Annotated in this window: 54 protein-coding genes and 1 pseudogene (1 of these 55 cut by a window edge); 30 read left to right on the top strand and 25 right to left on the bottom strand. The window is 66.3% G+C overall.

The window, feature by feature from the left end:
* Window positions 1–753, top strand: partial view of a DMT family transporter gene (locus ROZ37_RS15120; protein ID WP_312660500.1) — the 3' portion only. It extends 153 nt beyond the left edge of the window; 753 of the gene's 906 nt are visible here — the last part of the coding sequence; its start codon lies beyond the left edge, outside the window; it ends in the stop codon at window positions 751–753.
* On the opposite strand, the gene ROZ37_RS15115 is transcribed toward ROZ37_RS15120, so the two are convergent.
* Complete coding sequence (locus tag ROZ37_RS15115; protein ID WP_312660498.1) at window positions 728–1270, bottom strand: gamma carbonic anhydrase family protein; 543 nt, start codon at window positions 1268–1270, stop codon at window positions 728–730. The genes ROZ37_RS15120 and ROZ37_RS15115 overlap by 26 nt on opposite strands.
* Before the next feature lie 216 nt (window positions 1271–1486).
* Here ROZ37_RS15115 and ROZ37_RS15110 point away from each other — a divergent pair, with 216 nt between their 5' ends.
* The 4 genes from ROZ37_RS15110 to ROZ37_RS15095 are packed head-to-tail and all read left to right on the top strand — an operon-like array spanning window position 1487 to window position 4675.
* Complete coding sequence (locus ROZ37_RS15110; RefSeq protein WP_312660497.1) at window positions 1487–2332, top strand: 23S rRNA (adenine(2030)-N(6))-methyltransferase RlmJ; 846 nt, start codon at window positions 1487–1489, stop codon at window positions 2330–2332.
* On the top strand, window positions 2329–2685 hold the full coding sequence (locus tag ROZ37_RS15105; RefSeq protein WP_312660494.1) for a nucleotide pyrophosphohydrolase: 357 nt from the start codon (window positions 2329–2331) through the stop codon (window positions 2683–2685). Before ROZ37_RS15110 ends, ROZ37_RS15105 begins: the two co-directional genes overlap by 4 nt.
* A gap of 37 nt (window positions 2686–2722) precedes the next feature.
* Entirely contained in the window at window positions 2723–4318 is a 1596-nt protein-coding gene (locus ROZ37_RS15100; protein ID WP_312660491.1) for an inorganic phosphate transporter, read from the top strand.
* 12 nt (window positions 4319–4330) lie between these two features.
* The gene (locus ROZ37_RS15095; RefSeq protein WP_312660489.1) at window positions 4331–4675 is read left to right on the top strand and encodes a DUF3301 domain-containing protein; all 345 of its coding nucleotides are present in this window, start codon (window positions 4331–4333) and stop codon (window positions 4673–4675) included.
* A gap of 15 nt (window positions 4676–4690) precedes the next feature.
* Here ROZ37_RS15095 and folE read toward each other — a convergent pair whose 3' ends face one another.
* From folE to fabI, 3 genes are all read right to left on the bottom strand, one after another.
* Window positions 4691–5332: a GTP cyclohydrolase I FolE gene (folE, locus tag ROZ37_RS15090; RefSeq protein WP_312660488.1), complete on the bottom strand. Its 642-nt coding sequence runs from the start codon at window positions 5330–5332 to the stop codon at window positions 4691–4693.
* A gap of 65 nt (window positions 5333–5397) precedes the next feature.
* Window positions 5398–5994 (bottom strand): hypothetical protein, encoded by a 597-nt coding sequence (locus ROZ37_RS15085; protein ID WP_312660487.1) that lies wholly within the window; start codon window positions 5992–5994, stop codon window positions 5398–5400.
* A 17-nt stretch (window positions 5995–6011) separates the two neighbouring features.
* Window positions 6012–6791 (bottom strand): enoyl-ACP reductase FabI, encoded by a 780-nt coding sequence (gene fabI, locus ROZ37_RS15080; protein ID WP_312660486.1) that lies wholly within the window; start codon window positions 6789–6791, stop codon window positions 6012–6014.
* Between the two features lie 198 nt (window positions 6792–6989).
* Here fabI and ROZ37_RS15075 point away from each other — a divergent pair, with 198 nt between their 5' ends.
* On the top strand, window positions 6990–7490 hold the full coding sequence (locus ROZ37_RS15075; RefSeq protein ID WP_312660484.1) for an HAD domain-containing protein: 501 nt from the start codon (window positions 6990–6992) through the stop codon (window positions 7488–7490).
* Window positions 7491–7503: 13 nt separating this feature from the next.
* Here the strand turns inward: ROZ37_RS15075 and ROZ37_RS15070 are convergent, their stop codons facing one another.
* Window positions 7504–8496 carry a serine/threonine protein kinase gene (locus tag ROZ37_RS15070; protein WP_312660482.1) on the bottom strand — a complete coding sequence of 331 codons (993 nt, stop codon included), beginning with the start codon at window positions 8494–8496 and terminating at the stop codon, window positions 7504–7506.
* A 188-nt stretch (window positions 8497–8684) separates the two neighbouring features.
* Between ROZ37_RS15070 and ROZ37_RS15065 the strand changes: the two genes are divergently transcribed.
* From ROZ37_RS15065 to ROZ37_RS15055, 3 genes are all read left to right on the top strand, one after another.
* Complete coding sequence (locus ROZ37_RS15065; protein WP_312660481.1) at window positions 8685–9464, top strand: hypothetical protein; 780 nt, start codon at window positions 8685–8687, stop codon at window positions 9462–9464.
* An 11-nt stretch (window positions 9465–9475) separates the two neighbouring features.
* Window positions 9476–10015, top strand: coding sequence for a YaeQ family protein (locus tag ROZ37_RS15060; RefSeq protein ID WP_312660479.1), 540 nt, complete (start codon window positions 9476–9478; stop codon window positions 10013–10015).
* A 202-nt stretch (window positions 10016–10217) separates the two neighbouring features.
* Window positions 10218–11516, top strand: coding sequence for a hemolysin family protein (locus tag ROZ37_RS15055; RefSeq protein ID WP_312660477.1), 1299 nt, complete (start codon window positions 10218–10220; stop codon window positions 11514–11516).
* 177 nt (window positions 11517–11693) lie between these two features.
* On the opposite strand, the gene ROZ37_RS15050 is transcribed toward ROZ37_RS15055, so the two are convergent.
* The 4 genes from ROZ37_RS15050 to ROZ37_RS15035 all read right to left on the bottom strand — a co-directional run bounded on the left by ROZ37_RS15050 (window position 11694) and on the right by ROZ37_RS15035 (window position 15092).
* Window positions 11694–13199, bottom strand: a complete 1506-nt coding sequence (locus ROZ37_RS15050; protein ID WP_312660475.1) for an aldehyde dehydrogenase family protein — start codon at window positions 13197–13199, stop codon at window positions 11694–11696.
* A 57-nt stretch (window positions 13200–13256) separates the two neighbouring features.
* Complete coding sequence (locus ROZ37_RS15045; RefSeq protein WP_312660474.1) at window positions 13257–13541, bottom strand: hypothetical protein; 285 nt, start codon at window positions 13539–13541, stop codon at window positions 13257–13259.
* Between the two features lie 91 nt (window positions 13542–13632).
* Window positions 13633–14445: an SAM-dependent methyltransferase gene (locus tag ROZ37_RS15040; RefSeq protein WP_312660593.1), complete on the bottom strand. Its 813-nt coding sequence runs from the start codon at window positions 14443–14445 to the stop codon at window positions 13633–13635.
* Window positions 14446–14531: 86 nt separating this feature from the next.
* On the bottom strand, window positions 14532–15092 hold the full coding sequence (locus ROZ37_RS15035) for a DUF1415 domain-containing protein (RefSeq protein WP_312660473.1): 561 nt from the start codon (window positions 15090–15092) through the stop codon (window positions 14532–14534).
* Between the two features lie 88 nt (window positions 15093–15180).
* Here ROZ37_RS15035 and ylqF point away from each other — a divergent pair, with 88 nt between their 5' ends.
* Complete coding sequence (gene ylqF, locus ROZ37_RS15030; RefSeq protein WP_312660472.1) at window positions 15181–16095, top strand: ribosome biogenesis GTPase YlqF; 915 nt, start codon at window positions 15181–15183, stop codon at window positions 16093–16095.
* On the opposite strand, the gene ROZ37_RS15025 is transcribed toward ylqF, so the two are convergent.
* Together ROZ37_RS15025 and ROZ37_RS15020 are read right to left on the bottom strand one after the other, a co-directional pair.
* Window positions 16083–16388, bottom strand: coding sequence for a DUF1330 domain-containing protein (locus ROZ37_RS15025; RefSeq protein ID WP_312660471.1), 306 nt, complete (start codon window positions 16386–16388; stop codon window positions 16083–16085). The two genes, ylqF and ROZ37_RS15025, sit on opposite strands and share 13 nt — an antisense overlap.
* Window positions 16372–17115 (bottom strand): tetratricopeptide repeat protein, encoded by a 744-nt coding sequence (locus tag ROZ37_RS15020; protein WP_312660469.1) that lies wholly within the window; start codon window positions 17113–17115, stop codon window positions 16372–16374. Before ROZ37_RS15020 ends, ROZ37_RS15025 begins: the two co-directional genes overlap by 17 nt.
* 303 nt (window positions 17116–17418) lie before the next feature.
* Here ROZ37_RS15020 and ROZ37_RS15015 point away from each other — a divergent pair, with 303 nt between their 5' ends.
* The 4 genes from ROZ37_RS15015 (at window position 17419) to ROZ37_RS15000 (ending at window position 21360) form a co-directional block, all read left to right on the top strand.
* Window positions 17419–18429 (top strand): sulfate ABC transporter substrate-binding protein, encoded by a 1011-nt coding sequence (locus ROZ37_RS15015; RefSeq protein WP_312660468.1) that lies wholly within the window; start codon window positions 17419–17421, stop codon window positions 18427–18429.
* Between the two features lie 77 nt (window positions 18430–18506).
* Window positions 18507–19397, top strand: coding sequence for a sulfate ABC transporter permease subunit CysT (gene cysT / locus ROZ37_RS15010; protein WP_312660466.1), 891 nt, complete (start codon window positions 18507–18509; stop codon window positions 19395–19397).
* Window positions 19394–20290 carry a sulfate ABC transporter permease subunit CysW gene (gene cysW, locus ROZ37_RS15005; protein ID WP_312660463.1) on the top strand — a complete coding sequence of 299 codons (897 nt, stop codon included), beginning with the start codon at window positions 19394–19396 and terminating at the stop codon, window positions 20288–20290. The genes cysT and cysW overlap by 4 nt, the downstream gene beginning before the upstream one ends.
* Window positions 20287–21360 carry a sulfate ABC transporter ATP-binding protein gene (locus tag ROZ37_RS15000; RefSeq protein WP_312660462.1) on the top strand — a complete coding sequence of 358 codons (1074 nt, stop codon included), beginning with the start codon at window positions 20287–20289 and terminating at the stop codon, window positions 21358–21360. The genes cysW and ROZ37_RS15000 overlap by 4 nt, the downstream gene beginning before the upstream one ends.
* Before the next feature lie 96 nt (window positions 21361–21456).
* Here the strand turns inward: ROZ37_RS15000 and gor are convergent, their stop codons facing one another.
* Window positions 21457–22863, bottom strand: a complete 1407-nt coding sequence (gene gor / locus ROZ37_RS14995) for a glutathione-disulfide reductase (protein ID WP_312660461.1) — start codon at window positions 22861–22863, stop codon at window positions 21457–21459.
* A 56-nt stretch (window positions 22864–22919) separates the two neighbouring features.
* Complete coding sequence (locus ROZ37_RS14990; protein ID WP_312660460.1) at window positions 22920–23144, bottom strand: hypothetical protein; 225 nt, start codon at window positions 23142–23144, stop codon at window positions 22920–22922.
* Between the two features lie 419 nt (window positions 23145–23563).
* On the opposite strand from ROZ37_RS14990, the gene ROZ37_RS14985 reads away from it, so the two are divergent.
* Window positions 23564–25069, top strand: a complete 1506-nt coding sequence (locus ROZ37_RS14985; RefSeq protein WP_312660459.1) for an alkaline phosphatase PhoX — start codon at window positions 23564–23566, stop codon at window positions 25067–25069.
* A gap of 147 nt (window positions 25070–25216) precedes the next feature.
* Here ROZ37_RS14985 and mfd read toward each other — a convergent pair whose 3' ends face one another.
* The 5 genes from mfd to amrB form a co-directional block, all read right to left on the bottom strand.
* On the bottom strand, window positions 25217–28705 hold the full coding sequence (mfd, locus tag ROZ37_RS14980) for a transcription-repair coupling factor (RefSeq protein ID WP_312660457.1): 3489 nt from the start codon (window positions 28703–28705) through the stop codon (window positions 25217–25219).
* Window positions 28706–28805: 100 nt separating this feature from the next.
* The gene (locus ROZ37_RS14975; RefSeq protein ID WP_312660455.1) at window positions 28806–29579 is read right to left on the bottom strand and encodes an alpha/beta hydrolase; all 774 of its coding nucleotides are present in this window, start codon (window positions 29577–29579) and stop codon (window positions 28806–28808) included.
* Between the two features lie 97 nt (window positions 29580–29676).
* Window positions 29677–30750, bottom strand: a complete 1074-nt coding sequence (gene amrS, locus ROZ37_RS14970) for an AmmeMemoRadiSam system radical SAM enzyme (protein ID WP_312660453.1) — start codon at window positions 30748–30750, stop codon at window positions 29677–29679.
* A 153-nt stretch (window positions 30751–30903) separates the two neighbouring features.
* Window positions 30904–31449 carry an AmmeMemoRadiSam system protein A gene (gene amrA, locus ROZ37_RS14965; protein ID WP_312660452.1) on the bottom strand — a complete coding sequence of 182 codons (546 nt, stop codon included), beginning with the start codon at window positions 31447–31449 and terminating at the stop codon, window positions 30904–30906.
* On the bottom strand, window positions 31427–32254 hold the full coding sequence (gene amrB / locus ROZ37_RS14960) for an AmmeMemoRadiSam system protein B (protein ID WP_312660451.1): 828 nt from the start codon (window positions 32252–32254) through the stop codon (window positions 31427–31429). The genes amrA and amrB overlap by 23 nt, the downstream gene beginning before the upstream one ends.
* A gap of 235 nt (window positions 32255–32489) precedes the next feature.
* Between amrB and ipdC the strand changes: the two genes are divergently transcribed.
* From ipdC to thpR, 4 genes are read left to right on the top strand one after another with little or no spacing between them, the layout of a single operon-like run.
* Window positions 32490–34106 carry an indolepyruvate/phenylpyruvate decarboxylase gene (gene ipdC / locus ROZ37_RS14955; protein ID WP_312660450.1) on the top strand — a complete coding sequence of 539 codons (1617 nt, stop codon included), beginning with the start codon at window positions 32490–32492 and terminating at the stop codon, window positions 34104–34106.
* Window positions 34107–34157: 51 nt separating this feature from the next.
* A complete protein-coding gene (gene ispD, locus ROZ37_RS14950; RefSeq protein WP_312660448.1) occupies window positions 34158–34862 on the top strand; it encodes a 2-C-methyl-D-erythritol 4-phosphate cytidylyltransferase in 705 nt (234 codons plus the stop codon).
* A gap of 1 nt (window position 34863) precedes the next feature.
* Window positions 34864–35361 (top strand): 2-C-methyl-D-erythritol 2,4-cyclodiphosphate synthase, encoded by a 498-nt coding sequence (gene ispF / locus ROZ37_RS14945; RefSeq protein ID WP_312660447.1) that lies wholly within the window; start codon window positions 34864–34866, stop codon window positions 35359–35361.
* Window positions 35354–35920 carry an RNA 2',3'-cyclic phosphodiesterase gene (gene thpR, locus ROZ37_RS14940; RefSeq protein WP_312660446.1) on the top strand — a complete coding sequence of 189 codons (567 nt, stop codon included), beginning with the start codon at window positions 35354–35356 and terminating at the stop codon, window positions 35918–35920. The genes ispF and thpR overlap by 8 nt, the downstream gene beginning before the upstream one ends.
* A gap of 218 nt (window positions 35921–36138) precedes the next feature.
* Here thpR and ROZ37_RS14935 read toward each other — a convergent pair whose 3' ends face one another.
* On the bottom strand, window positions 36139–36780 hold the full coding sequence (locus ROZ37_RS14935) for a glutathione S-transferase family protein (protein WP_312660445.1): 642 nt from the start codon (window positions 36778–36780) through the stop codon (window positions 36139–36141).
* A 214-nt stretch (window positions 36781–36994) separates the two neighbouring features.
* On the opposite strand from ROZ37_RS14935, the gene ROZ37_RS14930 reads away from it, so the two are divergent.
* Complete coding sequence (locus ROZ37_RS14930; RefSeq protein WP_312660444.1) at window positions 36995–37474, top strand: YbaK/EbsC family protein; 480 nt, start codon at window positions 36995–36997, stop codon at window positions 37472–37474.
* 111 nt (window positions 37475–37585) lie between these two features.
* On the opposite strand, the gene ROZ37_RS14925 is transcribed toward ROZ37_RS14930, so the two are convergent.
* The 4 genes from ROZ37_RS14925 to ROZ37_RS14910 form a co-directional block, all read right to left on the bottom strand.
* A complete protein-coding gene (locus ROZ37_RS14925) occupies window positions 37586–38026 on the bottom strand; it encodes a host attachment protein (protein ID WP_312660591.1) in 441 nt (146 codons plus the stop codon).
* A 187-nt stretch (window positions 38027–38213) separates the two neighbouring features.
* The gene (locus tag ROZ37_RS14920) at window positions 38214–38678 is read right to left on the bottom strand and encodes an NAD(P)H-dependent oxidoreductase (RefSeq protein ID WP_312660442.1); all 465 of its coding nucleotides are present in this window, start codon (window positions 38676–38678) and stop codon (window positions 38214–38216) included.
* A 105-nt stretch (window positions 38679–38783) separates the two neighbouring features.
* Window positions 38784–39623 carry a zinc-dependent peptidase gene (locus ROZ37_RS14915; RefSeq protein ID WP_312660441.1) on the bottom strand — a complete coding sequence of 280 codons (840 nt, stop codon included), beginning with the start codon at window positions 39621–39623 and terminating at the stop codon, window positions 38784–38786.
* A gap of 6 nt (window positions 39624–39629) precedes the next feature.
* The gene (locus ROZ37_RS14910) at window positions 39630–40523 is read right to left on the bottom strand and encodes a DMT family transporter (protein ID WP_312660439.1); all 894 of its coding nucleotides are present in this window, start codon (window positions 40521–40523) and stop codon (window positions 39630–39632) included.
* A 101-nt stretch (window positions 40524–40624) separates the two neighbouring features.
* On the opposite strand from ROZ37_RS14910, the gene ROZ37_RS14905 reads away from it, so the two are divergent.
* Window positions 40625–42829, top strand: coding sequence for a bifunctional (p)ppGpp synthetase/guanosine-3',5'-bis(diphosphate) 3'-pyrophosphohydrolase (locus tag ROZ37_RS14905; protein WP_312660438.1), 2205 nt, complete (start codon window positions 40625–40627; stop codon window positions 42827–42829).
* A gap of 166 nt (window positions 42830–42995) precedes the next feature.
* Here ROZ37_RS14905 and ppk1 read toward each other — a convergent pair whose 3' ends face one another.
* Window positions 42996–45080, bottom strand: a complete 2085-nt coding sequence (gene ppk1, locus ROZ37_RS14900; protein WP_312660437.1) for a polyphosphate kinase 1 — start codon at window positions 45078–45080, stop codon at window positions 42996–42998.
* 196 nt (window positions 45081–45276) lie between these two features.
* On the opposite strand from ppk1, the gene ppx reads away from it, so the two are divergent.
* The 8 genes from ppx (at window position 45277) to ROZ37_RS14860 (ending at window position 53583) form a co-directional block, all read left to right on the top strand.
* Complete coding sequence (ppx, locus tag ROZ37_RS14895) at window positions 45277–46779, top strand: exopolyphosphatase (RefSeq protein ID WP_312660436.1); 1503 nt, start codon at window positions 45277–45279, stop codon at window positions 46777–46779.
* Window positions 46776–47900 carry an ABC transporter permease gene (locus ROZ37_RS14890; protein WP_312660434.1) on the top strand — a complete coding sequence of 375 codons (1125 nt, stop codon included), beginning with the start codon at window positions 46776–46778 and terminating at the stop codon, window positions 47898–47900. Before ppx ends, ROZ37_RS14890 begins: the two co-directional genes overlap by 4 nt.
* Window positions 47897–48676: an ATP-binding cassette domain-containing protein gene (locus tag ROZ37_RS14885; protein ID WP_312660432.1), complete on the top strand. Its 780-nt coding sequence runs from the start codon at window positions 47897–47899 to the stop codon at window positions 48674–48676. Before ROZ37_RS14890 ends, ROZ37_RS14885 begins: the two co-directional genes overlap by 4 nt.
* Window positions 48676–49617: an MlaD family protein gene (locus tag ROZ37_RS14880; protein WP_312660430.1), complete on the top strand. Its 942-nt coding sequence runs from the start codon at window positions 48676–48678 to the stop codon at window positions 49615–49617. The genes ROZ37_RS14885 and ROZ37_RS14880 overlap by 1 nt, the downstream gene beginning before the upstream one ends.
* Window positions 49618–49774: 157 nt before the next feature.
* Window positions 49775–50266: an ABC-type transport auxiliary lipoprotein family protein gene (locus tag ROZ37_RS14875; protein WP_312660429.1), complete on the top strand. Its 492-nt coding sequence runs from the start codon at window positions 49775–49777 to the stop codon at window positions 50264–50266.
* A gap of 58 nt (window positions 50267–50324) precedes the next feature.
* Window positions 50325–51977, top strand: coding sequence for an acyl-CoA synthetase (locus ROZ37_RS14870; protein ID WP_312660427.1), 1653 nt, complete (start codon window positions 50325–50327; stop codon window positions 51975–51977).
* Between the two features lie 15 nt (window positions 51978–51992).
* The gene (locus tag ROZ37_RS14865; protein WP_312660425.1) at window positions 51993–52793 is read left to right on the top strand and encodes an enoyl-CoA hydratase; all 801 of its coding nucleotides are present in this window, start codon (window positions 51993–51995) and stop codon (window positions 52791–52793) included.
* Between the two features lie 25 nt (window positions 52794–52818).
* Window positions 52819–53583, top strand: a complete 765-nt coding sequence (locus tag ROZ37_RS14860) for a TatD family hydrolase (RefSeq protein ID WP_312660424.1) — start codon at window positions 52819–52821, stop codon at window positions 53581–53583.
* Here ROZ37_RS14860 and ROZ37_RS14855 read toward each other — a convergent pair.
* Window positions 53580–54200, bottom strand: coding sequence for a TetR/AcrR family transcriptional regulator (locus ROZ37_RS14855; protein WP_312660422.1), 621 nt, complete (start codon window positions 54198–54200; stop codon window positions 53580–53582). The genes ROZ37_RS14860 and ROZ37_RS14855 overlap by 4 nt on opposite strands.
* A gap of 166 nt (window positions 54201–54366) precedes the next feature.
* On the opposite strand from ROZ37_RS14855, the pseudogene ROZ37_RS14850 reads away from it, so the two are divergent.
* Window positions 54367–54505 (top strand): annotated as a pseudogene (locus ROZ37_RS14850) (electron transfer flavoprotein subunit beta/FixA family protein); the annotation flags it as partial.

Below are 54505 nucleotides of genomic sequence, written 5' to 3'. Positions count from 1 at the left end.
ACCGCGGTGATGATCGCGATGCGACACCGCTGGCCGTCGGGACGCAACCTCGCGATTCTCGTGGCGATGGGGGCCTTCGGCTACGTCGCGCAGTCGCTCAGTTTTTTTGCCGCGCTCAATTATGCGTCCGCCGGGCTCGTCGCGCTGCTCCTGTACCTCTATCCGTTCATCGTGACGATCCTCGGGGCACTCTTCCTGCGCGAGAAGCTGACGCGGGTGCGCGTCGCGGCCGTCCTCGTTGCGCTCGCCGGCACCGCGCTGACGGTCGCGGGCAGCATCCAGGGAGAGCCGCGCGGGATCGTGCTCGGTGTCAGCGCGGCGCTGCTGTATTCGATCTACATCCTCGTCGGCGACCGCGTGATGCGGGAGGAGGCGCCGCTCGCGGCCGCGACGGTCGTGATGATCGCCGCAGCGGCCGTGTTCGGCGCCATGATCGTAGCCGAAGGCGCTTCGTGGCCGCGGACGGGGAGCGGGTGGGCGGCAGTGGTGGCGATCGCGGTGGTGTCGACGGTCGTCGCGATGATCGGCTTCTTCGCCGGAATCCAGAAGCTCGGCGCCGCCGACGCCGCGACGCTATCCACGCTGGAGCCGATCGTCACCTTCGTTCTCGCCGCCGTTTTCCTCGGCGAGGCGATCGAGCCGAACCATGTCGCCGGCGGGGCGATGATCCTCGCCGCGGTGATCTGGCTGATGCGTTCCGGCACGCCGCTGCGCGAGCCGGCGGGCGCTACTTCGACGAGCCGAACGGGTTGATGTGGCGCGATTCGGTCGCGTACATGCGCGCGTTGGCGACGTAGTTCGCGGCGTTCTTCCGGATCCCCTCGATGTCCTCGTCGGTCAGCTCGCGGATGATGCGTCCGGGCGAGCCGACGACGAGCGAGCGGTCCGGGATCACCTTGCCTTCCGGGATCAGCGCGTTGGCGCCGATGATGCAGTTCTTGCCGATGACCGCATGGTTCAACACGACGGCGTTGATGCCGATCAGCGTGCCGTCGCCGATCGTGCACCCGTGCAGCATCGCCATGTGACCGACGGTCACGTGCGAGCCGATGACGAGCGGCACGCCGTCGTCGTTGTGCAGGATCGAGCCGTCCTGGATGTTCGTGCCGTCGCCGATCTCAATCGGGTCGTTGTCGCCACGGATCACGACGTTGTACCAGATGCTGACGTTGCTGCCGATTTCCACTCGGCCGATCACGGTTGCGTTGTCGGCGACCCAGCAGCCTTCCCCGAAGCGTGGCGTGCGGTCACCAAGGGCGTAAATCGCCATTCCTTGTCTCTCTTTATAGGGTGTACCGCGCTGCAGCAGTGCGGGGATGTAATGATATCAAGGGGATGGGGTTGCACGGCAAGACGTCTGGCGCGATTTTCGCTGCGGCCCGCCGTCCGGGCTGCCCGCGACGGGGCGAGAAGCGCGTCTTCGTCCCGAGCCTTGCGCCCGGCGCAGTGATAGCATTCCCGGCCCGCTTCGACCGAATTCCCCTTCATGTTGAGCTATCGTCACGCCTTCCACGCCGGCAATCACGCCGATGTCCTCAAGCACTTCGTGCTCGTCGAGCTCCTGCGGTATTTCAACCGGAAGGACAAACCGTGGTGGTACATCGACACGCACGCGGGGGCGGGCTGTTACGCGCTCGAAAGCGAGCAGGCCGGCAAGACCGCGGAGTTCGCAGGCGGAATCGGACGACTGTGGCAGCGTGACGATCTCCCTGCGCAGATGCGGCCGTACCTCGATGCGCTCGCGCAGTTCAATCCGCACGGGCGGCTGACGTTCTACCCCGGTTCGCCGGCGATCGCGATGACGCAGTTGCGCGAGCAGGACCGGATGCGGCTGTTCGAACTGCATCCGGCCGACGCCGCGCTGCTGGCGCAGACTTTCGCGCACGACGGTGATCGCGTGGTGGTCCGCAAGGCCGACGGCTTCGCCGGACTGCGTGGTCTGCTGCCGCCGCCGACGCGGCGCGTCGTCGTGCTGATCGACCCGCCTTACGAGGTCAAGGACGACTACCGGCGGGTCGTCGACACGGTCGCCGACGCGGTGAAGCGTTTTCCGGGCGGCACGTACGCGGTCTGGTACCCGATGCTCGCGCGCGCCGAGGCGCGCCAGCTCCCGGAGCGGCTCGCCGGACTCGGCGCCGACAGCTGGCTCGACGTCCGCCTGGCGGTATCCAAGCCGTCGCGCGACGGCTTCGGGATGTTCGGCAGCGGCCTGTACATCATCAATCCGCCGTGGGTATTGCCGGAAACTCTCGAAGCCGTGATGCCCTGGCTCGCACGCAACCTCGGCGAAGAGGGCAGCGGCGCGTTCGACCTGGAGCATCACATCGAATGAACACGCCGGACAGTTTGCTGTTGCTGCGCGATGCGCTGCGCGCCTTCGCCGCCGAACGGGACTGGGAGCAATTCCACACGCCGAAGAATCTCGCGATGGCGTTGGCGGGGGAGGCCGGCGAGGTGATCGAGCATTTCCAGTGGCTCACGCCGGAAGCGTCGGCGGCGCTGTCCACCGGACAGCGCGAGGAGGTCGCGCTGGAACTCGCCGACGTGCTGCTGTACCTCGTCCGCCTTGCCGACGTGCTGGACATCGAGCTTGCCGATGCCGCGCGTCGCAAGCTCGCGATCAATGCCGCGCGCTACCCGGCCGAGAAGGCGCGGGGCCGGCACGAAAAATACGACAAACTCTGAAGCCGGTCATCATCGGCACTTTCGTCACGGATCTCCGGTGGAATTCGAGCATATCTCGCGGATCGAGCAGGCATCGCGCAAGGGCAGCGGCGAGATCCTGAGGCTCGGCGTTGCGCTGATCTACGTCATCGGCACGATGTTGTTCGCGGCGCGTGTCGCGGACGGGGAGAACGCGATCATCCTCGCAGTCGCGGCAGTGCTCGGCGGCTACATGGCGATCAACATCGGCGCCAACGACGTCGGCAACAACATCGGACCGGCGGTAGGTGCACGCGCGCTCAGTCTCGGCGTCGCGCTCGCGATCGCGGCGGTGTTCGAGGCGGCCGGTGCACTGATCGCCGGCGGCGAGGTCATCGGCACGATGCGCACCGGCATCTTCGACACCGCGCAGATCGTCGACCGCGAGGCGTTGATCTGGTCGATGCTCGCCGCGCTGATGGGGGCGGGACTGTTCCTGAACCTCGCGACGGCATTCGGCGCGCCGGTGTCGACGACCCATGCCATCGTCGGCGCGCTGCTTGGCGCGGGTGTCGCCGCGCACGGGGCCCACGTCGTGAACTGGCAGGTCCTCGTCACGGTGCTCGTGAGCTGGATCGTGTCGCCGCTGATCGGCGGCGCGGTCGCGGCCGGCTTCCTCTACCTGATCAAGCGCCGCATCCTGTTCCAGGTCGACATGGTCGGGGCCGCAATCCGCACCGTGCCCTACCTTCTCGCCGCGATGAGCTTCGCGTTCTCGAGCTACCTGCTGATGCAGGGACGCGCGCGCTTGCTGGAGATCGATCTCGTCGACGCGCTGGGCATCGGTCTCGCGGCGGGCGTCGTCACGTTTTTCGTCGCCCGGCCGCTCGTCGTGCGACGCGGGCGGTCGATCGCGAACACTCGCAAGAGCGTCAATCGGCTCTTCACTCTGCCGTTGATCGTCGCCGCAGCGCTGCTGAGTTTCGCGCATGGTTCGAACGACGTCGCGAACGCCGTCGGTCCGCTGTCCGCGATCGTCGTCGAACTAACGGACGGCGGCGCGATGCGCTCGGCAGAGGCGCCGGTGCCGTTCTGGACGATGCTCGTCGGGGCGCTCGGGATCTGCGTCGGTCTCGCGCTCTTCGGCCCGCGCATCGTGCGCACCATCGGCAGCGAGATCACCGAGCTCGACCAGATGCGCGCGTTCTGCGTTGCGATGTCCGCCGCGGTCACCGTCCTGATCGCGAGCGCGCTCGGCTTGCCCGTGAGTTCTACGCATATCGCCGTCGGCGCGGTGTTTGGCGTCGGGTTCCTGCGCGAGTATCTGGTCGGCAACCAGGCGCGCATGATCGCCGGTATCAAGGCGCACCACCCGGAGGCCGACCAGGAAGCGATCGAAGCCTTCATCGCGCGCTTCAGCGCGGCCGGCGCGATGGCCAAGGGCGAGATGCTGCGCGAGCTCAAGGAGCAGTCGAGGCAGCAACTCGACCCGGCGAATTTTTCGAAATCCGAGCGCCGGCAGCTGCGGCAGGTCTACAGGGAAGAGGTGGTCAAGCGGTCGCAGATCCGCCGCATCGCGTCGGCATGGCTCATCACCGTTCCTGCGTCGGCGATGTTCGGCAGCGTGATGTTCTTCGCGATCCGCGGCATGATGCTCGACCTTCCCACTCCCTGAGGTAGAGGCCCGATGCTGTCCGTCTCCGCGATCGAACTCCTCGGTTTCGCGTTGCTGTGCGCGCTCGGCTGGTACTGGTTCGACAGTGTGCGGGCGCGTGATATCGCGGTCGAAGCGGCGCGCGCCGCGTGCCGGCGCGAGGACGTGCAGCTTCTCGACGAGACGGTTGCGGGGCGGTCGGTGCGTGCGGCGCGCGACGACGACGGCCGTCTGCGCCTGCGTCGAGTCTACGACTTCGAATTTTCGTCGTCGGGGAACGACCGGCGCCGCGGCAGCCTGGTCCTGCTCGGCGGGCGCGTCGTCATGCTCGATGTCGACCTCGGGCCGACGCGGGCCTCGACCTTCACGCTGTACTGATGCGCGGCGCCGGCCTCAGCGCCCGACGCGCAGCGACACCGCGTGCAGAAACTCGGCGCGCAGCGCGTCGCGCGCCTCGAACTCGCCGGTAAACGCCTGCGTGACGACGCGTTCGTCGCCGCGGCGGTCCTCGCCGAGCAGCAGGCAGAGCTGTTCGGCTTCGATGATGCAGGCCGCGCCGCGCGCCCGGCCGTGCGTCAGCAGTGCGTCGGCGATGTCGCGTGTCATCCATTCCTGGTACGTGAAGCGGTGCCCGATCGCGTCGACGAGCCGGGCGATGCGCCCGAACCCGTGTAGCCGGCCGCCCGGCAGGTAGGCGACGTGGGCGACGCCGCGGAACGGCACGAGGTGATGGGGGCAGACGCCGTGCACCGCGATGCCGCGGATCACGACCATGTCGGTCCGCTCGTCGGCGAACCCGTCACCGAGCGCTTCCGCCGGATCGAGTTCGTAACCGCCAAGTAGCCGCCGCTGCCATAGTTCGCGCACGCGACTCGCGGTGCGGCCCATGTGCGGCGTGTCGGGCGCGACGCCGCACGCTTTCAGCAGATCATTGACGGCCTGTTCGAAGGCCGCCGGATCGAAACTTCCGCTGCGGGCGATGCCGATCTGGGTGTCGTGCGGCAGCGGGGGGGGATGGTCGTCGCAGTCGGACATGGCCGAATCCGGGTGGGCTGGGGCCGACATGATACCCCCGGCCCGCCGAGTCGCCGTCCGACGTCTCAGGCGATGAACACCGGATCGGAAAAAACGAGCGTCCCGTCCGCGCGCACCATCAGGTTGTTCGCGTTGAGGAGGTCGGGCATGACCCGATACTCCTCGACGAAGTCCGATAGCGCCTTCAGTGCCTGTTTCAGGCTGTCGGGCATTTCCGCCGGCGTCACCGCGAGGTGGTACAGCGCGATCCGTCCCATGTCGGGCCCGAGCCGGCTCCATTGCTGGCACGCGCACCAGTAGGCTTCGACCAGCCGGTTGGCGAGGGCGGCGGATGCACTGCCTTCCTGCAGCGGAAACAGGCGTTCCATTTCGAGCAGGTGGAAGAGATAGCCCGATCGCGCTCGGCTGATCGCGCCGTGGTTGGCGTGAACGACCGGGAAGTGCGGGCCGCGGGGGCGGTCGTCCGCGGTGTAGAGGAAGAGGTCCGCTGGCGAGCTGACCACCTTGTACACGCGTTCCGGGTCGTCGTGGTCGAGCACGATGCTGTACTCGCCGCGACCGATTTCGGTCCGGCCGGCGAGCAGCGGATGTTCGGGGACCGGATCCGGCAGGATCACCGGCTCCCGGCCCATCCGTTCGCGGGCGTCCGCGATGTCGATCACTGCGGAGGTCCGGGCGATCAGGCCATGATGTTGTAGCCGGCGTCGACGAAATGGACGCCGCCGGTCACGAGGCGGCCGGCGTCCGACACGAGGAAGGCGGTCAAGGCGCCGATGTCCTCGGGCGTCACGAGGCTGTGCATCGGCGAGCGTTCGACCGCGGCGGCCATCAGGCCGTCGAAGCCGGCGATGCCGGAGGCTGCGCGGGTCATCAGCGGACCGGGGGAGACGGCGTTCACGCGGATGTTCTTCGCGCCCAGTTCGTAAGCCATGTAGCGTGTGGCCGCTTCGAGCGCGGCCTTGCACAGGCCCATCACGCCGTAGTTCGCGATGACCTTTTCGCTGCCGAGGTAAGTCATCGTCACGAGGGAACCGCCGCCAGTCTTCTCGAACAGCGGCTCGACCATTTTCGCGAGGCGCACGAACGAATGCGTCGAGATGTCCATCGCCATCGCGAAACCGTCGGCCGAGGTGTCGACGACCCGGCCGTGCAGGTCGTCGCGTTTCGCGAACGCCATGCTGTGGATCGCGAAGTCGAGCTTGCCGTGCGTCGCGTCGATCCGGTCGAAGACGTCGGCGAGCGTTTCGGGGCGGGTGACGTCCAGCAGGTAGGCGTCGGTAATGCCGAGCCGGGCGATGACCGGCTCGATGAACGCGCGGGTCTTTTCATTCTGGTAAGTGACGATCAGCTTCGCGCCGGCCTCGGCGCAGGCTTCGGCGACGCCGGTCGAGATCGACTTTTCGTTGGCGATGCCGGTGATCAGGCCGATCTTGCCTTCGAGGTTCACGAGGGGCTTCATGGAGAACGTTCCGTAACGGGTGATGGACAGGTATGCAGCTTCGGCCTCTGGACTCGGTCTCCTTCGCACCGAGCTGCTTCATTCTTCGCTCGCGGCCGAACTTGCGGCCGATGACGCAATGCAGCATTCTAGCAGGCGCCCAATTTGCCCAATTCGGATTAAGCCCCCGATTAGCCCTCTTATCCTGCCCGTCGCCCGATGACCCAACCTGCCTATATCTTCATGGATTTCGATGGGGTGACCCACCCGTGGGGGGAAGTCGAGGATTTTCGCTGCCTGCCGCTGATCGAGGCCGTCGTGCGCGATTACGAGGAAACGAGGATCGTGATCGCGTCCGACTGGCGGGTGCTGTTTTCGCTGTCGAAGCTCGTCGGCCGTTTCTCCGAAGACCTGCGGCCGCGCGTTGCGGGCGCGACGCCCCACCTGATTCCGAAACATGGCTCCGAACTGTACGGCCTGCGCGAGCGTGAGGCGATGGCGTGGCTGGGGCAGCACGTGCCCGATGTGCACTCCGCGAGCTGGTGCGCGCTCGACGACGCGCCGGGCAACTGGCTCACCCGTTCCCGGCTGCTGCTGACCGACTTCAAGCGCGGGTTTACCGACGAGGACGCGGGCGCGTTGCGGCGGATGCTCGACGGCTTTCGCTCCGGCACGCCGAGGCCGGCCGTGCCGCGGCCGTCGTTCCTGCGCCGGGCCTGATTTCAGCCGGGCTTCAGCTCGACCACAGCGGCGGCTCGTCCATCAGCGCGATCTGTTCGCGCAGCTCGAGCACGCGGTCCTGCCAGTAGTGCTGCGTGTTGAACCACGGAAAGGCCGCGGGGAAAGCCGGGTCGTCCCAGCGGCGTGCGATCCACGCCGAATAGTGGATCAGGCGCAGCGTCCGCAAGGCTTCGACGAGGTGCAGCTCGCGCGGCGCGAAATCGTGGAAATCCTCGTAGCCGGCGAGCACGTCGCCGAGCTGGCGCCCCATCTCTTCGCGCGAACCGGACAGCAGCATCCACAAGTCCTGCACCGCCGGCCCCATCCGGCTGTCGTCGAAATCGACGAACTGCGGTCCCGCGGCGTCGCGTGTTTCGCTCCACAACACGTTGCCGGCGTGGCAGTCGCCGTGCAAGCGGATCTGCGTGACGTCGCCGGCGCGGTCGAAGCATCGCCTGACGCCGTCGAGCGCCTGTTCCACGCTGCTGCGCCAGGCCGGCAGCAGGTCGCCGGGAATGAAGTCGTGCGCGAGCAGCCAGTCTCGCGGCTCCTCGCCGAAATTTGCGAGGTCGAGGCTGGGGCGCGAGCGGTAAGGCGCCAGTGCGCCGACCGCGTGGATGCGACCGATGAATCTGCCCATCCATTCGAGCGTCGCGGGGTCCGACAGCTCTGGCGCACGGCCGCCGACGCGCGGGAACAGCGCAAAACGCAGGCCACCGTGCGAATGCAGGGTCGCGCCGCGCAGTTGCAGCGGCGGCACGACGGGGATTTCGCGCGCGGCGAGTTCGGCGACGAAAGCGTGTTCCTCGCCGATCGCATCGTCCGACCAGCGCTGGGGACGATAGAACTTCGCGACGATCATCGGCGCGTCGTCGATGCCGACCTGGTAGACGCGGTTCTCGTAGCTGTTGAGCGCGAGCATCCGTCCGTCCGGCATCAGTCCGACGCTCTCGATCGCGTCGAGAATGAGGTCGGGTGTCAGATTTGCGAAAGGCGTCGGGGTCATGGGCGCAGAGGGGTGGGCAAGTGGGCCCCCATTCTGTCAGCAATGCGTGAATCCACAAGCGCGTCGGCGCGGAACGGTCACCGCCGCATGTCCTGGCGCATCCGCGGCAGCGGCGACGCGCAGGACCCGGCGATTTGCCGTGCAGCCGGTGCGCCTGCAGAATACCGGCCTTTACCCGGAACCGAAGCATGACTTTCTCCGCGCCGCCCGCTTCATCGATTCCCGCCGACGGGCTTGTCGCGCTCGCGCCCGTGGACGTGCAAAAGCTCGCCGCGCGCATGGCCCAGGATGCGTTCTCTCAAGCGTTCCGGCTCACGCTGAACGAGGACGACGCAGGACGCGCGAGCGGTGTCGCCGAGCTGTCGGTCGCGCTGCGTAACTGGAGCGCGGCGGGCAAGGGCGATGAGGCGCGCGCGCTGCGCCTCGCGCTGATCGTCGCGGGGCTGGACCAGTGGGGGCTCGCGTACAGCCAGGCTTTCGGGCTCGTCGCGATTCCGGGGCTGTCGGAACTGGTCGGAGCTCTGCGCGTGGGGCTCGACCCGCAACAGGAAGCGAAATTCCAGCAGCAGTTCGCCGCGATCGAAGCGTCCGAAGGCAACGCGATCGACTTCAAGATCGATCTGCGGCGTGCGATCCATCTTGCGCTGTGGCACGCGATGATCGCCAGCGAGGAGCGCGAGCAGGCAACGGCGATCCTGGTGCGGCTGGGCGGCATGATGACCGCGCTGGTCACGACGATGCCCGAGCTCGGCTGGCGCCTCGTCGCCGACGCGCTGGCCCACGTCCAGATCCGCTGCCTGTCCGAAGGGCTCGCCGCGGAGGGTCTGGCGCGCGACATGAACGAGGCGCTGTTCGCCGCGTTGTCGAACGAATTGCCGGCGGCAGTGCGCGACCGGGTGATGGCGCACGCGACCCAGGCGGTGTTCGGCTGGCAGCAGGCTCGCCGCGTTGGCGGCACGACGCACTGAGGGCGGCGGCGATGGCGCTAAAGGCGACGATCTACAAGGTCGATCTCTCGGTCGCGGACATGGACCGGCACTACTACGGCGATCACGGCTTCACGATCGCGCGTCATCCGTCGGAAACCGACGAACGGATGATGGTGCGCGTGCTCGCGTTCGCAATGTACGCGGACCCGGCGCTGGGCTTCGGCAAGGGCCTGTGCGTCGACGACGAGCCGGACCTGTGGCAGAAGGACCTGACCGACGTGATCGAACGCTGGATCGACGTCGGGCAGCCCGACGAGAAGTGGATCCGCAAGGCCTGCGGACGCGCGCGCGAAGTCGTGGTCGTGAGCTACGGCCGCGCCGCGGACATCTGGTGGAGCGGCGTCCGCGACAAGCTCGCGCGCCAGTCGAACCTCACGGTATGGAATCTCGCCGCCGATGCGGCGCCAGCGCTCGCAACCCTGGTCGACCGCAGCATGCGTTTGCAATGTACGCTGCAGGACGGACAGGTATGGGTGACGAACGGCCGGGACACGGTGCTCGTCGAGCCGGTGCGTCTGATGGGGGCTTGAGCGCAGGACTGCGGCATGCCGGGGCGGTGTCGGGTGGGCGGGAACAGCGGCCAACACGGCGCAGCGGGGTTCGATGCACACGCAGCCGGACCGGGATCGCGTCGATCGAACGGGCGGAGGGTGCGGCGGAGGCCGATAGACAGGCCGCGCGCGCCGCGACGGGGTAAATGTCCGACGGGAGCATCGCCGGGGGGCGTTGAATGTGAATTTCACGAACGAGATTTTCGTCATCGCGCTGCTGATCGCATCCAGCGCGTTCTTTTCGATCTCCGAGATCTCGCTCGCGGCGTCGCGCAAGGTCAAGCTCCGCTTGATGGCGCAGCAGGGCAATGCCGCGGCCGAGCGCGTGCTTGTTCTGCAGGACAACCCGGGCCATTTCTTCACCGTCGTCCAGATCGGCCAGAACGCGATCGCGATTCTCGGTGGCATCGTCGGCGAGTCCGCGTTGTCGCCCGCGGTCGCGCAAGTCCTGGGGCTCGTCTACGAGGGCCCGCTGCTCGAGACCGCGAGTTTCATCGTGTCGTTCGTCATCGTGACGTCGCTCTTCGTGTTGTTCTCCGATCTCGTGCCGAAGCGGCTCGGCATGGTCGCGCCCGAGCGCGTCGCGGTTGCCGTCCTCAAGCCGATGGGCTTCTGCGTGGTCGTGTTCGCACCGCTGGTGTGGTTGTTCGATGGCCTCGCAAACTGGCTGTTCCGGCTGCTGAAGCTGCCGAACGTGCGCACCGAGAGCGTCACTTCCGCCGAAATCGTCGCGATGGTCGACGTCGGCGCGCAGACCGGCGCGCTGCTGAAGCAGGAGCGTCAGCTGATCGTCAACGTGTTCGAGCTCGACGCGCGCACCGTTCCGTCGGCGATGACGAACCGGGAAAACATCGTGTACTTCGTGTTGAACGAGAGCGAGGAGAGCATCCGCGCGAAGCTCGTCGCCCGGCCGCACGCGAAGTTTCCGGTGTGCGAGAACACGATCGACACCGTCGTCGGCTACGTCGATTCGAAGGACATCTTCGCGCGCATCCTCTCGGACCAGAAGCTGTCGCTGCGAGCCGATCCGGTCGTGCGCAATGCGTTGGTGATTCCCGACACGCTGACGCTCTTCGAAGCCCTCGAGCGTTTTCGTGCCGCGCGCGAGGATTTCGCGATGATCGTCAACGAGTACGCGCTGATCGTCGGCTTGCTGACACTCCAGGACATCATGAACACGGTGATGGGCGAGTTCGGCAGCGCGTTCCAGGAGGAGCTGATCGTCAAACGCGACGAGGACTCGTGGCTGATCGACGGCATCACGCCGATCGAGGACGTGATGCACGTGCTCGGCATAGACGAGTTCGCCGGCCACGAGAACTACGAGACGATGGCCGGCTTCATGATGTACATGCTGCGCAAGGTGCCGAAGCGCACCGACGCGGTGAGTTACGGTGGCTACAAGTTCGAGGTCGTCGACATCGACAATTACCGTATCGACCAGCTGCTCGTCACGCGCGCGCCGGCGGCGAAGGAGTAACGGAACGCGGCGTCCATATTACGCGGCAACCGAATCCCGTTCGGGCTGAGCTTGGGAAGTCTGCCACCGCCCTTCGACGGGCTCAGGGCGAACAGTTTTATTCGATCGGGGCTCGTCGAACCGTTGTATTCGGTCGCCGGTTCGGCGAGCGGGCGGGTTCGATCGCGGGTTCGATGGTCAGCCGTCGAGCTCGAACCGGATCCCCTGCGCGAGCGGCAGCGCGCCTGAATAATTGATCGTGCAGGTCGTGCGGCGCATGTAGGCTTTCCACGCGTCGGAGCCCGATTCGCGGCCACCGCCGGTCTCCTTTTCGCCGCCGAACGCACCGCCGATTTCGGCACCGGACGGACCGATATTGACGTTCGCGATGCCGCAGTCGCTCCCGGTCGCCGACAGGAAGCGTTCGGCCTCGACCAGGTCGCGCGTGAAGATCGACGATGCGAGTCCTTGTGGAACGCCGTTGTGCAGCGCGATCGCTTCGTCGAAGTCGCGGTAGCGCATCACGTAGAGGATCGGTGCGAAGGTCTCGCGTTCCACGAGCGCTGTCTGCGCCGGCATCGCGACGAGGGCCGGGCGGCGGTAACACGCGTCGGCGCAACCTTCGACCGGCACCGCTTCCCCTCCCCACACGGTGGCGCCCGAGCGGCGCGCTTCGGCGAGGGCTTCGTCCATCGAGATTCCCGCGGCGGCGGCGATCAGCGGACCGACCAGGGTCGCCGGATCGAGCGGATTCCCGACCGGGATGCGCTGCCAGAGGGCGCGCAGGCGCTCGACGAGCGCGTCGGCGATCGACTCATGCACGATCAGCCGGCGCAATGTCGTGCAGCGCTGTCCCGCGGTGCCTGCCGCCGCGAACAGAATCGCGCGCTCCGCGAGGTCGAGGTCCGCGCTCGGGCAGACGATCGCGGCGTTGTTGCCGCCGAGTTCGAGGATCGAGCGGCCGAGCCGGGCGGCGACGCGCGGCGCGAGCGCCTTGCCCATCGCCGTCGAGCCGGTCGCGGACAGCACCGCGACGCGCGGATCGTCGGCGAGGCTTTCGCCCAGCTCATTGCCGCCGATCAGCACTTCGAGCAGCCCGTCGGGCACATCGTCGAAGTCACGGGACGCCGTGCGGAAGAGTGCCGCGCACGCGAGCGCAGACAACGGCGTCCGCGGTGACGGCTTCCATACGACGCTGTCGCCGCAGACCCACGCGAGCATCGCGTTCCACGCCCACACGGCGACCGGGAAATTGAACGCCGAGACGACGCCGACGACCCCCGCCGGATGCCACTGCTCCATCATCCGGTGGCTGGGGCGCTCGCTCGCGATCGTCAGGCCGTGAAGCTGGCGCGACAGTCCGCACGCGAAGTCGCAGACGTCGATCACCTCCTGCACTTCGCCGAGCCCTTCCTGACGGATCTTGCCGGCTTCGATCGTCACAAGCTCGCCGAGGTCGGCCTTGTGTGCGCGCAAGACCTCACCGTAGCGGCGCACGAACTCGCCGCGGCGCGGCGGCGGAACGTCGCGCCACGCGAGAAAGGCCGTGCGAGCGCGCTCGATGGCGGTGTTCGCCTGCGCGGGGGAGGTCGGCGCGAGCTGCGCGAGGATGCTTGCGTCGATCGGGCTGCGGACGGGCAACTCGCCGCGATCGAGGATTCCGGTCGGCACGCCGAGCCGGGCAAGCAGGGGGGTGACGTCCATGATCCGGCCCTCCACGTCGGTCAACACGCGGTTGACCGCGCAGACGGGCGGAACGTTCTAGTCCTGCTGCTTCGGCTGATGGTAGCGGTACATCGGGCGGTTGCATTTCGCGCAGGCGACGACGCGCTGTGCCTTTTCGCCGTCGTCCAGGCCGAATTCGCGCTTGTCGGTGGATGCGCAGCGAACACAGGGGGCGGAGGTGGCGCAGCGGCCCGCGAGAAACGTGTCCCGAAGCGGCAATGCGCGCAGGCGGTCCTGCTGGCGCAGGTGGACGTGCAGCATCGTGAGGCAGCCGAACAGGAAGAGGGTGGCGACGATGACGGGAAAGGGCAGGTCGGGCATGGCGATCGAGCCTCGAAAAGGACTTGAGCTTACCGGGCGTTGCCGCCGATTTGCTTCGCGTAGATCAAGTAAGGGGAGCCGTGATGGCAGATCAGTAGGCGAACCGCGGTGCCATCTCTTCGAGGTTGAGCTCGGCGAGGATCTGCGTCAGGCGCTCGCGCGCGTTTCCGCGCGCTTGGCCGGTGGACCGCGCGATGATCAGTTCGTTCTTCATCGAATGCTCCCAGCCGACGAGTTCGGTCACCGTCAGCTGGTAGCCGTGCGATTCGAGCAGCAGGCAGCGGAGCACGTTCGTCAGCTGGCTGCCGAATTCGCGCGTGTGGATTGGATGGCGCCAGATTTCGGACAGCGGTGTCTTGCCGAACGATTCGTTCTTGTGCCGGCGCAGCGCCGCGGCGACCTCCGCCTGGCAGCACGGGACGAGCACGATGAAGCGGGCGCGCTTTTCGAGCGCGAAGCGGATCGCGTCGTCGGTCGCGGTGTTGCACGCGTGCAGCGCCGTGACGACGTCGATGCGCTCGGGGAGTTCGGGCGAATCGATCGAATCCTCGACCGACAGGTTCAGGAAGCTCATGCGCTCGAAGCCGAGCTGCGCCGCGAGCTCGCGCGACTTCGCGACGAGCTCGTCGCGGGTCTCGATGCCGTACACGTGTCCCGCCTCGCGCGCCTTCAGGAACAGGTCGTAGAGGATGAAACCGAGGTAGGACTTGCCGGCGCCGTGGTCGGCGAGGGTCAGGCCGCCCTGCGCGGCGAGCACTTCCTCGAGCAGCGGCTCGATGAAGTTGTAGAGGTGGTAGACCTGCTTCAGCTTGCGACGGCTGTCCTGGTTCAGCTTGCCGTCGCGGGTGAGGATGTGGAGTTCCTTCAGCAGCTCGATCGACTGGCCCGGACGCAGCTCCGGCAGCGCCGCTGGCGGTCGTTCTTCGGTCCCGGCCGTGCTCGTCTTCCAGCGGTCGGTTTGCGGCCGTCTTGCCGTTGCGCGTGCTCCGTTCACGTCTCGTCATCCTTCGCCGCGGGGATGCCGAGCGCATTCCAGCCGTCGTGGCCGAGCTTCTTCAGCGTTTCGATGTTGCGCTCGTAGATCGCTTCGACTTCCGGGTATGCCTCGACCGCGCGCTCGACGCTCTCTTCGCGCAGCAGGTGCAGCGTCGGGTACGGCGAGCGGTTCGTGTAGTTGCCGATGTCGTCCTCGGTCGTGTCTTCGAACTGGAAGCGCGGGTGGAAGCTCGCGACCTGGATGATGCCTTCGAGCTCGTGCTCGGCGACCGCTTCCTCGGCGATCCCGGCGATCTCGTTGAAGTCGAGGAAGTCGCGGAAGAGGGTCGGGTGGACGAGCAGCGTCGTGTCGACCTCCTGCGGATCGGCCTCTGCAAGGAATTCCAGCTCGCGGTCGAGCTCCTCGAGAAACGCGTCCGCGTGCTTCGCGTCGCTGACGACGATGCGTACCTGGTTCTTCACATACACCGACTTTGCGAACGGGCACAGGTTGAGCCCGATCACCGCCTTTTCCAGCCACTGCCGCGTCGCCGCGAGGACCTCGTCACGATTCATCCGTATTCCCTCGAAAGTCCGCCATTTTGCCCCAAGCGGCCGGCGAACGAGGCGATAATGCGCGCCTTCTCCAAGGCTTTGATTCCAGATGGCGATCCAGTGGTTCCCCGGTCACATGACCTCCGCGCGCAAGAAGGCGGCCGAGACGATGGCGATGACCGACGTCGTCATCGAAGTGCTCGACGCGCGCGTGCCGGAGGCGAGCAGCAACCCGATGATCGACGAGCTGCGGCGCTTTCGTCAGCGGCCGTGCCTGAAAGTGCTGAACAAGGCGGATCTCGCGGACCCGGCCGCGACGCGCGCTTGGCTGGAGTACTACGATCGCCAGCCCGGCGTGAAGGCGGTCGCGCTGTCGTGCAAGAAGCCCGGCGACGTCGCGCGGGTGCCGGGATTGTGCCAGGCGCTCGCCCCGCACCGCAGCGACGGCACTAAGCTGCTGCGCATCATGATCATGGGCATTCCGAACGTCGGCAAATCGACGCTGATGAACGCGCTGCTGAAGCGCCGCGTCGCAAAGGTCGGCGACGAGCCGGCGGTGACGAAGTCGCAGCAGACCTTCGATCTCGGTTCGCACATGACGATCACCGACACGCCGGGAATGATGTGGCCGAAGATCGAGCACGATTCGGACGGTTTCATGCTCGCGGCGAGTCACGTGATCGGGCGCAACGCGGTCATCGACGAGGAGGTCGCGACCTTCCTCGCGGGTCTGCTGCTCGGCCGCTATCCAGCGCTGCTCGCGGCTCGCTACAAGATCGCGCCCGAGCGGCTCGACGCGCTGGATGCCGTCGGGGTCGTCGAGACGGTGGCCGACCGGCGCGGCTGCCGGTTGAAGGGCGGTGCGCGGGATCTCGAAAAGGCGTCGCAAATCCTGTTGAACGATTACCGCAGCGGGGCGCTCGGGCGGATCAGCCTGGAGACGCCGGAAAGCCGGCGAGAAATGCTGGAGCAGCCTCGTCCCGCTGCCGCGCCCTCCGGCGGCGAGCCCGCTCAGGACTCGTAGCCGATCAGAACGACATCGGCGGCTTGCTCACGCAACGGGATGAGCGCCTGGTATGCGGGCGATTGAAACCAGCCATCCAGCGAGCGGGCGTCGGGAAACTGCAGTACGACGGTCTCCGCGTGGGCATGCTCGCCGCTCATGACCGAGATCTTTCGACCGCGAAAGACGAGTTCGCCGCCCCAGGCGGACAGGGTCGCAGGGACCTGACGACGGTATTCCGCCCACTTTTCAGCATCGCGGACGGTGATGTGACCGATCACGCAGGCGCGGGGACTCTCAGTCGGCTGTTTCATTCTTTCGGGTTTCTTCCGTCGAGCTCAATTTGATCGTCCCGGCGAGCCTGCGCTCCCCGGTGCCGTCCTCTGCCGGCGCTTTTTTTGCGACGGCGGACTTGTGCTGTGCGTCCTTCAGCTGTTTCTCGCTCAGCCCGCGCGCGACGTCGTCGCGATCGCGTACCGCCGCGGTGTTGAGGGCCGCGGCCGAACGGCTGAACCAGATGTAGGCATTGACCGCATCGCGGTCGAAGCCGACGCCGTCGCGGTACAAGCGCCCGAGCTCGTGCATCCCTTCCGGGTCGCCGAGCACCGCCGCGGTCTCGATCCATTTCGCGGCGTTGCCGAAGTTCTGCAGCACGCCGACGCCGCTTCGGTACAGTTTGCCGAGCTGCACCATCGCAGGCGTGTGGTCCTGCTCGGCGGCGGCATTGAGCCACCGGACCGCTTCAGCGGCGTTCTTGCGATCCGGTTCCGGATCGGACAGCAGGATACGCGCGATCCGGAATTGCGCGTCGGCATCGCCTTGTTGCGCCGACCTCAGCGTGCGGGGATCGACCGGCGTCGCCTCGGAAACCGGCCCGACTTCGGGTGCGACGTCGTAGCTCCAGTGGAGCAGGGTTCCGGTGGCGACGACGATGAGCGCAAGCGACACCAGGGCTCCGCCGACGATCACTCCCTGGCGAACGGACACCTTGTCGCGAAGATGAAAGCGGTGCGAGCAGCGGCGGCAGCGGTAGGGATGCATCTGGCGGTGCGCACGCCGCTCGGCCGACGAAAGCCACGCCGACCGCCGACAATCGTTCGCTTTGCAGTTGGGGCAGCGTATTGCGGCGTCGAGCGGCATCGTGTTTTTCGCTATCTCGAACTTCAATCCCGACCGAGTGTAACCATCTTGGGTCCAATCATGAATAACGGGTTATATGGATTTTGCAAACGGCCCGGCGAGAAGGCTTATATCGATCGGTTATAAAAAAATGGGTCCGTATGCATTGAGTGCGTGGATGCCTTCGGCTATCGTGGCGCCGTTCCCGATTCCATGGATGTCCTAATGAAAAAACTGTCCGGTCTGCTGCTTGCTGTCGGAGTCTCCGTCGGTGTCTTCTTCGCCGGCGGCGCACACGCCCAGCAAAACCTGCTCAACGTCTCGTACGATGTCGCGCGCGATTTCTACAAGGACTACAACCCGCTGTTCCAGAAGTACTGGCAGGAGAAGACCGGCGAGAAGGTCGAGGTGCGGCAGTCGCACGGCGGCTCGTCGAAGCAGGCGCGTGCGGTGGCGGACGGGCTCGAAGCCGACGTCGTGACGATGAACCAGGCGACGGACGTCGATTTCCTCGCCGAAAAGGGGCTCGTCGCGACCGATTACGCGAAGCGCTTCCCGGACAATGCGTCGCCCTACACCTCGACGATGGTCTTCATCGTGCGCAAGGGCAACCCGAAGGGCATCAAGGACTGGAACGACATCGCGAAGCCCGGCGCCGTCCAGGTCATCATTCCGCACCCGAAGAACACCGGCAACGGGCGCTATTCGTATCTTGCCGCGTGGGGCTACGCGCTGAAGCAGCCCGGCGGCAACGACAAGACCGCGCAGGAGTTCGTCTCGAACTGGCTGAAGAACGCGCCGCTGTTCGGTTCCGGCGGCCGTGACGCGACGACGACCTTCATGCAGCGCCGGATCGGCGACGTGCTCGTCACGTTCGAATCCGAGGCCGAACTGATCGCGCGCGAGTTCGGGCGCGGCGGTTTCGAAGTCATCTATCCGAGTCAGTCGATCCTCGCGGAATTCCCGGTTGCGATCGTCGAGAAGGTCGTCGACAAGAAGGGCACGCGCAAGGTCGCGCAGGCGTATCTCGAGTATTTGTGGTCGAAGGAAGGGCAGGAGAACGCGGCGAACAACTACCTGCGCCCGCGCGACCCGGAAGTGCTGAAGAAGCACGCGGCGCAGTTCCCGCCGATCAAGACCTTCACCGTCGATGAAGTGTTCGGCGGCTGGAGCAAGGCGGCGGCGACGCACTTCAAGGACGGCGGCACGTTCGACCAGATCTACGTTCAGAAGTAGAATCCGCGCGCATGCGCTCACGCGGCCCGCTCAGGCGGGCCGCATCGCTTTGTGAACTCCCCCACCTCACGCCTTAAATGTTTCCTGCCGCCGCAAAACCCAATGGAGTGCTGCCCGGTTTCCGCCTGGGACTCGGTTACACACTCACGTATCTGACGCTGCTCGTGCTGATCCCGCTTGCGGGGTTGATCCTGATGAGCGGGCAACTGAGCTGGGCGGACTTCTGGGCCACCGCGACCGGCGACCGTGCGCTCGCGTCGTACCGCGTGACCTTCGGCGCGTCGTTCGCGGCGGCGGCGGTCAATGCGCTGTTCGGGCTGATCGTCGCGTGGGTGCTCGTGCGCTATCCGTTTCCCGGCAAGCGCTTCGTCGACGCGCTCGTCGACCTGCCGTTCGCGCTGCCGACCGCGGTCGCCGGCATCACGCTCGCGACGCTCTATGCCGAGAACGGCTGGATCGGCGAGCAGCTGGCGACGCTCGGCATCCGGATCGCCTTTAAGCCGGCGGGCATTGTCGTCGCGCTGATCTTCGTGACGCTGCCGTTCGTGGTGCGCACGCTTCAGCCGGTGATCGAGGACATCGAGGCCGAAGTCGAAGAGGCGGCGGCCTCGCTCGGCGCCAGCCGCTGGCAGACCTTTTCCCGCGTGTTGCTGCCGGGCATCTTCCCGGCGTGGCTCACCGGCTTCACGCTCGCGTTCTCGCGCGCGATCGGCGAGTTCGGCTCGGTGATCTTCATCGCCGGCAACATGCCGCTGATCTCCGAGATCACGCCGCTCTTGATCATCTCGAAGCTCGAGCAGTACGACGTCCTCGGCGCGACGGCGCTCGCGGTCGTGATGCTCGTGATCTCGTTCGTGATGCTGCTCGTCATCAACCTGTTGCAGTGGTGGGCGGCGAACCGGCATTCGAAGAGCCGTGACGGCGACGGCGCGGCCGGCGCGGTCGCACTTGCGGGAGCGCGGCCATGACCGCCCGTCGCGCAACGGCCGAGCCGCGCTGGGTCCGCCTGCTGCTGACCGGCATCGCGCTCGGCTTCCTGTTCCTGTTCCTCGTGTTGCCGCTGATCTCGGTGTTCTGGGAAGCGTTCGCGCAGGGCGCGCAGGCGTACTGGGACGCGCTGAAGGACAGCGAGGCTAAGTCTGCGATGCTGCTGACGCTGACGATCGCCGCCCTCGTGCTGCCGTTCAACATCGCGTTCGGCGTCGCCGCGGCGTGGGCGATCGCGAAGTTCGAGTTCCGCGGCAAGAGCCTGCTGACGACGCTGATCGATCTGCCGTTCGCGGTATCGCCGGTCGTCGCCGGCCTGATCTTCATCATCCTGTTCGGTGCGCAGGGCTTCTTCGGCGACTGGCTCGCGGCGAACGACATCAAGATCATCTTCGCGCTGCCCGGCATGATCCTCGCGACGCTGTTCGTGACCTTCCCGTTCGTCGCGCGCGAGCTGATCCCGCTGATGCAGGCGCAGGGCCGCGACGAGGAGGAAGCCGCGGTGTCGCTCGGCGCGTCCGGGTGGCAGATGTTCTGGCGCGTCACCCTGCCGAACATCAAGTGGGGCCTGATGTACGGCGTGATCCTCGCGAACGCGCGGGCGATGGGCGAGTTCGGCGCGGTCAGCGTCGTCTCGGGCCACATCCGCGGCGAAACGAACACGCTGCCGCTGCACGTCGAGATTCTTTACAACGAATACAACCAGATCGGCGCCTTCGCGGCGGCAACCGTGCTCGCGCTGCTCGGTCTCGTCACGCTCGTCGCGAAGACCATCGTCGAATGGCGGATGCGCAAGGAGACGGAGATGCTGACCGCCGAGCTGCCGCCCGAAAAAACCGAACTGCCCCCGTCCGTCGTCACGGAACGCCCATGAGCATCGAAATACGCAACATCAGCAAACGCTTCGGCAATTTCGTCGCACTCGACGATCTGTCCCTCGATATCCCGACCGGTGAGCTGGTCGCGCTGCTGGGGCCTTCGGGCTGCGGCAAGACCACGCTGCTGCGCATCATCGCCGGCATGGAGACGCCCGACGGCGGAAACGTGCTGTTCGGCGGCGAAGAGGCGACGCATGTCCATGCGCGCGAACGCCAGGTCGGCTTCGTGTTCCAGCATTACGCGCTGTTCCGGCACATGTCGGTGTTCGAGAACGTCGCGTTCGGGCTGCGGGTACGGCCGCGCAAGTCGCGTCCGTCCGAGGCCGAGATCCGCGACCGCGTGATGAACCTGCTGAAGCTCGTGCAGCTCGACTGGCTCGCGCAGCGTTATCCGTCGCAGCTTTCGGGCGGACAGCGCCAGCGCATCGCGCTCGCGCGCGCGCTCGCCGTCGAGCCCAAGGTATTGCTGCTCGACGAGCCGTTCGGCGCGCTCGACACGAAAGTGCGCAAGGAGCTGCGCCGCTGGCTGCGCCGGCTGCACGACGAGATGCACATCTCGTCGGTGTTCGTCACGCATGACCAGGAAGAGGCGCTCGAAGTCGCCGACCGCGTCGTCGTGATGAATCGCGGACGCATCGAGCAGATCGGCTCGCCGGACGACGTGTATTCGAGCCCGGCGTCGCCGTTCGTCTACCAGTTCCTCGGCAATGTGAACGTCTTCCACAGCCGGATGCACGGCGGCTGGGCGGAGGTCGAGCGGGAAGGGGAAGCGTCCGAAGCCGGGTCGATCGCGTTCGTGCGCCCGCACGACATCGAACTCGATGCGGCGCCGATCTCGGGCGGCATGAAGGCGCTCGTCAGCCATGTGCACCGCATCGGGCCGCTGGTGCGGGTGGAGCTGGAACACGAGGCCGAGATGATCGAGGTCGAGCTGACGCGCGAGCGCGCGGCGACGCTCGACCTCGCGGCCGGCCGGACGGTGTGGTTCAAGCCGCGGCAGGCGAAAGTCTTCCCGGCCGATGCCGGTTCGGCGCAGCCGCCAGCGAAACAGCCGTTCCTCTTCTGATTTCGCGCGAACGGGGACGGGGGCGGTTCAACCCTTCCGCTTGCCCGCTCCGCGGCGTCCCCGGAACCGGAACGCACCCCCGAGTCCGACGGCGATTCAGGACTTCCGCTCGTCAGGCGCCGTGTCGTCGTCCTGCCGCCGTTTCGTCTCCTTCTCCCGCAAGGTGACGAACTCTTCGGCCGCGGTCGGATGAATGCCGATGGTCGCGTCCACGTCCGACTTCTTCGCCCCCATCCTCACCGCGATCGCGATTCCCTGGATGATTTCGGGCGCGTCGGCGCCTGCCATGTGGGCGCCGACGACGCGCTGCGACGCGGTGTCGACGACGAGCTTGACCAGGCTCCGTTCATCACGGCCGCTCAGCGTGTGCCGCAGCGGCCGGAAGTCTCTGCGGTAGATGTCCACCTCGCCGAACCGTTTCAGCGCCTGCGCTTCGGTCAGGCCGACGGTCGCGATCGGCGGCTGGCTGAAGACCGCCGAAGGCAGGTTGTCGTAGTCGACCTTCGTGCGCCGGCCGCCGAACAGGGTCGCCGCTACCGCGAAGCCCTCGCGGATCGCGACGGGCGTCAGCGCGATCCGGTTGGTCACGTCGCCGACCGCGTGGATGCCTGCAATGTTGGTCTGCTGCCAGTCGTCGACGACGATTCCTCCGTCGTCGTCGAGGTTCACGCCAAGCTCGGCGAGGCCGAGTCCTTCGACGTTCGGCTTGCGCCCGGTTGCGAACATCACCGCGTCGAACGCGTTCGGTTGCGCCGACTCGCGTGACCACTCGACGTCGAGCGTGCCGTCGTCGCGTCGGGCGATGCCGGCGAGATCGGTCTCCAGCAAGATCGTGACGCCCTTTTTCCGCATTTCGTTGTTCAGGTGACGGCGGATGTCGTCGTCGAAGCCGCGCAGGATCTGGGCGCCGCGATAGGCGAGCGTCACGTCGGCGCCGAGCCCGTTGAAGATGCCGGCGAATTCGACGGCGATATAGCCGCCGCCGACGAGCAGGATGCGACGCGGCAACTCGCGCAACTCGAATGCTTCGTCGGACGTGATTGCGAATTCGATCCCCGGAATGTCGGGCTTGAACGGGCGACCGCCGGTGGCAACGAGCACGTGCTCGGCGGTGACCGACCGGCCGTCGACCGAGACGGTGTGCGCGGCTGTGAGCTTTGCGCTACCGCGCAGGATGTCGACGCGCGCCCCTTCGAGCAGGTCCTGGTACACGCCGTTCAGACGGTCGATCTCGCGATTCTTGTTGCCGACCAGCCGCTCCCACGAAAAGACCGGTTGCGCGACCGTCCATCCGTAACCGGCCGCGTCCTCGAAGTCGTCGCGGTAATGGGCGGCGTAGGCGAGCAGCTTCTTCGGGATGCATCCGCGCGACACGCAGGTGCCGCCGAGCCGGCGCTCTTCCGCGATCGCGACGCGCGCTCCGCAGGCAGCGGCGGTGCGCGCCGCTCGAACTCCGCCCGAACCCGCACCGATCACGAGCAGTTGATAATCAAAAGATTTCATCGGGCCTTCCTCCCTTCGACTGGTTTTGTGACAGCGTCGGGCCGTGCTTGTTGCCCTCAGGAATATCCGTCCCGGACATCCGGATTTCGACTGATGAAGGTGGCAAGGCCGCGCCCGGCCGTCGCGAGTTGTTTCATGCGCTCGATCTTCTGCGGCGGGATCTTGCGCGTCGAGTAGAGATAGACCTTCGGGTTGTCGCGAAAGACGATCTTCACGCAGTCGTCGCCGATCTCGAACGCGACGATCCCGGATCTTCCGTTCAGGTTCTTGTACCGCTGCATTTCTGCCCACCCGGGCGACGCGCCTGGTTCTCGGCCGCGTCGGCGTTTCGCCGCAAGGATTGCTCGACCGCGCGTCGCTCCGCGAAGGCGGAGGCGAATTCGAGCGGATGGTCGACGGGGCGCCGCAGCTGCAACGCGCGGATCATGATCGGCGTGATGGCCTCCTTCCGTCGGGTGTTCGTTCACCGGGGCGGCGCTGTTCAATGTAGGCCGCGAGACCGCGCCTGAACAGGGCGGGGCAGTGAGGATCGCAACGGGGCAGCTGGCGTCCGCCGAACGAGTACGCGGCAAATTCCCTTGCGGTTCGCACTCTCGGGAAATCGCGTGGGAATTCGCAAGCTCAGCAACGGTCATTAAGCCGTCATGGTCGCCCTGCAGCATGGTGGCTCCTCCCGACCCCACCCCGACCGGAGCGATTCATGACCCATCGTGACGACTATAACGACCTGATCCGCGACCTCACCGTCGCCAACGACAAGAAGGAGCTCGACCCCCATTGGTCCCTCTGCCGACGGGGTTTCCTGAAGAGCGGTGTTGCCGCGATGGCCGCGGTTGCCGTGCCCTACAGCATCCTGGGCGCGAACAAGGCCCATGCACAGGCGGTCGCGTTCAGTCCTGATTACGGGCCGCTCGCGCCCGTCGCGGACGAGGCGACCGGCTACCCGCTGCTGAACCTCCCGGAAGGCTTCAAGTATTGGTCCTTCGGGTGGACCGGCGACATGATGGACGACGACGTTCCGACTCCGGGCAACCATGACGGCATGGCCGTGGTGGCCGCCAACAAGGGGCGCTTCGTCCTGGTGCGCAACCACGAGAAGGGCGGTGTTACGGGTTCGTTCGCCAATCCGGAAGTGACTTACGACCCGATGTGCGACGGCGGCACGACCAACCTGATCTTCGCGCCGAACTCGCAAGGCAAAAAATGGGCCTCCGCGCGCGCCTCGATCTCCGGCACGATCCGCAACTGTGCGGGCGGCCCCACGCCCTGGAATTCCTGGATCACCTGCGAAGAGACCACCAACGGCCTGCACACGCGTCCCGAGTATTCGAAGCAGCACGGCTACTGCTTCGATGTCCCCGCCGTGGGCGATGCTGACCCGGTGCCGCTCGTCGACATGGGCTGCTTCAGCCACGAGGCCGTCGCCGTCGACCCGAGCACCGGCATCATCTACGAAACCGAGGACAGCACGCCGTCGGGCTTTTACCGCTTCATCCCGAACGTGCCTGAGGAGCCGGCGAAAGGCGGCAGGCTGCAGATGATGAAGCTGGTGGTCGCGCCCAATGCGACTCGCATGATCAATGGCGTCGGCTACCCGTACTACGACACCGGCGTGCCCCAACGCCCCGGCACGACCTGGGGCGTGGAGTGGGTGAATATCGACGAGCCCGACAGGCCCTTCATCACCGGCACGACCTACGGCGGCGTCGTTGCCCAGGGCATCATGCAGGGCGCTTCGAGTCTTCGTCGTGGCGAGGGGGTGTGGTACGGCAACGGCATGATCTACGTCTGTTCCACGAGCGGGGGCGTGGTCGGCAAGGGACAGATCTTCGTCTACGACCCGCGCAGGGAGACGTTCAGCGTCGTGTACGAATCGACCGATCGCAACGTTCTCGACAACCCCGACAACATCGCCTGGAGCCCTCGCGGTTCTCTGGTCCTGTGCGAGGACGGCAGCAACGCGATTTCCCGGATGCACGGGCTCACCACCGACGGCACGATCTTCCCGTTCTGCGAAAACAACCTCGACTTCACGGCCACCGGGATGGGTTCGATTTCGCGCAATGGCGTGACCTACACCACCAACCAGCGGGGCGCGGAGTTCGCCGGCGCGACGTTCCAGAACGAGTGGCTGTTCGTCAACATCCAGGCGAATCCGGGCATCACTTTCGCGATCACCGGCCCGTGGAATAACGGCTCCCTGTAACGCGACTCGGCACGCTCGCGGCCCTCGACAGGCCGCGGCGTGCGGTGGACGGCCTTCCGGCCGTCCACATTTCTGCCCCCTCATTGCCTGCCTGCGATGCTCGGGCCTTGCCGGCGCTACAAATCCACCTCCCGGTGGACCGAGCAGTTATCTTCGGCCGCAACCCTCCGACGCCCGCACGGCCTCCAGCAACTCCTTCACGCCCTGCACCCGCAGCTTCAAATTCGGCAGGCTCGCCCTGCGGATCAGGCGGTCGGGGCCCGACATCTTCGTGTTGCGATCTTTCTGGATCAGGAAGATGACTTTGGCAGGATCGATCGGGGCCTCGGGGCCGAACTGGACGCTGATCTGCGCGTCGCTCGCGTCGAGCTTCGCGACGCCGAACGGCTTCACGAGCAGGCGCAGGCGATGGCTTTCGATCAGCGCCTGGGTTTGCGGCGGCAGGTCGCCGAAGCGGTCGATAAGCTCTTCCTGCAGCGTGCGCAGCTCGTCGTCGGACTCGCAGTTCGCGAGCCGCTTGTAGAGGGTCAGCCGCTCCTGCACGTCCGGGCAGTAGTCGTTCGGCAGCAGCGCCGGCGTGTGCAGGTTGATCTCGGAGACGACGTCGAGCGGCTGCGTGAGGTCGGGCTCCTTGCCGGCCTGCAGGTCGCGCACCGCGCGCTTCAGCATCTCGGTGTAAAGCGAGAAGCCGACCTGCTGGATTTCGCCGGACTGGTTCTCGCCGAGCACTTCGCCGGCGCCGCGGATCTCGAGATCGTGCATCGCGAGGTAGAAGCCGGAGCCGAGGTCTTCCATCATCGTGATCGCCTCGAGGCGCTTCTGCGCCTGTGCGGTCGGCTTCGCGTGCGCGTCGGTCAGCAGATACGCGTAGGCCTGGTGATGGCTGCGCCCGACGCGACCGCGCAGCTGGTGCAGCTGCGCGAGGCCGAAGCGGTCGGCGCGGTTGATGAGGATCGTGTTCGCGGTCGGGATGTTGATGCCGGTCTCGATGATCGTCGTGCACAGCAAGAGGTTCGCGCGCTGCGCGGTGAAGTCGCGCATCACGCGCTCCAACTCGCGCTCGGGCAGCTGGCCGTGGCCGACGACGATGCGCGCTTCGGGCAGCAGCTCCGCGAGGTCGTTGTGGACGTTCTCGATCGTCTCGACCTCGTTGTGCAGGAAGTACACCTGGCCGCCGCGCTTGAACTCGCGCAGCACCGCCTCGCGCACGATCCCCTTGCTGAAGCGCTGCACGAAGGTCTTGATCGCGAGGCGCTTCTGCGGCGCGGTCGCGATCACCGAGAACTCGCGCAGGCCTTCGAGCGCGAGGCCGAGCGTGCGCGGGATCGGCGTCGCGGTCAGGGTCAGGATGTCGATCTCGCTCCTCAGCGCCTTCAGCGCTTCCTTCTGCCGCACGCCGAAGCGGTGCTCCTCGTCGATGATCACGAGGCCGAGGCGCTTGAACACGACGTCCTTCTGCAGCAGGCGGTGCGTGCCGATGATGATGTCGACCTTGCCTTCGGCGAGCAGCTTCAGCGCGTCGGCCTGTTCCTTCGCGCTCTTGAAGCGCGACAGCTCGGCGATACGGATCGGGAAGTCGGCGAAGCGGTCGGAGAAGGTCTGGAAGTGCTGTTCGGCAAGCAGCGTCGTCGGCGTCAGCACGACGACCTGCTTGCCGTCGGCGACTGCGATGAACGCGGCGCGCAGCGCGACTTCGGTCTTGCCGAAGCCGACATCGCCGCAGACGAGGCGGTCCATCGGTCGGCCGGATTTCATGTCCTCGACGACCGACTCGATCGCGGCCTGCTGGTCGGGCGTCGTCTCGAAGCCGAAGCCTTCGGCGAAGGCGTCGAGGTCGTGCGGCTTGAAGTCGAAGCGGTGGCCGGGGCGCGAGGCGCGCTGCGCATACAGCGCGAGGAGTTCCGCCGCGGTGTCGCGCACCTGCATTGCGGCCTTCTTCCGCGCCTTTTCCCACTGGCCCGAGCCGAGTCGGTGCAGGTCGACCGCTTCCGGATCGGCGCCGGCGTAACGCGTGATCACGTGCAACTGCGACACCGGTACGTAGAGCTTGTCGCCTTTCGCGTATTCGAGGTGCAGGAACTCGGTCTGGCCTTCGCCGAGATCCATGTGGATCAGCCCGAGATAGCGCCCGATGCCGTGCGAAACATGCACGACCGGATCGCCGGGCTTCAACTCGGAGAGGTCGCGCAGCCAGCCTTCCATCGTCGCGGCCTTGCGCGCGTCGCGCCGCTGGCGGGTGCGGGCGGTGGTCGCGTACAGCTCGGACTCGGTGACGACGGCGATCTTCGCGTCGGGCAGCACGAAGCCGTTCGCGAGCGGGCCGACGCCGAGCGCGAGCGGCGCATCCGAGGTGAGGAAGGCCGCGAAGTCCGCGCTCGCGGCCGGTTTCAGCCCGTATTCGCCGAGGAAGTCGGACATCGTTTCGCGCCGGCCGGGCGCGTCGGCGAGGAGCAGCACGCGCCCGGCGCCGTCCGCCCAGCCGCTGTCGAGGAACTGTTTCAGTCGGTGCAGCGGGTCGGTCGCCTTGCGTTCGACCGAGACGTCCGGCAACGGTGCCGCGACTGCGGCGGCCCCGCCCGACGCCGACTCCTCCCCCGCGGCGATCTGGATTCGCGGCCGATCCTTCAACGCGGTGAAGAAATTTTCCTGGCCGAGGAAGAGCGCCTCCGGCGGCATCACCGGGCGGCTGCGGTCGCCCTTGAGAAAGTCGTAGCGCGAGCGCGCATCGCGCCAGAACGCGTCGATCGCCGCCGGCACGTCGCGATGCAGCACCACCGCCGCGTCGGGCGGGAGGTAGTCGAACAGCGTCGCGGTGTCGTCGAAGAACAGCGGCAGGTAATACTCGACGCCGGCCGGCGCGATGCCGTTCGAGACGTCCTTGTACAGCGACACGCGCGACGGGTCGCCTTCGAAAGTCTCGCGGAAGCGGCTGCGAAAGTGCGTGCGCCCGGCGTCGTCCATCGGAAACTCGCGCGCCGGCAACATCCGGATCTCGGGAACCGGGTAGACGGTGCGCTGCGAATCCGGGTCGAAGGTCTTGATGCTCTCGACTTCGTCGTCGAAGAGGTCGATGCGGAACGGTAGCGCCGCGCCCATCGGGAAAAGGTCGATCAGGCCGCCGCGCACCGAGAATTCGCCGGGACTGACGACCTGGGTCACGTGGGTGTAGCCCGCGGTCGCCATCTGCATGCGCAGCTGCTCGACGTCGAGCCGCTCGCCCTGTTTAAGGAAGAAGGTGTAGGCGGCGAGAAAAGCCGGCGGCGCCATCCGGTAAAGCGCGGTGGACGCCGGCACGAGCACGAGGTCCGCCTCGCCGCGGCTCACCGCATAGAGCGTCGACAGGCGCTCGGAGATCAGATCCTGGTGCGGCGAGAAGCTGTCGTAGGGCAGGGTTTCCCAGTCGGGCAACAGGTGGGTGCGCAGGTTCGGCGCGATCCAAGCGATCTCTTCGCGCAAGCGCTGCGCGTCGAGCGGGTTCGCGGTGACGAGCAGCAGGCGACGGCCGTGGGTTGCAAGTTGCGCCACGGCGAGCGCGTCGGACGAGCCCGCGAGGGCGGGCAGGTCGAGGCGCGCGCCGGCTTTGGGAATGGCGAGAGCCGCGAGTTGCGGCAGCAGGGAGTCGAGCGGATGGGGCATCGAATGGGACGGGGATGGGCCGTGGCGGCGAGAAAAGCAGGGGGACGATTATAAGGCGATCGACCGGCTGCCACGTCCGGCTGGCGTTGCAGGGCCCGAGTTACTCGTTCGATGCGTGCCGGCCCCCGGTCGGCGCCTGGAGTGTCGGCAGGCCGGATGACGGTGCCGCGGATGAGGATGCTGCGGCGGCGGATGACGGTGCGGCGAGTGACGCGGCCGATGGGGTTTGCGGTGGCGGGAGCTTCTGCACGAGCCAGTCGGCGACCAGCCGGGCCAGTTGCTCGATCGCACCCGGCTCGGCGAATTCCTCGCCGACATCGAGGAGCGTCTGCCAGTCCCGCGGTGCGCCGAGATGTTCGTAGGCGCTCATCAGCATCGGCGTGTGCGGATCGGCGGCGCCGACGACGAAGCGGACCGGCGTCGCCAAGCTGTTGAGCGGCGTTGCGCCCGCGAGGTCGGGTCGGCCCGCGCCGCAGACGATCGCGGCGAAATGCTCGGGAGACTTCCACGCCGCGCGGATCGCTGCGCCGCTCGCGGTTCCGCCCGCGACGAGTCCGACGGCGATTCCGGCGAGCGGCGGCTGATGTCCGATCCATTCGGCGACCGCGAGCACCCGGTTCGCCATTTGCGGCACGTTGAAGCGCGCATCCGGGTCGCGGGTCTCCTCGTGGGCGGTCAGCAGATTGATGACGAGGGTGGCGAACCCGGCTTGCTGCAGGATTTCCGCGACCGCAGCCTCGGGCGAGTCCGCGCGCGCTCCGCCTGCCGAGCGCAGCAGTACCGCCAGGCCGCGCACGTCGGGCGCGTGGGCGAACTCGCCTTCGAGCCACGCGCTGCCCGCCGGGATGCTGATGGTCGTGTGTCGGAGTTTCACGTCGATCCCGCTCTGCCGGCTCGTTTTCCGGACGGTATGAGGTGATGCGAGGATCGCACGGCGCCGGCGCCGGAACAAGCGGCCCGGCCGCCGGAACTCAGGCGCCGCGGTGAATCGCGACCGGAATCCGCCGCGCGCCGAATGCGCGCCCGAAATGCCCGAAACGTCCCGCGAGCGGTGTGCCGCACGCGAGGCAGGCGCCGTTGTCGTCGAGCGCGTAGTCGAGGATCTCGTACCAGTCGCGCTTGATGAGCGCCTTGCCACAGCCGGTGCAGCGCGTCGTTCCGCCTTCGGTGTCGTGGACGTTGCCGGTATACACGTGCCTGAGACCTTCGCCGAGCGCGATTTTCCGCGCGCGGGTCAGCGTCGCCGGCGGAGTCGCGGGCGTGTCGGGCATCTTGAAGTCGGGGTGGAACGCGGTGAAGTGCAGCGGAACTTCGGTGCCGAGCTCCTTCGCGACCCAGCGGGAAAGGGCCGTCAGTTCCTCGTCGGAATCGTTCTGCCCGGGGATCAGCAGCGTCGTGATCTCGACCCAGACGCCGGTCTCGTGGACGAGCCATTTCAGCGTATCGAGCACCGGCTGAAGGTGCGCGCCGCAGAGCTTGACGTAGAACTCGTCGGTGAAACCCTTCAGATCGACGTTCGCCGCGTCCATTTCCGAGTAGAAGTCGCCACGCGCCTCCTCGGTGATGTAGCCCGCGGTGACGGCGACCGTCTTGAGGCCGCGCGCATGGGCCGCCTTTGCGACGTCGACCGCGTACTCGAGAAAGATCACCGGATCGTTGTAGGTGAAGGCCACGCTCTGACAGCCCCATTGTTCCGCAGTGCGCGCGATTTCCTCGGGCGAAGCCTGGTCCATCAGCCGGTCCATGTCGCGCGACTTCGAGATGTCCCAGTTCTGGCAGAACTTGCACGCGAGGTTGCAGCCGGCGGTGCCGAACGAGAAGACGCTGGTGCCGGGGTAGAAATGGTTGAGCGGCTTCTTCTCGATCGGGTCGATGCAGAAGCCCGAGCTGCGCCCGTAGGTCGTCAGCACGACCTCGTCCGCTTCGCGCATGCGCACGAAGCACGCGCCGCGCTGGCCTTCGTGCAATTTGCAGTACCGCGGACAGACGTCGCATTGGATGCGCTCGTCTTCGAGTTTGTGCCAATGGCGTCCCGGATGATTCATCGGCCTCACCGTTCACCGCTTCGGCACGACATCCGCGTTCCGAAGCGCCTGCTGTCGAAAGGTGGAACCGCCAGGGCTTCTATCGCGTTCCGATGCGCGGCCGCCGGCGATGCCGAGCGACGCGCAGGGCGGCTTCCCGCTCCTGCCCGTCGATCATTCCTGCCACTTCCGGACGGTATAACTCGCGGCCATCAGGTTGTGCATCGAACGGATGCCGCCCTTGCGCAGGAGCGCGTCGAGAAAGTCGCGCGGATCGGGAAGCTGCTCCCACACTTGGGGCAGGAAAGTCGCGCTGCGGCAGCCGCTGAACAGCATCAAACCGTCGATGCCCGGCCGCAACTGGCCGAGCAGGTCGTCTTCGTCGGCGAAATCGAGGAACTGCGGTTCCGATAACAAAGACACTTCGACCCGGATATCGTTCAGCTCGTGTACCCCGACCGGCAGGAAGCGCGGGTCTCGCGTCGCGGCGCCGATCGCATTGAGGACAACGTCGTGGCCGAGCGCGCGTTGCGCCCGGACGCTGCCGATGCAGCCGCGCAGGTCGCCCGAAAGCCGCAGCGTGACGAAGGTCGCCCCGCGGCTCGCGAGCCGCGCGTCGTCGACGGGGGGGACGTCCTTCACGCCGAGTTCGTGCTCGATTGCGTGACGCGCGCGATCGAGGAGGGTCGGGCCGAGTTCAGTGTCGGGCAGCAGGAGCATGGACGGGGGACTCGCAGAAGGCGACGCTTGCGTAGCCGACGACGCGCGCACGATCGCCCGCGGTGTCGCCGGAATTGCGCAGATCGAGCAGCTGGGGCTCGAGCCCGTGCTGCGAAGCGACCTGGATCAGGCCGTTCACCGGCGTCGCGCCGCACGCCTGCTCATGATCGAGCTGTGCACGCATCCTCAGGATCTGCCCGACCGTGCCGCGGTCGGTCATCTGTGCGTGGGAATAGGGGTGGTAGTGCGACAGGTCGGAGCTGATCACGATCAGCGTCTCGGGTCCACCCCAGAGCTGGGTCAGGACGTCGGCGACCGCAGCGGGACTGGCGTTGCCGACGACGAGCGGTGTCAGTTCGAATGCGTCGAGCACCGTTTGCAGGAACGGCAGCTGGACTTCGAGGCTGTGTTCGAACGCGTGCGGCCGGTCATCGACGACGACGTCGTGCCGCTCCCGCAGCGTGCGCGAGTCGTCGTAGCTGAGCGGAACGAGGCCGAGCGGCGTTGAGAAGAACTGCGCCGCCGGCAGCGCGAAGCCGGCGACCGGGACGCGGTGCGCCGGCCCGAGGAGGACGACGCGGCGGATTGTGTCGCGCAGCGAGCCGAGCGTCGCGTAAGCCGTCGCGGCAACCGGACCGGAATAGACATAACCGGCGTGCGGCACGATCAGGGCTTTCGGCGACGAGACGGTTTCGAGCGGCACGGCCGCCGACAGCATTTCGCCTATCTGGGCCTGCAACGCCTGCGGGTCGTTCGGATAGAACTGCCCGGCGACTGCGGCCGGGCGAATCGAAGCAGTAGCCATGGGATCCCTTGCTGAAAACGAGAACCGGAGCCGCGGGGAGGGGGCGGCTACGGGCATTATAGGCCGCGCGCGAAGGGCCCGTGACCGCGGCTGCCCGCAACGAGTCGGGACGTGTCGCTGCTCGCCGAATCAAAAAATCGTTGGGGCATAAGATTGCGTTTGAATCGCGAAAAAGAAAATAAAATGCTTCGATGGTGCGCGTAATCTGGGGCTTCAACCCGTGCATGGAGTCATCATGAATCTCTCCCAAGTTCTTCTGACTGCGTTGCGCGACCATGGCGCACGCGAGATTTTCGGCATCCCCGGCGATTTCGCGCTGCCGTTCTTCAAGATCATCGAGGAGTCGCGAATCCTGCCGCTGCATACGCTGAGCCACGAGCCCGGCGTCGGCTTCGCGGCGGACGCGACCGCGCGCTTCCGCTCGGGGCTCGGCGTCGCCGCGGTCACGTACGGCGCAGGCGCGCTGAACATGGTGAACGCGGTCGCCGGGGCTTATGCCGAGAAGTCGCCGGTCGTCGTGATCTCGGGCGCGCCCGGCTCCGGCGAGGCGACGTCCGGTCTGCTGCTGCACCACCAGGCGAAGACGCTGAATTCGCAGTTCGAGATCTACCGCGAAATCACATGCGACCAGGCGCGCCTGACCGACACGCGCACCGCGCCGCGCGAGATCGCGCGGGTGCTCGCGAGCTGCCTGCGCGAATCGCGCCCGGTCTATATCGAACTGCCGCGCGACATGGTCGGCGTGCCGTGCGAGCCGGTCGTCGCGGAGGCGTCGAAGGCGGCCGATCGGGAAGCGCTCGCGGCCTGCGTCGACGAAGTCCTCGCCCGGATCCGCCGGGCCGCATCGCCGGTCCTGATGGTCGGCGTCGAGGTGCGGCGCTTCGGGCTCGAGACGAAAGTCGGCGAGCTCGCGCGCCGGCTCGGCGTACCGGTCGTCACGAGCATCCTCGGCCGCGGCCTGCTGTCGGGCATCGAGGCGCCGCTCGTCGGGACGTATCTCGGCGTCGCCGGGCGCCCGGAAGTCACCGATCTCGTCGAGCAGTCCGACGCACTGCTGCTGCTCGGCGTGATCATCTCGGACACGAACTTCGGCGTGTCGTCGCGCCAGATCGACCTGCGCAAGACGATCCAGGCGCTCGACCAACGCGTGTCGCTCGGCTATCACACCTACGCCGACATTCCGCTCGACGCGTTCGTCGATGCGCTGCTGGAGCGGGCTGCGGAACCCGCGCGGGTAGTGACGGTGGAGCGCCGGAGTTATCCGCGCGGCCTGCAGGCCGATGCGGAGCCGATCACGCCGAACGACATTGCGATCGCGATCAACGATTTGATGGATGCGCACGGGCGGATGCCGATCGCGGCCGACACCGGCGATTGTTTGTTTACCGCGATGGACATCGAGCCGACCGCGCTCGTCGCGTCCGCCTACTACGCGACGATGGGCTTCGGCGTGCCGGCGGGGCTCGGGCTGCAGGCCGCATCCGGCGAACGGCCGCTGATCCTCGTCGGGGACGGCGCCTTTCAGATGACGGGGTGGGAGCTCGGAAACTGCCGCCGCTACCGCTGGGACCCGATCGTGCTCGTGCTGAACAATTCGTCGTGGGAGATGCTGCGGACGTTCCAGCCGGAGTCCGAGTTCAACAACCTCGACGACTGGGGCTTCGCGTCGATGGCGGGGGGGCTCGGCGGCGACGGGGTGCGGGTGCGCACGCGCGCCGAGCTGCGCGCCGCGCTCGAACATGCGATCGCGACGCGGGGCCGCTTCCAGCTGATCGAGGCGATGATTCCGCGCGGCGTGCTGTCGGACACCCTCGCGCGCTTCGTCGCCGGCGTGAAGCGCCTGACGAAGTGAACGCGAAGATCACGGCATTCGGGGGGCTTGGGCGCGGTTAGAATCCGCGCCATGCAGAATTTCCATCCAAAACATTTCGCCGTCGTCCCGGCAGCGGGCAGCGGCAGCCGCATGGGGGCGGTTCGCCCGAAGCAGTATCTGCCGCTGCTCGGCAAGCCGCTGATCTTCCATTCGCTGTCGGTGCTGTGCGGCGCGCCGGAGATCGACAAGGTGTTCGTCGTGCTGTCGGTCGACGACGCCGAATGGGGCAGCCACGACTGGTCCGCGCTCGGCCCGAAACTCGTGCCGCTGTTCTGCGGCGGCCCGACGCGCGCCGACAGCGTGCTCGCCGGGCTGCGCGCGATCTCGCGCGAGGCCGAGCAGTCCGACTGGGTCCTCGTCCACGACGCCGCCCGCCCGTGCCTTGCGGCCTGGCACATCGAGAAGCTCGTTCGTGAACTCGCCGGCGACGAGGTCGGCGGCCTGCTCGCGGTGCCGGTCGCCGACACGCTGAAGCGCGCGGACGGCCATCGCCGCGCGATCGGAACGGTGCCGCGCGACATGTTGTGGCAGGCGCAGACGCCGCAGATGTTCCGCTACGTGATGTTGCGCCGCGCGCTCGAAGCGGCATCCAACGTTACCGACGAGGCGAGCGCGATCGAGGCCGCCGGCCTGCATCCGCGTCTCATCGAAGGCGATGCGACGAACCTGAAAGTCACTTTCCCGCTCGACCTGCATCTGGCCGAGTGGATCCTGTCGAACCGCGAGGCTTGTTGAAATGAGCATTCCATTCCGCATCGGGCAGGGCTTCGACGTGCACGCGCTGGTGCCCGGCCGTCCGCTGATCATCGGCGGCGTGACGATTCCGCACGACCGTGGTCTGCTCGGGCACTCCGACGCCGACGTGCTGCTGCACGCGCTGACCGACGCGCTCCTCGGCGCAGCGGGCCTCGGCGACATCGGGCGGCTTTTTCCGGACACCGATCCGGCTCATGCCGGCGCCGATAGCCGCGTGCTGCTGCGCCAAGCCTTCGCGGCGGTACGCGCGGCGGGCTTCGAGGTCGTGAACATCGACGCGACAGTGATCTGCCGCGCGCCGAAGATCCTGCCGCACGCGCCGCAGATGGTGGCGAACATCGCCGCGGACCTCGCGGTCGAGGCGTCCGCGGTGAACATCAAGGGCAAGACGACCGAGAAGCTCGGCTTCACCGGTCGCGGCGAAGGCATCGCGGCCCAGGTCGTCGCATTGCTCGCGCGGAAAGCGGGCGATGCCTGACGGCTCGCCGCTCGCGAAGCCGCCGCCGCCCGCGCGCGTGTTCTTCGCGCTGTGGCCCGCGGCGCCGGTCGCAAAACGGCTGCACGCGCTCGGCGGCGAGGCGCATGCGCTGTGCGACGGCCGCCGCATGCGCCGTGACACGCTGCACATGACGCTCGCGTTCATCGGCGATGTGGCGCAGGAACGCCTTGCCGCGCTGCTCGCGGTCGGCGACCGCGTCGGCGCCGCGGCCTTCACGCTTGCGCTCGACCGGCTCGCCGGCTGGCGGCACAACCGCATCGTCTGGGCTGGCGCGCACGAAACCCCGCCGCCGCTCGCGGCGCTCGTCGGCCGGCTCAACGGCGAACTCGCGGCGGCCGGGTTCCCGGTCGAGCAGCGCAGCTTCGCGCCCCATGTCACGCTTTTGCGCAACGCGCGTGCGACCCTGCCCGAGCGCACGGTCGACCCGATCGAGTGGCGCGTCGACGGCTTCGCGCTGATGGAGTCGCTAAGGCGCGAAGACGGCGCCCACTACACGCCGATCCGGCAGTGGTCAGTCAGCGGCGGGACGGGCAGGTAAGGGCGCGTTCGCTCTTCACGCGCTGGTCCCGCATGGAGTCCTTCCGCCGCCATCGGCTTCACCGCCGAGGGGCATTCCGGGCGGCAACCGGAAATCGTCAGGCCCCAGCGTGTCGAAGCCCCGCGAGACCCCCACTGGCGGGTGCGGGGCGGACGGACGCATTCGAGCTGTTCAGAGCCTTCCAGGTTGCCCCTTGCCGGGATTCGGGGCGGTACGCCTCACGTCCAATGTGACGGCCAGGTGCGCGCGAAGTACGGCAGGCCTTCGATCCGGGTCATCCACGCAGCGGTCTTCGGACCGATCCGCTCTCGGAGTCCGAGGTCGGGCTTGCGCTTCTCGATTCGCAACGCAAGCGCAATGATCGGATAGAGCGTGAAGTCGGCCGCCGACAGTTCGCCGGCGAGCGTGTCTCCGTGGATCGTCGACTCCCAGCGGTCGAGCTCGCCGATGAACTCGTCGCGCGCATCCATGATCGGCTCGGGGCGCCATCGCGCCTGCTCGGTGTAGAGGATCTCCGCGACGAACTTCTCGAGCGCGTCGGCCGCGTACTGGTCGGCCTCGCGCACCATCCGGCGAATCAGCGCCCGTCGCCCGATGTCACCCGGAAAGAGCAGCGGCGGCTCGTCGTAGCGTTCGTCGAGATATTCGAGGATGGCCGCGGATTCGTAGAGCGACACGCCGTCGTCGACGATAGCCGGCACCTTTCCGCGTGGGTTGATCGCAAGGTATTCCGGCTTCTTGAGGTCCCCTGCATCGAAAGACAGGACTTTCTGCTCGTACGGGATGCCCTTGTGTTCGAGCGCGAGCCACACCCGCCAGGAATAGGGAGAACCGCCGCCGTGATAGAAACGCAAGGCCATCGCGACACCTCCGGGCGCGTATCCGACTGGGATTTTCTTTCTAGTCCCGCTCCGGGCCGGCCGCAAGCGCGCTCGTCGGACGCGCCCCCGACCCGGCAGTCTCGCGGTCGGCGTCCTAAAATGAAACAGGTGGGCGCCGCGGCAGAAGCTGCGGGCGAACGACCCGCGAACGAGGCGGCCCGTTGCCGGGAGATCGAAAGCGAGGAGAACGACCATGGCGATCGCGTCGAAGGTTCAGGAGTACATGAGCGAGCACGGCTTGCGCTACGACGTGCTCACGCACCCGCATTCATACAGCAGCATGGAGACGGCGCAGCTCGCGCGCGTGCCGGGAAACTGTCTCGCGAAATCCGTCGTGCTCGAGGATGAGGACGGTTACCTGATGGCAGTGCTGCCATCGACCCATCACGTGCATCTGGGCTGGCTCGGGAAGGAGATGAACCGGCAGTTGCGCTTCGTCGGCGAGGATGAAATCTCGACGCTGTTCGAGGACTGCGAGCCGGGTGCGATTCCGCCGCTTGGCGCGGCCTATGGGTTGCGGATGGTGATGGACGACAGTCTGGCCGACCAGGACGAGATCTATTTCGAGGCCGGTGACCACGAGAAGCTGATCCAGATGAGTCGCGCCGATTTCCTGGCGATGATGGAGACCGCGCAGCACCTGCATTTTAGCGAGCATCACTGGCGGCACTGAACCGCGGCGAAATCGGATGGCAACAAACGAAGCGGGGCGCCAAGCGCCCCGCGGCTCATCGGGACCGCGTGCTGCGGTCCCTGCGTCTCCTGACGGGAGACGGTCGACGAATCAGAGGAAAAGGCAGGAAGCGAGGCGCTCCCGGAGCACGGGTTCGGGCTCCTTCGTGTAGTCCTTTTCGAAACGATCGGTGATCAGCTGCGCGGTCGGATTGTCCAGGACGGCATTGAGCATGCCCATGAAAGCGGGCGGGGCGAACACGATGGCGCGTCCAAACGCGTTCTTCGCGCGCCCGAGATAGAGTTCCTGTGCGATCTCCTGTGCGAAAAGCTTTGCTTCGTAGGTTTTCGGAGCGGTCTGTGGCAGCTTGCTGCCCTGTCCGCTGGCCGCCGTCGCCTGATGGCCGGAACGGTCGGTGACCAGTTCCGAGTTTTTCTGTCGACTTTCCGGATGGATCAGTTCCTTGACCAGTGTCAGCCCCTTGTTCGGGCCGAGGTTCGCATACAGCTTAGCCAGACTGGCGTTGGCAACCAGAATCCAGGTAATAGCCATAAATCGTCCTCCGGGAAGAGCAGTAAGGTTGATACTCATTTGCTGCTCTTCAAGCTTAGACGCCCCCTCCGGGGGTGGCAAATCGAATTTGACGTGAACGTAAACCGGGCGCCGAAAGCGCGCGTGGTGCCTGATCTATATCGACATCGACAGTCGAAAACGATGTGCCGGAAATTTGAAGAGCATTTCAGAATATGCCCAACGAGATTCCGGTGGCGAGGGCTTCGCCCAGCGCTTCGCAGTCCGCGAGCGCCTCGTCGGTGACCGAACCGCGGGCGATCACCGCGTCCGATACGAGTTTCCAGCCATAGCCGAGCGCGATGCGCCCGATCTCGCGGACCGCGCCGCTGCCGTCGTTGCCCGCGCTGACGAAAACCGCGTAGGGCAGGCCGGTGAGCTTGCCTTCGCACGGATAAAAAGTGCGGTCGAAGAAGTCCTTCAGCGCGCCCGACATGTAGCCGAAGTTCTCCGGCGTGCCGAGCAGCAGTCCATCGGAAGCGAGGAGGTCGTCGACCCCGGCCTCAGACGCGCGCTTGACGATCGTGTCGATCTCGTCGACGCGCCGCGCGCCGCGGACGACGGCTTCCGCGAGCCGCCCGGTATTGCCGGATTGCGTGTGGAAGACGACGAGGAGGCGCTTGTGTCCGGTCACCGGACTAGCCTTCGTGACGACACGCAGGGCGTAAAAGCGAAGCGCCTTCCGCCGAATGTACAACGCCGGAGAACCGGCCTATGACGGATAGTACGGTTGCAAGTCTCATGCGATGCCGTCCTCGTCGGACTTGGCGGAGAGGTCCAGCTGGACCTCTCCGCCTGCGCGTCTTTGCTCGCGGACGCGCCGCTCGCCTGCCGCCGGGTCGAGGCGGTAGAAGCCGCGAAGCTGTTCATAGACCGCGGGAAATTCGTGCTCCATCTGGCAGGGCGATTCGAAGAAGGCTTCGGAAGCAACGGCGAAGAACTCGCCCGGGCTCTCGGACGCGTACGGGTCGAGAAAAGTCGCTTCGCCCGCGTCGACCTCGGCGCAGAAACGCTGATACGCGTCGTTGAACGCAGCCGCCCACGCGCTGCGGCTCATCCCGACCGGCAGTTTGGGCAGCCCGTCGACGCCGCCGTTTTCCATGTCGAGCTTGTGCGCGAACTCGTGGATCACGACGTTGATGCCCGTCGGCGCGTCGCCCTCGTCGTACCACGACACCAGCACCGGCCCGCCCTCCCAGGCTTCGCCGAGGACTTCGTCGTCGTATTCATGGACGACGCCGCTCTCGTCCATTTCGTGCCGCCGGATGACGAAGTCCCCCGGATAGACGACGACGCCGACCCAGCCGCGGTAGGCGTCGAGGCCGATCTCGAGAATCGGCAGACAGGCCTGCAGCGCAATCGCGAGCAGGATATCGTCGCGCAGCACGAGGCCCTGCGCGCCGTGGAACTGCTTGTCCACGAGGAATCCGCGGGCGAGTTCGCGCAATCGCTCGCGCTGATCGCCGTCGAGGAAATCGAGAAACGGCAATCCTGCTTCGACGCGGCGCCACATCGCGGGCGAGACCGTCAGCCCGGCTAGCTTGCGCGCCCGTCGCCATTTGCGAAGAAATTCCAGCATCGTCGATCAGCGCGCGAGTTTCCGGGTGGTCAGGAAGATGCCGAAAAAGACGAGCGCGATGCCGACGAAGTGATATTGGGCCGGCCGTTCGCCGAGAAAGATCGCGGCGAGAATCGACGCGAACACCGGCATCAGGTGGATGAAGAGCGACGCGCGGTTCGGGCCGACCGCGGCGACGCCCGCGTTGTAGAATACGTAGCCGAGAAAGCCCGGAAAGATTCCGACGTAAAGAATGCCCGCGATCGCTGAAAAGCTCGCATCGACGTGACGGCCGCTCGCGACTTCCCACGCGTACGCGGGAACCAGCGCCGCGACGCCGACGACGGTGAAGGCGGCGAGCATCAGCATCGGGTCGACGCCGGCCGGCCGCCACTGCAGGCCGACGGTGTAGATCCCCCAGATCAGCACTGCGAGCAGCATCCACAAGTCGCCGGTGTTGAGCGACAAGCCGAGCAGGGTTTCCGGGCTGCCGCGCGCGATGAGGGTCATGACCCCGGCGAGCGAGACGACGACTCCCGCGGCTTCGAGCCGGCTCAGGCGTTTGCCGAGCAGCACGAACGCGAGCGCGATCGTCGCGATGGGCGTGAACGAGTTCAACAGCGTCGCGCTCGTCGCCGTCGTGTATTGCAACGCGATGTACGCGAAAGTGTTGTATCCGCCGACCCCGAGCAGTCCGAGCAGGAGGACGGCGCGCCAGCCCGCCTTGAGCTGCGGCCATTGCGCGCGCAGATGGGGCAGCGCGAACGGCAGCACGAGCGCGAGCGCGATCGTCCAGCGCCAGAACGCCAGCGCCATCGGCGGGACCGCTTCACGCAGTCCGCGCCCGATCACCATGTTGCCGGCCCAGAACAGCGCGGTGAGGGTCAGGAGCACGTAGGGGTTGGGGGTGATCTTGCGCATTGGCATTGTCGTTTTCGGCGAGCCCCGGATGATCGCACACGGTTCGGGATCCGACGTCCCCGTGGGGCGTGGATGACGGCCAGTATGGGATAATCGCCGCCATGGTTTCCGTCACACATGCGATTTCCCAGGATGCCGTCGCGGCGCCGATTGAGCTCCTTGCAGAAGGTCTGCAGGACGACGAGTGCGCGATGGTGCAGCGAGCCCTCGAACTTGCCGAGGGCATCTACGAGACCCACGTGCTCGGCAGCGGCGAATCCGTCTGGACGCACGCGCTCGGGATGGCGCTGATCGCCGCATCGCTGCGGCTCGATGCGGAAACGAGGGTCGCGGCGCTGCTGTTCGCGATCGGCGATTACGTCGAGGACCCCGTCGGGATGATCGGCGAGCGTTTCGGCGACGCGGTCGCGCGACTCGTCGAGGGCCTGCGCAAGCTCAACGGCCTGCGGCTGTTGTCGCGGATGACGGCGACCGCGAGCGCGCCCGAGATCCGGGCGCAGACCGAAGTGCTGCGCAAGATGCTTCTCGCGATGGTCGAGGATATCCGCGTCGTGCTGTTGCGGCTCGCGTCGCGGACGCAGACGCTGCGCTATTTCACCGAGAACAAGAGCGAGGCGCGGATCGACATCGCACGCGAAAGCCTCGACATCTACGCCCCGCTCGCGAACCGCCTCGGCGTCTGGCAGTTGAAGTGGGAGCTCGAGGATCGGGCGTTTCGCTTCATCGAGCCGGAGACCTACAAGCGCATCGCAAAGATGCTCGACGAGCGCCGGGTCGAGCGCGAGAACTTCATCCAGGCGGCGATCGATCGCCTGAAAGGGGAGATCGCCGAGGTCGGCATCAAGGCCGAAGTCTATGGCCGGCCGAAGCACATCTACAGCATCTACAACAAGATGCGCGCGAAGCGCCTCGATTTCTCGCAGGTGTACGACATTCGCGCGCTGCGGGTGCTGGTCGATAATGTGCGCGATTGCTACACGGTTCTCGGCATCGTCAATCAGATCTGGCAGCCGATCGGCCAGGAGTTCGACGACTACATCAGCAACCCGAAGGGCAACAACTACCAGTCGCTGCACACGGCGGTGCTCGCCGGTGACGGTCGAGCGCTCGAAGTCCAGATCCGCACGCACGACATGCACAAGCATGCCGAACTGGGCGTCGCGGCGCACTGGCGGTACAAGGAAGGAAAGGGCCACGGCGGCGATTACGACGAGAAGATCGCGCTTCTGCGCAGCCTCCTGTCATGGCGCGACGAGGTCGCGGACTCGGCGGACTGGGTCGAGAAGTTCAGGCGGGCGTCGCTCGACGACGCGATTTATGTCGTGACGCCGCAGGGCAAGGTCGTGGATCTGCCGCGCGGCGCTACGCCGATCGACTTCGCGTACCGGCTGCACACCGATCTCGGGCATCGCTGTCGCGGCGCGAAAGTCGACGGCCATCTGGTCCCGCTCAACACGCCGCTCGAGAACGGTCAGACGGTCGAGATCACTGCGGCGAAGGAGGGCGGTCCGTCGCGCGACTGGCTCAAGCCGCAGCAGGCTTACGTCGCGACGAGCCGCGCGCGCACGAAGATCAAGCAGTATTTCAGCCAGCTCGAAGAGGAAGAACTCCTGTCACGCGGGCGGAGCGTCGTCACGCGGGAGCTCCAGCGCGAGGGGCACGCACAGGCCAACATCGACGAGGTCGCCGGCAAGCTCGGTTTCAAGAACGCGGAATCTATGTTCCTCGCGGCCGGTCGCGGCGAGCTCGGTCCGCGCGCGGTGCAGTTGGCGCTGCGCGATGCGCACGCGGAAGAGGCGCCGACGGCGACCGAGCCGGAGATCGTCGTCGGTCGCAGCCGGGCCGGGGATTCGAGCGACAAGGTGCTGATCGTCGGCGTCGGAAAGTTGCTCACCTCGCTGGGCCGCTGCTGCAAACCCGCGCCGCCGGATGCAATCGAGGGTTTCGTCACCCGCGGGCGCGGAATTTCGATCCATCGCGTCGACTGCCTCGACTTCCAGCGTCTTGCCGCCGAGCATCCCGAGCGGGTGATGGAGGCGGAGTGGGGCGAGCAGGCGTACAACAACCGCAATTCCGTATTCCCCGTCGATATCGCAGTTCAGGCGGTCGACCGGCAAGGCTTGCTGAGGGACATCTCGGAAGTGCTGTCGCGCGAGAAGCTCAACGTGATCGCGGTCAATACGCTGACGAAGAAAGGCGTCGCGTTCATGAAGTTCACGATGGAGGTCGGCAGCGTCGCGCAGATCCAGCGCGCCGTCACGCTGATCCGCGAAGTGCGCGACGTGATCGACGCGAAGCGCAAGTAGTCCGCGCGTTCCCCGTTGCCCGCGTACGGTTGGGCGAATGGTCCTGTGGTGATTGGCCCGGCGGAATGACGTCGCCGCCGCGCGAAGGCGGCCGCTCACCGCTTTCGCGCTGCATACAGCGCCGATGATGGATCGACTGCTCGACGGTTACGGGCTTGCGAGCGGTTCAGTGCACTTCACCGGCGAGCTCGCCGAGCAGGATCGTTTGCGCGGCGCGACGCAGCCCGCGCGGCGTCTTGCGGCGATAGCGACCGTCCTCGAGCATCTCCCACGCCTGGCAGTTGTCGTTGAGATACGCCCGCAGGCCTTCGCGGACGACCCGACGCTTGAGCCGCGGGTCGAGGATCGGAAACGCGATTTCGATGCGACGGAAGAAGTTGCGGTCCATCCAGTCCGCACTCGAAAGATACACGTGGTCCGCGCCGTCGGCGTGGAAGTGGAAGATGCGGTGGTGTTCGAGGAAGCGCCCGATGACCGAGCGGACGCGGATGTTCTCCGACAGCCCCTCGACGCCGGGCCGCAGGGCGCAGGGACCGCGGATGATCAGGTCGATTTCCACGCCGGCCTGCGAGGCGGTATAGAGCGCCTCGATCGTTTCGGGCTCGAGGAGCGCGTTCATCTTCGCGATGATCCTGCCCTTGCGCCCGGCACGTGCGATCTCCGCTTCGTTGTTGATCCCCGCAATGACGTTCGCGTGCAACGCGAAGGGCGCCTGCCACAGATGTTTCAGCGTGCTCGCCTTGCCGAGCCCGGTGAGCTGCTTGAAGACCTCGGCGACGTCGGCGCCGATTTCCTCGTTGCACGTCAGCAGCCCGAAGTCGGTGTAGAAACGGGTGGTGCGCGGATGGTAATTGCCGGTGCCCAGGTGCACGTAGCGGCGCAGCCCGCCCGGTTCGCGCCGAACCACGCTCAGCAGCTTCGCGTGCGTCTTGTAGCCGAAAACGCCGTAGACGACATGCGCGCCGACTTCCTCGAGGCGGTTGGCCCAGCTGATGTTCGCCTCCTCGTCGAAGCGCGCCATCAGTTCGAGCACGACAGTGACTTCCTTGCCTTTCTGCGCCGCGCGGGCCAAGTGTTCCATCAGCACCGAGTCGGTCCCGGTGCGATAGACCGTCATCTTGATCGCGAGCACGTCCGGATCGTCCGCCGCCGCGCGGAGCAGGTCGATCACCGGCGTGAAACTCTGGAACGGGTGGTGCAGCAGCACGTCCTGACGACGGATCGTCTCGAAGATCTCGCTGCTCTTCTCGAGCGCTTTCGGCAGGCCGGGAAGGAAGGGCCGGTAATTCAGGTCCGGGCGGACCACCCAGTCCGGCACCTGCATCAGCCGCACGAGGTTGACTATGCCGGGCGTACGGTAGAGGTCCTTCGGGCTCAGCCGGAAATGCTGAAGCAGGAAGTTCGCCATCTTCTCGGAGCAATTGTCGGCGACTTCGAGCCGGACGCCATCGCCGAAATGGCGCTGCTGCAGTTCGCCCTTCAACGACGCGCGCAAGTCCTTGACCTCTTCCTCGTCGACGAAGAGATCCGAGTTGCGCGTGACGCGGAACTGGTAGCAGCCATGGACGTTCATCCCGGAGAACAGCTCGCCGACGTGCGCGTGCAGCACCGACGACAGGAACACGAACGTGTATTCGTGGTCGCAGATTTCTTCCGGCAGGCGAATCACCCGCGGGAGCGCGCGCGGTGCCTGCACGATCGCAGCGCCCGAGTCGCGGCCGAACGCGTCGAGCCCTTCGAGTTGGACCGCGAAGTTCAGGCTCTTGTTGAGGACGCGCGGAAACGGATGCGCCGGGTCGAGTCCGATCGGCGTCAGCACCGGCATCACCTCGCGCAGGAAATAGTCCTTGACCCACGCGCGCTGCACGTCGCTCCACAATCCGCGGCGCAGGAAAACGATGCCTTCGGCTTCGAGCGCCGGCAGGATGTCGTCGTTGAGCAACGCATACTGCTCCGCGATGAGCTCGTGAACCTCGCTGCTCACGCGGTCGAGCAGCTGGGTCGGCGTCAGGCCGTCGATGCCCGTATTGCGGCCCCCCAGCCGGATCTGTTCCTTGATGCCGGAGACACGGATTTCGAAAAACTCGTCTAGGTTGCTCGAGACGATGCAGAGAAAGCGCAGCCGGTCGAGAAGCGGAACGGTGTCGTCCGCGGCTTGCGCCAGAACACGACGCTGGAATTGCAGCAGCGACAGTTCCCGGTTGATGAAATGTTCGGTTGGAAAGCGGGGAGTGATCGGGAACCTGTCCATTTGTTTGCGTCCGGGCGCAACATTTGCCTGCGCTGATTATGTGTCATTTGCTTTAAGGATTCATGACAGAAGCGACTTCGGCGAGTTCCCCTCCGAGGTTTTCGCGGTGATTCGGGTTTGGCGTGATGCCGACGCGGGCGGTTAGAATGCGCGCGACCCCAGACTCAGGATCGCCGCCCGACCCTTCCCGCCCACGATGATGCAAGAACTGATAGCTGCGATCGACCTCGGTTCCAACAGTTTCCGGCTTCAGGTGGGACGGATCGTGAACGACCAGATCTACCCGCTCGACGGTCTCAAGGAATCCGTCCGCCTTGCCGCCGGCCTGTCGCCGGGCAAGTTGCTCGACGCCGCCTCCCAGCAGCGGGGTCTCGTCGCGCTGCAGCGCTTCAACGAGCGCTTGCGCGGCTTCGCGCCGGAGGCGGTCCGCGCGGTCGCGACGAACACCCTGCGCGTCGCGAAGAATTCGCCGGCTTTTCTGGTCAAGGCGGAGGCCGCGCTCGGCGTGCCGATCGAGGTCATCGCCGGGCGCGAAGAGGCGCGGCTGATCTACGTCGGCGTCGCGCACACGCTGCCCAATCCGCACCGTCAGCAGCTGGTCGTGGACATCGGCGGCGGTTCGACCGAGTTCATCATCGGCAAGAGCTTCGAGCCGCTTCAGCTCGGATCGCTGTACATGGGCTGCGTGCACTACAGCCTCGAGTACTTTCCGCAGGGGCGTATCGACAAGCACTGCCTGCGCGAGGCCGAAATGGCGGCTCGGGGCGAACTGCAGACGATTGCGCATGCGTACCGGGAGACCGGGTGGGAGGACGCGGTCGGATCGAGCGGGTCGGCCAAGGCGCTGGCGGAAATTCTCGAGCAGAACGGTTTTTCCGACAGCGGTATCACGCGCGAAGGCCTCGAGCGACTGCGCGCCGCGCTGCTGCGTGCCGGAAGCCTGGACCGCCTGCAACTCGCCGGCCTCAGGAGCGACCGCCTGCCGGTGCTGCTCGGCGGCTTCTCGATCATGTCGGCCGTGTTCCAGGAGTTCGGCCTCGAGCGCATGGTTTTTTCGGAGGGCGCGTTGCGCCTGGGCGTGCTGTACGACCTGCTCGGACGCTACCACCATCACGACTTGCGCGACGCGACGGTTGCGTCGTTCGTGAGTCGCTACGGCATCGACCGGAAACAGGCCGAAGAGGTCGGTGCCACGGCGTGCTTCCTGCTGTCCCGCCTGCTCCCTGAAACGAAGGATCCCGAACATCCCGATCGCCGCTTCCTGCAGTGGGCCGCGATGCTCCACGAAATCGGAATATCGGTCGCCCATTCGAGCTACCACAAGCACAGCGCATACATTCTCGCGAACGCCGACATGCCCGGCTTTTCGCGGATGGACCAGGGGCGCCTCGCGCGCGTCGTGCTCGCGCATCGCGGCAAGCTCGAGCGCGTCGGGGCCATCGACCCGGACAGCCGGGACTGGCTGTTGATCGTCTGCCTGCGGCTCGCGGCCCTCATCCACCGCGCACGCGACGGGCGCGGAATCCCGCCTATCGACATCGAACGCAACGGACGCGATTTCGTCGTCGGCGTCGCGGACGGCTGGCTCCAGAAGCTGCCGCTGACCGCGGCCTCGATCGAGGAAGAGCAGCGTCAGTGGCAATCGGTGGGACGGAAACTCTTGCTGCGCACGAAGCCGGTTTTGCTCGAAGCGGAATGACCGGCGATCCGAGGGTCATCGCGTCATCGGCTGCGCGGCCCGGAGCCGCTCCGGTCGTCCGCGTCGAGGGCGACTGGACCCTCCGCTCGCTGGCGTCGCGGGCAGCGGAAATCCGGAAGGAACTCGCGCTCGCGGGCGGCGACGCGGACTGGCAACTCGCCGTGTCGCGACTCGACAGCTTTGGCGCGACCTTGCTCTGGCACGCCTGGGGCGAGCGCTGGCCGCGCGAGCTCGAAGCCGACGATGCGCTGAAGGCGACGATCGAACGCGTCGCCGACGCCGCGGCCGTGCCGCTTCCCGAGCCGCGATCCTATACGCTGATCGACGCCGTGGTCGCGCTCGGTCGCGTCCAGCTCGGTCTGTTCGATCACGTCGTCGGTCTCGTCCGCCTTCTCGGCCAACTCGTCCTCGACTTCGTCTATCTGATCCGCCATCCGCGCGACTGGCCGCTGTTCGAGATTTCGGCCAACGTGTTCAAGGTCGGCGCGAAGGCGACGCCGGTAGCGGCGCTCGTCGGCTTTCTGATCGGCGTCGTGCTGTCCTACCTGTCCGCGCTGCAGCTGCGCGCCTTCGGCGCCGACATCTACATCGTCAATATCCTCGGGCTCGGCATCGTCCGCGAACTCGGGCCGGTGCTCGTGTCGGTACTGGTCGCGGGCCGCTCCGGGTCGGCGATGACGGCGCAACTCGGCGTCATGCGGGTGACCGAGGAACTCGACGCGCTGACGGCGATGGGCATCTCCCGCACGCGACGCCTCGTGCTGCCGAAAGTCGTCGCGCTGACGCTCGCGATGCCGCTCCTGGTGCTGTGGACGTCGGGCGTCGCGCTGCTCGGCGGGATGGTGTCGGCCTGGATGCAGCTCGATCTCAGCTTCGGCTTCTTCCTCGACACGCTGCCGCGCGTCGTGCCGATCGCGAACCTCTACATCGCGCTCGCGAAGGGCGCTGCGTTCGGCTTGCTGATCGCGCTGGTCGCGTGTCATTTCGGGCTGCGCGTGCGGCCGAACACCGAGAGCCTGTCGGCGAACACCACCGCGTCGGTGGTCTCGGCGATCACGGCGGTGATCCTCGTCGATGCGGTCTTCGCGATCGCCACGCGCTCCATCGGGGTGCCGGGATGAGCGACGAGCCGGTCATCGAAATGCGGGGAATCGTGACGCGCTTCGGGAATTCCGTCGTCCATGACGGGGTCGACCTGACGGTCGCACGCGGCGAAGTCGTTGCGCTCGTCGGCGGGTCCGGCAGTGGCAAGACGACCTTGCTGCGACACGTGATCGGGCTCACCCGGCCCGCTGAAGGTACCGTCTCCCTGTTCGGCGAACCACTTTTCGCCGGCAGCGCACGTGAACAGCGGGCCCGGCGGCAGCGCTTTGGCGTCCTGTTCCAGCACGGCGCGCTCTTCTCGGCACTGACGGTGGCGGAGAACATCGGTTTTCCGTTGCGTGAATTGCGGGTCGTCACGGCTCGCGAGGTCCGCGACCTCGTCGCGCTGAAGCTCGCGATGGTGGAGCTCGAACCGTCGACCGCACTGCTGATGCCGTCGCAGTTGTCGGGCGGGATGATCAAGCGGGTTGCGCTTGCGCGCGCGCTCGCACTCGAACCGGAACTGCTGCTGCTCGACGAGCCGACCGCGGGGCTAGACCCGGACCGTAGCGAGGCATTTGTCGGCTTGATCCGCTCGCTACGCGATCGGCTCGGGCTGACCGTGGTGCTGGTCACGCACGATATCGACACGCTCGCGTCGCTCGCGTCGAAAGTCGCGGTCCTCGCGGAGCGCCGCATTCTGAGCTACGCCTCGCTGGAGGAGACGATGGAACTCGATCATCCGTTCGTCGCGCGCTTTTTTCATGGCGAACATGGGCGCCGGGCGCTGGCGCGCAGAGGGGAGAAGGGCTGATGGAAAATCGCTCGCACGCACTCGCCGCGGGGTTGTTCGCGCTGGTCCTCGGGACCGCGCTCGTTTTCGCGCTGTGGTGGTTCTCGGACGGGCGCGCGGCAGTCAGGCAATACGTGCTCGAATCGCGGGGCAGCGTCACCGGCCTGAACGTCGAAGGCGACGTCCGTTTTCGTGGCATCTCGGCGGGGAAGGTCACAAAGATCGGCATCGACCCGGAGGATCCGTTGAAGATCCTCGTCTCGATCGAGATACGGGAAGATTTGCCTGTGACGCGCGGAACGCGGGCTAGGCTCGGGTACCAGGGTGTGACGGGGATCGCCTACGTGCAGCTCGACGACCGCGGAGACGACCGGACGCCGCTCGTCGCGGAGGGGCTTGGGCCGCCGCGATTGACGCTCGACCCGGGGCTGCTCGACCAACTGACCGACAGCACGCTCGACGCTGCCGAGCGCATCAAGTTCGTTGCGGACCGGCTCGCGCAATTTTTCAACGACGAGAATCTGGGGCGGGTCGAGACCACGCTCGAGCGCCTGGAATCGGCGTCGGTCGGCATCGATCGCACGTTTGCCGATGCGCCCGCGACCCTCGCGACGATCCGGGCTGCGCTGAGCCGGGAAAATCTGCAGCGTCTGTCGGCGACGCTTGCCAACCTCGAGCAGGCGAGCGGCGAAGTGACGCCGGCAGTGACGGAAATGCGGACGCTGATGGTTCGTCTGCAGGCGATGGCCGGTAACCTCGATGCCGCTGCGGCGGCAACCGGCGAGGGGCTCATCGACAACACGCTGCCGCAGCTCAACGGCCTGCTGAAAGAGCTGACCGGAACGTCGCAGCGGCTCAACCGGCTGATCGAGGAAGTACAGTCGTCGCCGCAGATGTTGCTGATCGGGCGTATGCAACCGCCTCCCGGCCCGGGGGAGGCGGGGTTCGATCCGAACAAGTGAACGCAAAGGGGTGTCAATGATGTCGGTGACGAGACGGCAGAAGTGGGCTGCGATCCTGGTACTTGGCCTGGCTGTCGCTGGATGCGGGAACCTCGGTGTTCCGGCCGCCCGATTCGCCTTTTTCGACCTTGGCATCGCGACACCTGTCGATCCGCCATTGCCGCTTGCGCTGTCACGGGTCGAGGTGCGGGCGCCGACGTGGCTGTCCTCCGGTGCGATGCAGTACCGCATCGAATACCGTCAGCCTGCCGAGCGCGAAGCGTATTCGGAGACGCGCTGGGTCGCCGAGCCTGCCGAGATGCTCCGTCTTGCGCTCGATCGCGCGCTCGTGTCGAACAGCGGCCCCGACGGCAAATGTCGCCTGCGAGTCGAGCTCGACGAGTTCGTGCAGGAATTCGAGACCGTCCGGGACAGCCATGCGATAATCATCGCCCGTCCCTCGCTGATCGCTCCTCGAAGCGACGATGTGATCGCGCAGCGCACGCTCGTGATCCGTGAGCAGGCGCCGACTCCCGACGCCGCAGGCGGGGTGATCGCGCACCGGCGTGCGGCAGCGCGCCTGGCCAACGAGGTCGCGGGCTGGATCACGGGCCTCGATTCGGCGGGGCGACAAGGATCGGGCTCTCTCGAACGCTGCGGGCGTAAGTAGCCGGCGTTCCGTCCAACTTGAATCACTGATTTGAATCACTGATGACAGCGGAGTTGAAATGACTGAGAAGAAAGCATCGCCGTACGAGATCGGGCTGGACAAAAACGAGGCCAACTATGTGCCCCTCACGCCCCTCACGTTCATCGAGCGAAGCGCCTACGTTTACCCCAACCGCACCGCAGTCATCCATGGCAAGCGCCGCTACACTTGGCTCGAAAGCTACACGCGCGCACGACGGCTGGCCTCCGCGCTGAAGCAGCTCGGCGTCGGCAAGAACGATACCGTCGCCGTCGTCCTCAACAACACGCCGGAACTTTTCGAGTGCCATTTCGGGGTGCCGGCGACCGGCGCCGTGCTGAATACGCTCAACACCCGCCTCGACCCCGAAGCCGTCGCGTTCATGCTCAATCACGGCGACGCGAAGGTGCTGATCACCGACCGCGAGTTCGCCCGCGTGATGAGCAAGGCGATCGAACTCGCGAACCGTCCGGACATGGTCGTCATCGACGTCGACGACACCGAATACAGCGGGCCGGGTGATCGTCTCGGCGCCATGGATTACGAGGCATTCCTCGAAACCGGAAGTCCGGATTTCGTGTTCGAGCGGCCCGCCGACGAGTGGGACGCGATCTCGCTGAATTACACGTCGGGCACGACCGGAAACCCGAAGGGCGTCGTCTATCACCATCGCGGCGCCTACCTCAACGCGATGAGCAACATCGTCAGCTGGGGCATGCCGCCGCATTCGGTCTACCTGTGGACGCTGCCGATGTTCCATTGCAACGGGTGGTGCTTCGCTTGGACGATGGCGGCGAACGCGGGCATCAACGTGTGCCTGCGCCGTGTCGACCCGCGCCTGATCTTCGATGCGATCCGCGAGCACGGCGTCACCCACTACTGCGGCGCCCCGATCGTGCATTCGATGCTCGCGAACGCGCCGGAAGCCTGGCGCGAGGGAATCAACCACAAAGTCTACGGCCTGGTCGCTGCCGCGCCGCCGCCGGCCGCGGTCATCGAAGGCATGGCGAAGATCGGCATCGATCTGACCCACGTCTACGGTCTGACCGAAACCTATGGCCCCGCGTCGGTGTGCGCGAAGCACGACGAATGGAAGAATCTGCCGCTCGCCGAGCAGGTCGCGCTCAACGGTCGTCAAGGTGTGCGCTACCACGCGCAGGAAGGCATCACCGTCCTCGATCCCGAGACGATGGAGCCGGTGCCTTGGGACAACCAGACGATGGGCGAGATCATGTTCCGCGGCAACCTCGTCATGAAGGGTTACCTCAAGAACCTCGACGCAACCGAGGAGTCGTTCCGCGGTGGCTGGTATCACACCGGCGACCTCGCGGTGATGCAGGAGGACGGCTACGTCAAGATCAAGGACCGCTCGAAGGACGTGATCATCTCCGGCGGCGAGAACATCTCGTCGATCGAAGTCGAGGACGCGCTGTACAAGCACCCCGCGGTGATGGCCGCGGCGGTGGTCGCGTCGCCCGATCCGAAATGGGGCGAGGTGCCGGCCGCCTTCGTGGAACTCCGTGACGGCGCAAGCGTGACCGAGGCGGAGCTGATCGCCCACTGCAAGGAACACCTGGCCGGCTTCAAGGCGCCGAAGAAGGTCATCTTCGGACCGCTGCCGAAGACGTCGACCGGGAAGATCCAGAAATTCGTGCTGCGGGAACAGGCCAAGTCGACCGCATCGTTTGAGTGAACAAGGGAGAGCAGAATGAGTGCAATGCTTCAAGGCGACAACGAACGCATGCTCGTGCGCCGCGATGAAGGGGGTGTCGCGCATCTCACGCTGAATCGCCCTGCGCAATTCAATTCGCTGTCGCAGGCAATGCTCGAGACGCTGATCGTCGAATTGGATGCGATCGCGCAGGACGCGAGCGTGCGCGTCGTCGTTCTCGGCGGCGAAGGCAAGGCTTTCTGCGCCGGTCACGATCTGAAGGAAATGCGCGGGAACCACACTTTCGAGTTCCAGCAGGCGCTTTTCCGACTGTGCAGCAAGTTCATGATGAAGCTCGTCGAACTGCCGCAGCCGGTGATTGCGCGGATCCATGGCATCGCGACCGCCGCCGGGTGTCAGCTCGCGTCGATGTGCGACCTCGCGGTTGCGGCCGACGTCGCGCGCTTCGCGGTTTCGGGCATCAACGTCGGTCTTTTTTGCGCGACGCCGAGCGTCGGCCTGTCGCGCAACGTCGGGCGCAAGCAGGCCTTCGAGATGCTCGTCACCGGCGAGTTCATCGACGCGCACGAAGCGCAACGCCGGGGGCTGGTCAATCGCGTCGTGCCCCTGGAGCAGCTCGACGACGAGATCGCAAAGCTGACCGCGTCGATCTGCGCCAAGTCGCCGGTCGCGATCCGCATGGGCAAGCAGATGTTCTATCGCCAGCTCGAGATGGGCATGGACGCTGCATACCAGACCGCCGCCGAGACGATGGCCTGCAACATGATGACCGAGGATGCCGCCGAAGGCATCGACGCGTTCATCGGCAAGCGCAAACCGGAGTGGCGCGGCCGGTAAGCGTGTCGATCCGACAGGTGTTCCGATGCTTGTCGACACCCACATCCATGTGGATGCCGCGGAGTTCGAGCGCGACCGCGAGGTAGTGCTCGGCGCCGCGAGAGCGGCTGGTGTCGAGCGCTTCGTCGTCCCGTCGGTGGACATCGGGAACTTCGATCGCGTCGCCGTGCTCGCGGCGACGCACCCGGACATCCGTCCCGCGTACGGCATTCATCCGCTCTATGTCGAGCGCGCCGCGGAGAGCGATCTCGAGATCCTTGCCGACCGGCTCGCGAACGACGGCGCGCTCGCCGTCGGCGAGATCGGGCTGGATTTTCACGCCCACCATCCCGACGCCCGACTGCAGGAACGGTTCTACATCGCGCAGCTGAAACTCGCGCAACGCTTCGCTTTGCCCGTAATTCTCCACGTACGCGGTGCGGTCGATGCGATTCTCAAGCAGTTGCGACGCGTCGACGTGCCGGGGGGAATCGCGCACGCGTTCAACGGCAGCCGACAGCAGGCGGACATGCTTATCGGAATGGGCTTCAAGCTGGGTTTCGGCGGGACGATGACGTTCGACGGCTCGCGGCGGATCCGCGAGCTTGCTGCGAGGCTGCCGCTGGATGCGCTCGTGCTCGAAACCGATGCACCCGACATCCCTCCCGTGTGGGCGCGGGGTGAGCGGAACGAGCCGGTGAATCTTCGCCGCTACGCCGAGATCCTCGCCGACCTGCGCCGAATGAGCGCAGCCGACGTGATCGCCGCAACCGGCGAGAATGCCAGGTGCGTGTTCGGAGACGCGCTCTAGCGACCGGTGCCAGCGTTGCGCACGCTCTGATCCTTCATGTTGGTCGACAACGCGATGAGGTCGGCGATGTCCCGCTTGAGGCGGGCGACATCGCTGTCGAACTTGTCGTAGATCATCAGCGAAATCCCGAACACGTAGGCATAGAGAAGCATGCAGCGGCTCGACGCCTCGTCCATCGGAACGCCGCAGGCGAGGAACAGTTCGCGTGCACAGCGCAGGCGCATTTCGTCGACCTCCGCGACGATCGCGGCGGCATCGGGATCGCGTCGCGCCCAGTCGCGCACCGCCAGTTCGATCATCGCTCCGCGCCGGCTGCGGCTCGCGCTATACACGTCGATCACGTGATATATCTGCTCCAGCTCGCGCCCCGACTGCGCCCGGGTCTGCTTCACGATGTCGCGGATCCGGCCGTCTCGCCACGTCTGCAGGACCGCCATCAAGAGGTCGCGCCGGTCCTGGAAGTGCCAGTAAAAGCTGCCCTTCGTGACCTTCAGACGCTTCGCTAGTACTTCGACCCGCAGGCCGGCGATGCCGTCGTCCGCGAGCACGTCCGTTGCAGCGAGGACCCATGCGTCGCGGTCTAGTTGAACCCGGGGTTTGATCGACATGTTTTCCATACGGGATAGTATTGACGAAGGCTGGACCATACGGTACCGTATGCGGCCCATACCGATGCGTATGGAACGATTTTTTGGGCTGGAGGTCAAGGTGTCAATCGATTTCGTGCGGTGACATAATCCCCCGATCAAAAAACCTTTGACCAAACAAACAAGGAGCGCGGCTTTGAAGATCCTCGTACCCGTGAAACGCGTGGTCGATTACAACGTGAAGGTGCGCGTCAAGAGTGACGGCAGCGGCGTGGATATCGCCAATGTGAAGATGTCGATGAACCCGTTCGACGAGATCGCCGTGGAAGAGGCGG

Origin of the sequence: Aromatoleum sp., assembly GCF_032027225.1 — a bacterium.
Classification (GTDB): Bacteria; Pseudomonadota; Gammaproteobacteria; order Burkholderiales; family Rhodocyclaceae; genus Aromatoleum.
This window is presented reverse-complemented; position numbering and strand designations above follow the sequence as displayed.

Excerpts from the sequence above, each read along its gene's own strand:
- cysT (WP_312660466.1), top strand. The coding sequence starts at position 18,507 with ATGTTTCCTGCCGCCGCAAAACCCAATGGAGTGCTGCCCGGTTTCCGC.
- ROZ37_RS15000 (WP_312660462.1), top strand. The coding sequence starts at position 20,287 with ATGAGCATCGAAATACGCAACATCAGCAAACGCTTCGGCAATTTCGTC.
- ROZ37_RS14890 (WP_312660434.1), top strand. The coding sequence starts at position 46,776 with ATGACCGGCGATCCGAGGGTCATCGCGTCATCGGCTGCGCGGCCCGGA.
- ROZ37_RS14870 (WP_312660427.1), top strand. The coding sequence starts at position 50,325 with ATGACTGAGAAGAAAGCATCGCCGTACGAGATCGGGCTGGACAAAAAC.
- ROZ37_RS15105 (WP_312660494.1), top strand. The coding sequence starts at position 2,329 with ATGAACACGCCGGACAGTTTGCTGTTGCTGCGCGATGCGCTGCGCGCC.
- ROZ37_RS14855 (WP_312660422.1), bottom strand. The coding sequence starts at position 54,200 with ATGGAAAACATGTCGATCAAACCCCGGGTTCAACTAGACCGCGACGCA.
- ROZ37_RS15045 (WP_312660474.1), bottom strand. The coding sequence starts at position 13,541 with ATGCCCGACCTGCCCTTTCCCGTCATCGTCGCCACCCTCTTCCTGTTC.
- amrS (WP_312660453.1), bottom strand. The coding sequence starts at position 30,750 with ATGAATCATCCGGGACGCCATTGGCACAAACTCGAAGACGAGCGCATC.
- ROZ37_RS15095 (WP_312660489.1), top strand. The coding sequence starts at position 4,331 with ATGCTGTCCGTCTCCGCGATCGAACTCCTCGGTTTCGCGTTGCTGTGC.
- ROZ37_RS14985 (WP_312660459.1), top strand. The coding sequence starts at position 23,564 with ATGACCCATCGTGACGACTATAACGACCTGATCCGCGACCTCACCGTC.
- ROZ37_RS15035 (WP_312660473.1), bottom strand. The coding sequence starts at position 15,092 with ATGAATCGTGACGAGGTCCTCGCGGCGACGCGGCAGTGGCTGGAAAAG.
- amrB (WP_312660451.1), bottom strand. The coding sequence starts at position 32,254 with ATGGCTACTGCTTCGATTCGCCCGGCCGCAGTCGCCGGGCAGTTCTAT.
- ROZ37_RS15110 (WP_312660497.1), top strand. The coding sequence starts at position 1,487 with ATGTTGAGCTATCGTCACGCCTTCCACGCCGGCAATCACGCCGATGTC.
- ROZ37_RS14910 (WP_312660439.1), bottom strand. The coding sequence starts at position 40,523 with ATGCGCAAGATCACCCCCAACCCCTACGTGCTCCTGACCCTCACCGCG.
- cysW (WP_312660463.1), top strand. The coding sequence starts at position 19,394 with ATGACCGCCCGTCGCGCAACGGCCGAGCCGCGCTGGGTCCGCCTGCTG.
- ylqF (WP_312660472.1), top strand. The coding sequence starts at position 15,181 with ATGGCGATCCAGTGGTTCCCCGGTCACATGACCTCCGCGCGCAAGAAG.
- ROZ37_RS14865 (WP_312660425.1), top strand. The coding sequence starts at position 51,993 with ATGAGTGCAATGCTTCAAGGCGACAACGAACGCATGCTCGTGCGCCGC.
- ROZ37_RS15050 (WP_312660475.1), bottom strand. The coding sequence starts at position 13,199 with ATGGACGTCACCCCCCTGCTTGCCCGGCTCGGCGTGCCGACCGGAATC.
- amrA (WP_312660452.1), bottom strand. The coding sequence starts at position 31,449 with ATGCTCCTGCTGCCCGACACTGAACTCGGCCCGACCCTCCTCGATCGC.
- ROZ37_RS15060 (WP_312660479.1), top strand. The coding sequence starts at position 9,476 with ATGGCGCTAAAGGCGACGATCTACAAGGTCGATCTCTCGGTCGCGGAC.
- ROZ37_RS14885 (WP_312660432.1), top strand. The coding sequence starts at position 47,897 with ATGAGCGACGAGCCGGTCATCGAAATGCGGGGAATCGTGACGCGCTTC.
- folE (WP_312660488.1), bottom strand. The coding sequence starts at position 5,332 with ATGTCCGACTGCGACGACCATCCCCCCCCGCTGCCGCACGACACCCAG.
- thpR (WP_312660446.1), top strand. The coding sequence starts at position 35,354 with ATGCCTGACGGCTCGCCGCTCGCGAAGCCGCCGCCGCCCGCGCGCGTG.
- gor (WP_312660461.1), bottom strand. The coding sequence starts at position 22,863 with ATGAAATCTTTTGATTATCAACTGCTCGTGATCGGTGCGGGTTCGGGC.
- ispD (WP_312660448.1), top strand. The coding sequence starts at position 34,158 with ATGCAGAATTTCCATCCAAAACATTTCGCCGTCGTCCCGGCAGCGGGC.
- ROZ37_RS15020 (WP_312660469.1), bottom strand. The coding sequence starts at position 17,115 with ATGCATCCCTACCGCTGCCGCCGCTGCTCGCACCGCTTTCATCTTCGC.
- ROZ37_RS14880 (WP_312660430.1), top strand. The coding sequence starts at position 48,676 with ATGGAAAATCGCTCGCACGCACTCGCCGCGGGGTTGTTCGCGCTGGTC.
- ROZ37_RS14925 (WP_312660591.1), bottom strand. The coding sequence starts at position 38,026 with ATGGCTATTACCTGGATTCTGGTTGCCAACGCCAGTCTGGCTAAGCTG.
- ROZ37_RS14930 (WP_312660444.1), top strand. The coding sequence starts at position 36,995 with ATGGCGATCGCGTCGAAGGTTCAGGAGTACATGAGCGAGCACGGCTTG.
- fabI (WP_312660486.1), bottom strand. The coding sequence starts at position 6,791 with ATGAAGCCCCTCGTGAACCTCGAAGGCAAGATCGGCCTGATCACCGGC.
- ppx (WP_312660436.1), top strand. The coding sequence starts at position 45,277 with ATGATGCAAGAACTGATAGCTGCGATCGACCTCGGTTCCAACAGTTTC.
- ROZ37_RS15025 (WP_312660471.1), bottom strand. The coding sequence starts at position 16,388 with ATGAAACAGCCGACTGAGAGTCCCCGCGCCTGCGTGATCGGTCACATC.
- ppk1 (WP_312660437.1), bottom strand. The coding sequence starts at position 45,080 with ATGGACAGGTTCCCGATCACTCCCCGCTTTCCAACCGAACATTTCATC.
- ROZ37_RS15015 (WP_312660468.1), top strand. The coding sequence starts at position 17,419 with ATGAAAAAACTGTCCGGTCTGCTGCTTGCTGTCGGAGTCTCCGTCGGT.
- ROZ37_RS15115 (WP_312660498.1), bottom strand. The coding sequence starts at position 1,270 with ATGGCGATTTACGCCCTTGGTGACCGCACGCCACGCTTCGGGGAAGGC.
- mfd (WP_312660457.1), bottom strand. The coding sequence starts at position 28,705 with ATGCCCCATCCGCTCGACTCCCTGCTGCCGCAACTCGCGGCTCTCGCC.
- ROZ37_RS15065 (WP_312660481.1), top strand. The coding sequence starts at position 8,685 with ATGACTTTCTCCGCGCCGCCCGCTTCATCGATTCCCGCCGACGGGCTT.
- ROZ37_RS14990 (WP_312660460.1), bottom strand. The coding sequence starts at position 23,144 with ATGCAGCGGTACAAGAACCTGAACGGAAGATCCGGGATCGTCGCGTTC.
- ipdC (WP_312660450.1), top strand. The coding sequence starts at position 32,490 with ATGAATCTCTCCCAAGTTCTTCTGACTGCGTTGCGCGACCATGGCGCA.
- ROZ37_RS15070 (WP_312660482.1), bottom strand. The coding sequence starts at position 8,496 with ATGACCCCGACGCCTTTCGCAAATCTGACACCCGACCTCATTCTCGAC.
- ROZ37_RS14860 (WP_312660424.1), top strand. The coding sequence starts at position 52,819 with ATGCTTGTCGACACCCACATCCATGTGGATGCCGCGGAGTTCGAGCGC.
- ROZ37_RS14935 (WP_312660445.1), bottom strand. The coding sequence starts at position 36,780 with ATGGCCTTGCGTTTCTATCACGGCGGCGGTTCTCCCTATTCCTGGCGG.
- ROZ37_RS15075 (WP_312660484.1), top strand. The coding sequence starts at position 6,990 with ATGACCCAACCTGCCTATATCTTCATGGATTTCGATGGGGTGACCCAC.
- ROZ37_RS14905 (WP_312660438.1), top strand. The coding sequence starts at position 40,625 with ATGGTTTCCGTCACACATGCGATTTCCCAGGATGCCGTCGCGGCGCCG.
- ROZ37_RS14915 (WP_312660441.1), bottom strand. The coding sequence starts at position 39,623 with ATGCTGGAATTTCTTCGCAAATGGCGACGGGCGCGCAAGCTAGCCGGG.
- ispF (WP_312660447.1), top strand. The coding sequence starts at position 34,864 with ATGAGCATTCCATTCCGCATCGGGCAGGGCTTCGACGTGCACGCGCTG.